The following is a 55,170-nucleotide window of genomic DNA, read 5'->3' as shown; positions in this document are numbered from 1 at the left end:
CGTTGACCGAGATGATCTGGCCGGTGATGTAGGCCGCACTGTCCGAGGCAAGAAACCGCACCAGCGCCGCAACTTCTTCCGGTTTGCCCGCACGCTTCATCGGCACCAGGTTGGCAATGGCGGTGCTGTCAAAGACGTCTTTGGTCATGTCCGAGCTGATGATGCCGGGGGCGACGGCATTGACCGTGATGCCGCGTGTGGCCAACTCCAGCGCGAGTGACTTGCTCGCTGCGTGCAGCGCGCCTTTGGCGGCGGCGTAGTTGGTCTGGCCACGGTTTCCGGTAATGCCGGCAATCGAAGAAACACTGATGATGCGGCCCCAGCGGCTGCGGATCATGGGCATCGACAGCGGTTGCGTGACGTTGAAGAAGCCATGCAGCGAAACGTCGATCACGCTGTGCCACTGCTGGCGCTGCATGCCGGGAAATACCGCATCGTCGTGGATGCCCGCGTTGTTCACCAGCACCTGGATCGGTCCGTCCTCCAGCAGGGCTTCCAGTGCGGCCTGGGTGGCGCTGCCATCGGTCACGTCAAACTGAACGGCCTGCGCCGAGCCGCCGCTGCTTTTCAGTTCGTCGCACAGGCTTTGGGCGCTGGCGAGGTTGCGGTTGGCATGGACAATCATATGCAGGCCATCGGCTGCGAGGCTGCGGCAGATCGCCGCTCCGATGGCGCCACTGCCACCGGTGACCAGGGCGCGCTTCATGGATGTTGACTCCGCGTAGTGGGGTTGATGTCGCAGACCTCGACGCCGAGTCGCAGCGTGTCCAGGTATTCCAGCACCACCGATCCGCTGCGAGCCTGCGCCAGCAGGGCCAGCAAGGGCAGGCTGCGTGCAGCCGGAATGCTCAGGCGCAGCTGCTCTAGGTCGTCTTCGGGCATGCGCGTCGCGGTGGTATCGCCAAGTGTCAGCTTCAGTAGTGCGCGGGCGGTCGGCGTCTGGCGGGGGTTGAGAACCAGGGCCACACCCATGGCAGCGGGGATCGGCCGCAGACGCTGCAGGGGCTCGGGATATGCCGTGTCATAGGCCAGCAGCAGGCAAGGTTTGCCACTGCTGATGGCTTGGGTGGCGGCTTCCAGCAGGCCGGCGGCGAAGGTGGCATCAAAGGCGCTCAGGCTGGTGCTGGGCTCCATGCTGCCGGTGGCGATGCCCCAGTAGCCGGACGCTGCGTTGTGCACCGAATTGTGGAAGCGAGTCGGGGACAGGGCGCGGTCGGGGGAGGCCAGGGTTTCCAGGATGGCATGGGCGTTGTCGCAGTCGGCTTCCGTCGAGGAAAACACCGTGGCCAGTTGGGCAAGATCAGCTCCGGCATGGTTTGCCGCCGCCAATCCGATGGCCATGGACAGCTTGACGGGCGTGCCGACCCGCCGGCGTTCGGCGGGAGGCAGCTTTTCTACCGCGGGCAATGCCGTAGGCGCCGCGACATAGGCTTGTCGTCCGGTCAACACGTCGCAGGCTTGTTCCCAGCTCGTCAGGCCAGGCCCGAGAAGTCCGACACCGTCGAGGTAGATGTTGTGCGTGGTCATCTGTGATCAATCGCGCTTTGCATCTGTGGTCTTCTCTCCGTCTACCGTGGTTAGCCAATGATTGTAGGTGCTGGCACCTGCAATCAATCCGAGAAGGAGGCGTGTGGTCTCAGGGTGTGTGCTGCGCATCCACGCGTTCCCGCGTCAGAATGGCGGCAAAGACCAGGGCCAGAAAAGCGCCCGGCGCCACGGTGCTGCCGATGGCTGCGAGTACCGGTACCTTGGACAGGCCCAGCAAACCAAAACTACCCACCGACGTCAGGTTGGCGACGAGCAGGGCGACTTGTGTTTGCTGCCGATAGGAGGCGCTGCCGGTCTGTGCGCCGCGGTCGAAGAACAGGGCGTAATTGGAGCCGACGGCAACCACCAGCAGCAAGCCAACCAGATGCAGGATGGTGAGCTGGGTGCCTTGTAGCAGCAGAACCGCGGTGACGGACACCACGGCACAAGCCAGCGGAGCGGCCACCCGCAGTGTGCGAACCCAGGAGCGCAGCGAAGCCATCAGCAGCGCGAGGATGAAGAGGCAGCCCAGGCTCGCCAGCCACAGGGCCTCGTGGCGATAGCCATCAAACAGGCTGCTGGACTCTTCCAGCATGTCGATTACGACGGCGTCGTTCAACCCCTTGGCGCGCAGCGCAGCATGCACCTGGTCCAGCGGGATGTTGTCCGCCAATGGGCCTTCGTCCATGGGTCGCACGGGCATCAACACCAGGTAGTCCGACGCGCGCGGCACCAGCATCGAGTCCACCATCAGTGCCGCCGAGGTGCCATCCAGATCCACGCGCTGCAAGGGCGGGTGTTGCTTTGCGGTTTGCAGGTCGGCCAGGAACGCGCCCAGACGCTCGGCCCGCACCGGCAAGCCTTGCAGCGCTTGCTGCAACCGGGCCTGTGCCTGTGCCTCGTCGGGTAGTGCAGCTTGCCTGGCACGCTGCATGGCCAGGCTGGGCAGTACCGTGGCGGGGGAGTTGAAGCCGGCGATCACCTGCTCTTTCGTCAGGCCTTGCAGCACGGCGCCAGCCGTTTCGGCCTGTTGCAGCGCGGTTTCCTGGTTCTTGGCTGTCAGCGCCATGATGTAGCGTGTATTGGTTCCGCCCAGGTCGCCGCGCAGTTGTTCGTCCGCCCGCTGTTCGGACTTTGGCAGCGGATTGAGGCCGGAGAGTTGGCGGTTCCAGATGCTGCCGTGGTGGAGCAGCACGGCGCTGGTGGCTACCAGTGCCAACACGGCCACCGGCCAGCGCAGCGCGGCGGCGCGCCCGATGGCGTGATCGAGCCTGGCGGCAACCCGGCTGAGGTCGCGCAAGGCCAATTGCTGTGGTGTCAGCACCGGCAGCACATAACGCGTGACCAGCACGGCGGCCACCAGGCCGCTGATGGAATACAGGCCCAGCTGGGCCAGGCCGGGGAAGCTGGAGCTCAGCAGGGCGGCAAAACCGGCGATCGAGGTCAGCACGCCAAGCCAGATGGTGCGCCAGAAACTGCCCGAGATCTGGCTGCTGCCGCGTTGCAGGAAGAAGTAGATCGCGTAGTCCACTGCTTCGCCGATCAGGGTGGTGCCGAAGCCCAGCGTCAGGCCGTGCACCTGGCCAAAGCCCAGGCTCACCGCGGCAATGCCGACCGCCACCCCGGACAGCACGGGCAGCAGGCTCAATACCAGCAGCATTGGTGAGCGGTACACCGCCAGCAGCAGGCAAACCACCAGCACAAAACTGGCGGTGGCCAGGCGCCCGACCTCTTCTTCAATGGTGTTGCGCGAGGCCGCCGATGACACACCGGCACCGCTCATCACCAGGCGGGCGTCCGCACTGCGTCCAGGCAGCGCGCTAAACAAGCTGCGGGCCGTGCTCACCGCCTGGGACTGCGCTTCGGTGTCGGACCCGGCGGCCTGGGTAAAGGCCAGCAGCAAGGCGCGTTTTCCGTCGCGCGAGGCCCAGGCGCCGTCGATGTTCTGTGGTTGGCTGAGGCCGGAAAACTGCTCCAGCAGTTGCAGGGTTTCACCCGTGGGGTCGCGCGCGAACAGGCGCTTGATGGTCATCCCCGCATCGCCGGACAACGCGTCGATGGAGCTGCTGATCACTGCGTGCAAGCCGTCGGCCTCGAAGCGCGCGGGCGTGACTGCCGGGCTGAGCAGATAGCGGTTGTCGAAGAAGTAGGCGCGGTCATGCTCCTGGGTTTCTTCTTGCCCGTTTTGCACTGCGACAAACAGGCCGGTCTGCTGCAGCTCCTTGGCGAGGGCGCGTGACAGGCGGGCGCGTTCAGCGGCATCCCCACCCTCGATGCCCATCATGATCAGCCGCGCCACCGCGCCATGGCGCAATTGGTCGATCAAGAGTTGCTGGCGCGCGTTGGGCGTGCGGGGCATGAATGCCGATAGATCCGCCACGAAGTGGGTTTGCACGATCACCAGCAGGCAGGCCAGCATTCCGGCCAGCCAGAGGACGAGCGGCAGCACATGCTGCTTGTTTTTCATGGTGCTGGCTCCCAGAATTCGAAGAAATTGAACCAGTTGTAGGGCGCTGCCTTGCAGTGCCGCTCCAGCGCCGTGGCGTATTTTTGCAAACTGTCGCGGACCGCCTCATCGCGCTGCTTGCGTGTGACGTTGGCAAAGTCGGCCAGCGGCTCGAAGTGCACCTCATAACGATTTCCGCCGCAGTACAGTCCGGTCATGAAGTAGACCGGGCGCCCCAGCATGGCCGCCATGCGAAAGGGGCCGGTGGGGAAGCGTGCCGGTGCTCCCAAGAATGGCAGTGTGAGGTATTGGTCCGGGCCGGTCGCACGGTCGGCCAGGACGCCGACCAGGGCACCGGTTTCCAGCTTGTGGTGGACGGTCAGCATGGAGTCGATTTGGCCCAACGCAATGATGCCGGTGATTGCATCTGGATTGATAGCCGCCAGCGCGCGATTGAGCTGCCGGGCATTTTCTGGGTACATCGCAACGCAGGAGTCGAGATGGTTGCTGCGGCTATGGGTCAGCAAGACTTCGAAGCTGCCCATATGCGCGCCGAACAGCAGCATGCCGTGGTCCTTGCCCCTGCCCTGGTGGTCGATGATCGGCTCTGCACCAAACACCTGGATGTCAAACAGATTGACTTGGCCGTTGAGCAGGTAGAACCGGTCATGGATGGTGCTTGCAAACGCCAGGATGTGTCGGTACAGATCGACCCATGTAGCGGGGCGCTGCAGGGCTCGAGCGAGGTAGCTGCGTGAAGCCTTGCGGGCGGTTGGTGCGGCCAGCAGAAAGTACAGGGCAATGCCATAGATTACGGCGCGCGAGAGACGGCGTCCAAAAATCAAGGAAATGCGACTCATCAGCTGGAGCAGGAAAAAGCTGCCGCGCTCCTTACGCTGCATCCACGCCAGCTTGTCGTCAAGCTGTTTGGAAGTGTTTGGTTCGCTCATGCGGCGGCACTTGGGGGCAAGGGAAAGCGGCCGCTGGCAATCTTGCGGGCTGCGCTGCGGATTTCGAAGCGCACTGTGGAGACGCCGACTTCAAAGTCGAGTTCGAGTGCATCCGCGGGGGTAGCAGGGCTGTGGAATTTGGCTTCGGCCAGGGCCTGGACCTGATGGCCAAGTTGGGCTTCAATTGCTGTTTGCGCCCAATCCAGCAGCAGCACGCCGGGCACGATCGGGCGCCCCGGAAAATGGCCCGGGAACGCCGGGTGGTCCGCGGCAAATGGCAGGGGTACGACGGGCATCTCAGGTTTTCGTGGCAAGGTGTTTGGCACGCAGTTCGGCCAGGGTCGATGCGGTTACTTTTCCGTTGGCATCGCGCGGCAGGGTCGCAAGAAAGACCAGGGGCCGAGGTAGAAATACCGGGTCCACATGCTGGCGCAAGTTGGCCATGATGGTTGTGCTCGTCAGCGAGGGGGCCACGACAAAGGCGATCAGCCGCGGTGTTTCGTCGGCCGATGCGCTTTCGTGCATGCAGAAAACGCCGTCCTCCACGCCGGACAGGCTGAGTAGGAGTTGGTTGAGAAACGCCAGCGAATTGCGTTTGCCGACGATGTTGATCATGTCCGAGTTGCGACCCAGCAGGCGAAAGCGGTGTGGACTCAGCAGCTCCACCACATCGTTGAGTGTTTGTGGTGCGTCGAAGTGTTCGGCATGGGCGCAGGTCTGGTCTTGGCCCTGGTCCTGTCGCAGCGTAATGCCGGAATAGGTTTCCCATTCGGTTCCCTGGGTCGGACGCCGGGTCGCCAGCGCACCGGTTTCGGTGGAGCCATAGATTTCCACCATGGGCGCGTTCAATTGGGCTTCGACCTCCTTGGCCAGTTCCAGTGACAGCGGTGCCGTGGCCGACAGCACGGCGCTGACGCGTGGCAATGGGATCTGCGCGTCCATCAGCTTGCGCAAGTGAAAGGGAGTGGAAACCAGCAGGCGTGGCTCGGGCAGTTCGGCCAGAGCGCTGGCTACGTCGGCTGGAAAGAATGGTTGCCGCGCGCTGAACTGACCACCTCCAAAGATGGGCAGCAGCACCGTCGCTTCCAGTCCGAACATGTGCTGGGGTGACACGGTGCCTAGCACCGAGCAGGGGCCGCCGGCGGTCTCCCACATGCGCTCGGCCTCGGCAATGGCGCACTTGTGCATGCGCCAGAAGGTCAAGGTATGGGCCTGCGGCTTGCCGGTCGAACCCGAGGTGAAGATGCGGGCGATCTGCTGGGTACGCGGTATCAGTGGCATTTCCAGGGGGGCGTCGTATGCCGACGTGGCCGCCTGCGGAACCACCACATTGGGTATCTGCGCCAACACCGGTGTGACCTGCTCGTCCAGGCAGATGGCGTCAGGGAAGTCGGAGTACAGCGCAGCCATGTTTTCGGGGGCCGTGGAGTTCTGCAGCAGGCTCACCACGCCGCGGCTGATGGCTGCAAACAGGGCGACCGAGAACCAGTAGCGGTCCTTGCATAGGTTGAACGCATGTCCGGTCTGCGGCAGTTGCGCAGCCAGGGCCAGGACGTCACGCAGGAACTCGGCCTGGCTGACCGGGCGCTGGTTGCGGTAGGCGATGGTGCGGGTGGCCAGTGATTCGGGTAGGGGTAGTAGGGGCAGCGTATTCATGGCAGGGGAGCAAGGGGATTCTGGTGGGCTGTCGGGGGCTTGAGCATCACGCCAGCACGGCCACGCAGCAGCAGGCGGTCACCGCAAAGGATGCTGAAGTCGTACAGCAGGCTCACCTCGTTTCCGGATATGCGGCTGGCCTGGACCGTGAGCTCAGGGCCCGCATCGTCCAGCCTGGGTGCCCACCATTCCACGTTGCGCACACTGGTGAGGTAGCCGACTTCCGGGAGTTGGTCCACCGGAGCCAACAGGGCGCCATGCACCGCCATGGCTTGCGCCGCATATTCAATGCCGGCGCTGATGGGCAGTCCGTGCGCATTGCGCAGCGGGTTGCCGGGTGCCACGTGGCTGTGGGCGCAACACTGGATTTCGGAGTCGTTCCAGCGCCTGACCGCTTCCAGCAGGCACATGCTGCCCTGGTGTGGAATGTGACGCTGAATCCAGGTCCGGTCGATCTTCATGGTTGCAGCGTGACGGCAAGGTTGAGCCCCGGCAGGTATTCGATCATCAGATTTTGCGGTTGCTGCATGGCCAGGGCCGACAACAGCGGCAGTGCGCGCGCGGCGGGCACGTTGCGGCGCATGGCTTCGAGGTCCGGGGTGGGCATGGGCATGGTGTGGGCGGCTTCCTGGGTCAGCGACAGCGTCAGGCGGCACTGGGTGGTGGCGCTACGTTCCGGTGTCAGTAGCAGGGCCATGCCGAAAGGGTGTGCGACGCCGCTCAGAGCATGCAGGGGTTGCGGATAGGGCGTGTCGAACGCCACCAGCAGACAGGGCTGGGCGTTGCTTCGGATCTGGCTGGCGGTTTCCAGCAGCGCGGCACCAAAGCCGGCATCATGCGCGCTCAGGCTGGTGGAGGGCTGCCGGCTGCCGGTGGCAATGCTCCAGTACCCGGCTGCCGCGTTGTGCACCGAATTGTGAAAGCGGGTGGGTGAAATGGCCCGGTCACTTGATGCCAGGGCTTCGAGGATCTGGTGGCAGTTGTCGCAATCGCCGGCACTCGATACGAACACCGAGCTCAAATGCTGCAGATCGATCGGCGACTGCAGGGCCGCGTCATAAGCAACCGCCATGGCCAGCTTGACTGTGATGCCCAGGCGACGGCGTTCCGCCGCCGGCAGGGAGTCGACGCTGGGCAACTGCAAAGGCCTCGCATGGTAGGTTTGCGGCGCGGCGAGCACGGCACGGGCGTGTGCCCATCCATCGAGCCCAGGTGCATATAAACCGACGCCTTCAACAAAGACCTGCAGGGCTGTCATGCCCTTTTCCTGGAGAACAGCAGACTGCAATTACTGCCGCCAAAGCCAAAGGAGTTGCTCAGCGCGTGGGTAATTGCCAGTTCCTGGTTCGCCAAAAGGTAATTGCAATGCAGGCGTGGATCGAGGGTACTGGTGCCGGTGCCACCAGGCAAAAAGTTATGACGCAGTGCCATCGCGCAGATCACGGCTTCCACGCCGCCGGCGGCTCCCAGGGTATGACCGGTATGGCCCTTGGTGGAGCTGCATGGGGTGGTCGTGCCGAACACCGCGGTCACGCCCAAATCTTCGGCGGCGTCGTTGCTGGGTGTAGCGGTGCCATGCAGGTTGATATAGCCAATCTCCTGTGGCTGCAGGCCAGCCATGTCTAAGGCGGCCTGCATGGCCAGGCGCGCCCCGAGTCCCTCGGGGTGGGGTGACGACATGTGGTGCGCGTCGCTGGATTCGCCGACTCCACTGAGCAGGATGTCGTCCGCCTGGGCCTGGTCGGCACGCTCGAGCAAGATGAAGGCGGCGCCTTCGCCAATCGAGATGCCGTTGCGCTCGGCGTCAAAGGGCATGCAGGGGCGGCTGGATATCAGCTGCAACGAATTGAAGCCATAGAGGGTTGTCAGGCACAGGGAATCGACGCCACCTACCACCGCTGCATCGATCAGGCCGCAGCCGATCATGCGTTGGGCAATGCCAAATACCTTGGCACTCGACGAGCAGGCGGTAGAGACCACGTAGGCAGGGCCCTGAATATCGGTGTAGTGGCGCACGAAATCCGCCACGGAAAACATGTTGTGGGTATGCCGGTAACTGTGGCTGACGGGCAGGGCGCCGCTGACAGGGTCGCGCTGGCGATAGGCCTGCTCCGAACTCAGAATGCCCGAAGTGCTGCTGCCCAGGAACACACCGATGCGTTTTCGGCCGTAGCGTTCGGCAGCGGCTTGCACACTCTGCATGAAATCGTCCTGCTCCAGGGCGAGCTGGGCCAGGCGGTTGTTGCGGCAGTCGAAGTCCTGCATGTCGGCGCGCATGGCCACCGCATCCAGGCCGTCGACCTCGCCCACACAGGTGGGCAGGTTCACCGTTTCCCAGGAGCGCGCCTGCAGGCCACTGCGCTGTGCGCGCAACGCACTCAGGGTGTCGGCAATGCCGCGCCCCAATGCGGTGGTGGTCGTGAATGTTTTTACTAATAATGGCTGCACGGCAAATTCACATGATGGAACGCTGAAATTTTACTTGACCAGGGCAGGTGTTCGGTCCGCAAGGCGCTGCCAAACGGGGCGCCTGCGCTCAGTGGCAGCCCACATCCAGAAGTTTCAGTTTCAGGGCTGCTTACAGGCTTGGGCCAGCGTGACAGGCGATAGTCCGCGCGCCCGGATGGCCTCCAGCAACCTGGGTAGCACGCTCACGATCAGGGGCTCGCCCGCAGGCGTGCGTGCGGCATTGCCGTCGTGCAGCAGCAAGATATCGCCGGCGGCGAGTTGGTGGGTCAGTCGCTGCAATACTTTGTCAGGATCTCGCTCCCGTGTATCGAAACCACGGCGCGTCCAACTGGCTAGCTGCAGGCCCAAGCCATGCAGTACCGGGTCCAGAAAGGGGTTGCGCAGGCCGGCGACTGCGCGATAGAAGCGCGGAGTTTGGCCGGTGATGCGCTGCAGGATGTGTTGACCGTCCAGAATTTCGCGGCGCCAGCCTGTGGGGCCTGAAAGCGACAGGAGTGTCGGGTGGCGTGCCCCGTGGTTTTCAATGCGGTGCCCGGCAGCCAGCATGGTTCGGCACAGTTCTGGATGCGCAGCGGCGCGCTCGCCAATGCAGAAAAACGTAGCGTGGACGCCGTGCCGCGCCAGGATGGATAGGACCTGCGGGGTCACCTGGGGATCGGGGCCGTCATCGATGGTGATGGCCACTTCGGCCCGCTGCACCGCGGCGTTGGGGAGACGCACCAGGTTGGCACCCAGGCAGGTGCTGCGTGGCCACAGGCCGGCAGCGGTCAACATCAGTTGACTCAGTAAGATGGTGGCTGCAGCCCAACGCCATTCCTGTGGGTGGATTACCAGTAGCAACAGTGCTGCGCCATGCAGCGCTAGCTGGATCAGTAGAAACGGCCCGGGGCGCCAGGTGCGTGGCCTCGTGGGGTCGGTCTGCGCTGGCCTTGTGCTGTTCAAGGTGCGATCACTTATTGGAGATCGTCATTTCGAGGCGGTCACCATCGACCTGGTCAAAGGCGATGGCCTTGATGTTCGCGTCGGCACCGCCAATACGGACTTGGCGCACGACCTTGCCTACTGATTTTTGCACCGGCGTCAGTGTCAGCTGCCATTTGTCTTGCGTGCCGGTGAAGTCGACGGTGTAGTTCTTTTCAAGGGCGGTCTGGTCGCCGCTGAGCGTGCCCCGGATGCTCTCGACCAAAGCGGCAACTTCCGGGTGCTCTTGCAGACGCAGGTTGAGGGGGCGCTTTTCATACATGGTGACGGTCAGCTTGTCGCCGTCCAGCAGCATGGTTTCCGGGCGTGGCTTGAGGGTGTGTTTCTCCAGGCGGTCGGGCGCATCGAAGGACAGTTCACCGGAAGATTCCAATGGTTTGTCGAGAATGCCAATGTACTTTTTCTCGACGAAATTGGCTTTGCTGGAATTCTTTTGGGCCAGCAAATGCATCAGATCGGATAGTGCCCAGTCTCCGGCATGGCTGCTGGCGCACAAGGCCATGCCGGCGAAGGCGGCGAACAGTTGCAGTCGGAGAAGGAATGTCGGCAATGGCATGTCAGCGCTGCTCATAGGATCGATAGGCTTTGATAGTCTGTGCGATGCTGAAGTGGGGGCGGTCAGGCAGCACCCGCACACGAACCAGGTATTCGATGACAAATATCAGCCCGACGATCACAGGGGTGAGCAGGTTGGCGAAGTAGGACCAGGCGGTAATAGGCCCGTAGAAGAACAGGCCCACCGACACGACTCCGCTGGCAACAAAGTACACGGTCCAGATCAGCGTGACTTTCCATGTGTAGCGCATGTAGACCGGATCGGCCGGTCCCTGCAGCATCAGGCGTGTGACGCGTGAGCACAGTGCGTCGGCGTCACCACCTCCCAGGGTACTGCCAAATGTGGTGGCCAGCAGAACCATGGTGCCGGCATGCTGCACGAAATACAGCCAGTTGATGTGGTTGCGCAACTCATCGAGATGCAGCAGCACGGTAAGCGCCAGTGCGGCAAGCAGGGCCAATGCCAACCAGCGAATGCGGGAATGCCATGCAGCCAGCAAGGCCATGACCGTCAGCGGTGTGACGCCCAGCGCAAGCATCAGCAAGCTGGGGCGTTCGTCGATGGTCAGCAGGTGGCTGAAAACCAGATATGCAGCGCCTGCGATGGCGATCGTCGCGATCACCAACAACCGCGTGAGCCGGTTCACTTGGTGCGCTTGTCCGCGATATAGGCACTCAGGCTACGCAGCGATTTGAAGATCTTGAAGTTGTCGTCACCTTCGGTCTTCATCTGAATGCCATATTGTTTGGACACCACCAGCGCAATTTCCAGGATATCGATGGAGTCCAGGCCTAAACCATCGCCGTACAAATCGGAGTCAGCTTCGATACTCTCTGGTGCGACCTCAAGATTCAGCGCCGAGACTATGAGTTGTGCAACCTCGTGCTCAAGTTCTGCAATGGTCTTGGCGGCACTGGATGGGTTAGTCATTGTGCAAAAAGGTTTCGTGGAATAATCGGTTCGCGGCGCGACATGGCCTGATACCGGTGGCAGCGCTTCTAGTTAAAGATTCTTGCTGCCGAGTTTGTTGCAATTTGTAGCAATGCGCGATTTGGTCGCTATCACAAATAGCTTTAATTCTAACCCACCAGCATGCCGACCAATTCCCATGCCCAACCTGCTGTTGATTGGCGCAAAAAATTTTTGAATGACTTCTGGTTCAAATTCATTGGCACCAGTGCATTCATGTCGCTTTTCTTTTGGGCTTACTTCTTTTTGCTGAAGAACCCAGCGTTCCCGGTAACCATCATGCCGCTGACGGTGGTGGACCACTGGATCGGTTTTGCACCACTGGCCCTGATTCCTTATTTGTCACTTTGGATTTATTGTTCGCTGCCGGTGACCTTGATGCCAACGCGTACCCGACTGCTTAACTTCGGGTTCTGGATTGGCGCCATGTGCTTGCTCGCCTTGTCTTTTTTTTATTGGTTTCCGACTGCAGTGCCACCGGCCGATATCGATTGGGCGCAGTATCCCCAAGTAGCTTTTCTCAAAGGGGTGGATGCGGCCGGTAACGCCTGTCCATCGCTGCATGTGGCGGCGGCGGTGTATGCGAGTTTCTGGTTGTACTGGTTGGCGTGCGAGGCGCGCCTGGGGTGGCGTACGCAGTCGATTCAGATATTGTGGGGCATTGCCATTTTGTATTCCACCATGGCCACCAAGCAGCATGTGTCGCTGGATGTGCTGGCCGGTGCTGTGCTGGGTATGGTGTTTGCCTTGGCCTCGCGTTGGTTCGATCGCAAGCTGCAGTCAGTACGGCAGACTAGGGGTATGGGTGGCCAGGTTTAAAAATGAAATGTGGCGTTCATGGCGTGCGATGATTGATATTTATCCCATATGGCCTGGCAAGGTGATGAACCCCATGCATATGAAGTGGCGGGCTTTCTTTAAACCATGAATGATCACGACATCGCATTTCGCGCTGAACTTAAAGCGCACATTCTTGCCGCTGTCGACAAGGCAGAACCTGTCGGCGGATTGCACGACGACGAGCCGTGGTTCGGCCCTGAGTCAAGATTGGATCTGGATTCGCTCGATGCCTTGCAGATCTCCATGGCGATTCAAAAAAAATACCGTGTACGCATGCCTGACAGCAAAGACACGCGCCGCGCTTTGGTCTCGTTGAAGACCTTGGCCGAATATCTACGTAGCCACCAACCTGCATGAAGCCGGTGTATCTCCCGGGTCGCGGACTGGCCTGTGCGCTGGGACTGGAGCTGGGGGAGGCGCTGGTGGCGCTGCGCCAAGGCGGCTTCGCTACGGCAAATTATTCATTGAACGGGGAGGGCGCTGCCAGCTACCCTTATTGCGCCATTTCTTGCGTTGGCAATGATTGGAACGAGCGCGCGCGCGCGCTCGTGCAGCGCGTGGGGGCTGAGGCGGGCGCGCAACAGGCTTGCGGTGGTGCTTTGTTCATCGCCACTTCGTCGTTCGACATCGGGGCCGTGGAACATGGCGCCGCACAACTGGACTACAGCGCGTTCTCCGACAGGATCGCGGCCTGGTTGGACTGGACGGGGCCGGTGTACCTGGTCAACACGGCCTGCACCTCTAGCCTGAATGCCCTGCTCGCGGCCCATGCCCTGCTGAGCGTAGGCGAGGAAGATGAGGCGCTGGTTCTGGGTCTGGAGCTGGACAACCAGCTGACCTTGGGCGGCTTTGCTGCCCTGCAATTGCTTTCCTCCAGCCGCAGTCAACCCTTTGGTGCGCATCGCGATGGCCTGGTATTAGGTGAGGCGGTCGCAGCATTGAGGCTTTCTACACGCGAGTCGTCGCGCTGGCAAATGTTGGGCGGTGCGAATGTGGTGGATGGCAAGCAACCGACCGGGGCTTCGGCCGCGGTTGTGGCGAGCATGACCCAACGCGCACTGGCGCAATGCGGCTTGACCACGGACGCAATTGATCTCATCAAGGTGCAGGCTGCGGGCAGCCCGGCCAACGATGCGGTCGAGGCGCAAGGGCTGCATGAAACGTTTCAAGTCATGCCGGCCTTGGTCTCGCTCAAGGCCGCGATCGGACACACCATGGGCGCGTCCGGCGCGGCGGAGATCGCGCTGCTCACCACCTGCCTGGATCACGGTCACGGTGCATGGCCCACCTATCCGGATACGGTGGATACGACCTTAGGCGTCGATCTGGTCGCGCATCAGCCGGATTCTGTGCGCCGTGTTATGGCGACCATACTCGGATTCGGTGGCAGCCATGCCGCAGTCGTGCTGGAGCGCGCATGAAAGGCCTCTTCATCAGTGGCCGCTGCATCGCCGCGCCGCCCCCCGCAGACTGGCGCGAACAACTGGCACAAAAGCTGGTCGCGAAGCCCCGTCGCATCGGTGCTTGGGCGGAGTTGGGGCTGTATGGCGCCTTGTGCTGCATGGCGGATGCGGGTGAGATGACCCTGCCACAGGATGCAATCCTGCTGCTGACCAGTCGGAGCGGCACCCATGTCGCGACCGGTATTGCCCTGGAGCAGATGCGTGCAGGTCTGCCGATGCCGCTGACGTTCTTGCAGACACAGCCGAGCCAGTTGCTGGCCATGGTGTCGGCGCAGTTGAACTGGGAAGGCCATGCCTGCTTTTTCGCGGGAGCGCGGGCACAGGACTTGCTGCGCCTGGCGGAAGCCCAGGCCGGTGATGGCGGCGCGCTGATCGGCTGGGTGGATGATGTGGGCGACGTAAGTAATGGGGACGATGCGAATCGTGGCTCGACGAACTGGGTGCGTCTTCGCCGTGGCGGGCCGCAAACACAGGGTCTTGTTCCTGCATTTTCAGATGCAATGTTCTTGCCTGGTGGGGCGTGATGGGGGGTAAGAATGCCCAAGGGAGCAAAGGGAGCAAATGATAAAATTTGTGCCATTTTTCAATCTCCATCAACCAGAGATGACATAACCGTTGCATGGCGCCATTGAACACAATCGAATCCCTCTTCCATGCCCCGGTCAAGCGCATCCTGGTGCTGTCCTACTCGCAGACCGGGCAGCTCGCCGAGATTACACAGCGTATCGTCGAACCACTGCAACGGGACAGCAGCATCGCCGTCCATATCGAGACCCTGCATCCGATTGCGCCTTATCCTTTTCCGTGGAGTTTTTTCAGCTTCTTCGATGCCTTTCCCGAAGCTGCCCACATGGTCGCGCCAGCCTTGCTGCCGATGTCCCTGAGTGGAGATGAGGATTTCGATCTGGTGATTCTGCCGTACCAAGTCTGGTTTCTCGCGCCATCATTGCCGGTCACCGCTTTCCTTAAACACCCGCTGGCCAAGAAACTGCTGGCAGGCAAGCCGGTGGTCACCGTCATTGCCTGCCGCAATATGTGGCTGCTGGCGCAGAGCAAGATGAAGGGGCTGCTGGAAGCCTGTGGTGCGCGTTTGCTTGACAACGTCGCGCTAGTCGATCCCAGCCCCACCATGACCACCTTGTTTACCACACCATTGTGGCTTTTCAGCGGCAAGCGCGATTTCCTGCCGGGGCTGCCGGCAGCAGGTGTGGATGCCGACAGCATCAAGGCGACAAGCCGCTTTGGTTTTGCGCTGCGCGACGCTTTGAAAAACGATCAGGAGTGTGGCACTGCGCCCCTTCTCACCGGCTTGAAAGCGGTGGATGCCGATCCGCATCTGCTGTTCAGCGAGAAGGCCGGAACGCGTAGCTTCTACCTATGGGGCAAGTTGCTGCGCGCCGTGGGTGAACCCGGGCAGTTGCGTCGTCGTCCCTTCCTTGTTTTGTATGTCGTTTTTTTGGTCACCTTGATTTTGACCGTTGTGCCTCTGAGCTTGCTGATACAGACTCTCCTGCGGCCTTTCTTGCTACGGCGCTTCGCCGTGCTCAAGCAAACGTTTGACGCGCCGTCGGGTTCCGGTAATGAGAGGATGTCTGTGTATGAGCAATGAGGTTTTTCTGACGCGCACGTCGGCTTACCTGCCACTGGAGCCCGTGGCCAACGACGACATGGAAGCGGTGCTTGGCATGATCGGTGGACGTGCCTCACGGGCTCGGCGTATCGTGTTGCGCAACAACGGTATCCAGAGTCGCCACTATGCGCTTGACCGTGTTACGGGCGAGCCGGTGATGTCAAACGCTGAGTTAGCCGCCAGAGCGGTGCGGGCCCTGGGCGATGTGGGCGCCGTAGACTGCCTGGCGGCCTCCACCTCGCGTCCCGATCAATTGATGCCGGCGCATGGTGTGATGGTGCACGGTGCCTTGGGCTGGCCACGGCTGGAAGTGGTGTCGTTGGCAGGTATCTGCCTGGCCGGTGGGGCGGCCTTCAAGTACGCCTGGCTGGCGGTGCGTGCGGGTGATGCGCAGCGTGCCGTGGCGGTGGCCTCCGAGATGGCGTCGCTTGCTTTGCGCGCCCGCAACTTCGATGCCGAAGCTGAGCACAAAGTCCATGCGTTGGAAGAGCGACCCGAGATCGCCTTTGAGAAAGATTTCTTGCGCTGGATGTTGTCCGACGGCGCGGGTGCCGTGCTGCTGGAGAACAAGCCAAGCGGGCCGCTCAGCCTGAAAGTGTTGTGGGTGGAGTTGTCCTCCGCCGCGCATGAACTTCCCGCCTGCATGTATTCCGGCGCAGAGAAGAACGACGATGACTCCCTGACCGGATGGCAGCTGTTTTCGAACCAGGAATTGGCGACACGTTCCGTGTTCACGGTGAAGCAGGATGTGAAGCTGCTCAACGAACATGTGGTGCGCGCCACGCTCACCGAACCGCTGCGCGAGCTGGTGAAGAAGCACGGGCTGGCCGACCGGCCCATCGACTGGTTCCTGCCGCACTACTCTTCTCTATATTTCGCCGAGCCGCTGGCCGCGGGGGTGGCCGAAGCCGGCTTGAACATTCCCGCGGAGAATTGGTTCACCAACCTGGCCGAAAAGGGCAACACCGGCTCTGCGTCAGCCTTCATCATGCTCGATGAGCTGTTCCGTTCCGGACGTATCCAGAAGGGCCATACTATCTTGATGTTTATCCCGGAAAGCGGCCGATTCTCTAGTGGCTTCATCTTTATGGAGGCTGTCTGATGGACGTGAATGACGTGCCGCAAGAAGGCAACCGTACGCTGGGCTGCCATCGCAAGGCGCTGTATGCCAAAGATGCCTCTGGAAAAATGGTGATTGTTCCCTCGCGCGGCTCGGAGGTGGATGAAACCGTGACCCTGCAGGCCGTCCACAGAATGACCGCATTGACCGACGATGCCAAACAGCGAGTGCTTGCTGGTCATAGTTCACCGCTGGAGTACTGGATGTGCGCGCGGCGCATGGATGTGCCGCTGCTGTCGCAAATCAGCGGCCTCTGGCAATGGCGTATTCGCCGACACTTCAACCCACAACGTTTCAAGCGGCTATCGCCCAGCGTGTTGGCTCGTTACGCCGAAGCGCTCGGTCTGAGCGTCGCACAGTTACAGGTATTGCCATGAGCACCATCAGTACCATCGCCAAGAATTTCCAGCATCGACATGCTGCGCATTGCGAGAGCGGCGCCGCCGCGAACCTGATGACGCACCACGGCGTGAAGCTCTCTGAAGCCATGGCTTTCGGCTTGTCTTCAGCCTTGTCATTCGCCTATCTGCCCTTTGTCAAGCTCACCGGCTTTCCGCTTATCGCGTACCGCATGCCGCCCAAGTTCATCCTCAAGGGCATGCGCAAACCGTTTCAGGCGCATTTCAATTTCGAAACCTTCAGTACCCCCGACGCGGGCATGCGCAGACTCGATGCCTTGCTGGCGCAGAGCAAGGTGGTCGGCCTGCAAACCTCGGTGTTCTGGCTGCCGTATTTCCCCGAAGACATGCGCTTTCACTTCAACGCGCACAACTTGCTGGTGTATGGCAAAGAGGGCGACGACTATCTGATCAGCGATCCGGTAGCGGATCTACCGCAACGCTGTGCCAGCGCTGACCTGCAGCGCGCCCGTTTTGCCAAAGGCGTGCTTGCGCCCAAGGGCATGCTGTATTGCCTGGAGCGTATCGGCCGCACCGAAGTCAGCGCGCAAGCTGTCAAGAGCGCGATCAAGAAAACGGTGCGCATCATGTTGGGCCCCATTCCCATTATCGGCGTGCGGGGCATGCGCATGCTGGCGAACAAGGTCGCCCGGCTTGACACTTCGGAGCACAGCCTCAACTACGTCGGCAACATCGTGCGCATGCAGGAAGAGATCGGCACCGGCGGGGCGGGTTTCCGTTTTATCTATGCCGCCTTTTTGCAGGAAGCGGCCCAGATCACCGGCCTTGCCGAGCTTGCAGGCTTGTCGGAACGCCTGAACGAAATCGGCGATGGCTGGCGTGAATTTGCCCTGAAGGCGGCGCGCATGATCAAAGGCCGCGAGCTCTTCGAGCCGAAGCGGCTGGCCGAGATGCTGCGTACCCAGGCCGAGCACGAGACCGAATTCTTCCGGACCTTGAAGCGCGCCGTGGCCTGATGCTCGCCATCCGCAAGCTGAGCTTTCGTTATCCCACCGCGAACGTGGCGGCGCTGGAGGACGTGTCGTTCGAGGCCCGGCGCGGCGAAGTGCTGGGCTTGCTGGGCCCCAATGGCGCCGGCAAAACCACGCTGATTGCGCATTTCACCGGGCTGCTACCGATCCAGCAAGGCGACATCACCCTCGATCAACAACCCTTGGACGCGGAGCGCGCCCGCCAGCCGACACGCATTGCCGTGGCGCCGCAGGAATACGCTTTTTATCCCAGCTTGAGCGTGGCTGAGAATCTGGCTTGTTTCGCCGGCACCGGCAGTTTGTCGGGGCGCGCAAAAAAATTGCGCATCGCTGAGTGCTTGGCGTTCGCCCAGTTGGAGCGCTACGCCACGGTGCGCGCGGATCGCTTGTCCGGCGGTCTCAAGCGGCGGCTCAATCTGGCCATTGCCTTGCTGCACCGTCCCGAATTGCTGCTGTTCGACGAGCCCACCGTCGGGGTCGATCCGCAATCGCGGGCCTTTCTGCTCGAAGCGATCAAGCAGCTGGCGCAGGATGGCTGCGCGGTGATTTATACCTCGCACTACATGGAAGAGGTGGAGGCCATTGCCGATCGCGTCGTCATCCTCGACCAGGGGAGGGTGCTGAGGCAAGGTGTCTTGAGCGAACTGCTCGCCACCGGTGCTACGCAATTGCAGCTGGCGGTGGAAGGTGATGCACTTGAACGCTTGCAAACCCTGTTGTCTGCATTTGGTGACGTCAGCCCCCAGCGTGCGGGCATGCAGCTCACGCTGGCTTCGCGACGCGATTTCGCCGCGGTGATTGCGGCTCTGGATGCCGCTGGCCTGGTGGTGAGCCATGCACGCTTTGGGCATGCCGATCTGGAACAACTGTTCATGTCGCTGACCCACCATTCTTTGCGGGACTAGGATGAAACCCTCATGCTCATCGCTACGCGTATCGCCGCCCCCCAAGGGGGCGGGTCAGTGCCTACGGGCGGCCGGGCGGTACTGACATGCTGCTGGCCTTGATGAAGAAAGAGCTGCTGGCCCTGTCGCGCGACATCCATGGGATGGGTGCGCTGTTCATCATGCCGATGGTGTTCATCATCGTCATGTCGATGGCGCTGAAGGACGTCTACACCCCGTCCATCAAGAGCCTGACCTATGCCGTCGTGAATCAGGACCAGGGTAAAACCGCCACCCAACTGGTCGAGCGCTGGGCCAAGGAAGCCGGTGCCGCGCAGCCTTTACCCGAGAAATGGCAAGACGAAGTGCACTCCGGCCGCCTGAAATATGTGCTGCTGATTGAAGCAGGTTTCTCCAAGGTGATGGACGACCTCGGCAGCCAAGGCGAGGCCAAGGTGCGCTTGCTTGCTGAGCCGGGTCTGGACAACAGCGTGTTCGAAACCAGGCGCATGAACCTGCTCGCCATCGCCACGCAACTGCGAGTGGAAGGCCTGGTAGCCAGACTCCCCCGCAAACTGAATGTGAATGCCTCTGCTCTGACCGGCGATGCACCGGTGGCGGCCGAGCGCATGGCGCAGGGGCCACGCCCGACCGCGGTGCAGCAAAACGTGCCGGCCTGGCTGGTGTTCGGCATGTTTTTTGTGGTCGCCTCCATCGCTGGCTTGTTCGTGGAAGAGCGTGCCTGCGGCGCACTGGCGCGCTTGCGTAGCCTGGGGGCCCGGCCGTGGCAGTTGATCGTGAGCAAGATTTGCCCCTATTTGGCGGTCAACGGTGTGCAGGCGGCGCTGATGCTGGCGGTCGGCGTCTGGCTCATGCCCTGGATCGGCGGCGAAGGCCTGTCGCTGCAGGGTGTGCATTGGGGGGCGTTGCTGCTGATGCTGCTGGCGATCAGTCTGGCGGCTGTCAGCTTGGCGTTGGCCGTGGCCTGCCTGGTCAGTACCCATGCGCAAGCGGCCACCCTGGGTCCTATTCTTAATGTGCTGATGGCGGCTTTGGGCGGCGTGATGGTGCCACTGTCTGTCATGCCGCCTGTCATGCAAAAAATTGCCGGCTACTCTCCCATGAACTGGGGGCTGGAAGGCCTGCTCCATGTGCTGTTACGCAGCGGCGATGTTGCCAGCGTGCTGCCCCAGGTCGGGCGGCTGGCTGGTTTTGCCGTGCTGATGTTGATGATCGCCTTTGGCCTGTTCCGGCGTCGGGTTTGATGCAGAAATCCCGCGCTTTCCAATTCAGGTGTTGAAAATTGACCAATCTTTTGCGCGCGGGATCGGCCAGGACCGCAACGCCACTGCGCTGGTTTCCGCGATCATTGCCATGGCCGATGGCCTGGATCTGAAGGTCGTGGCGGAGGGCGTCGAAATGATGCAGCAGAGCGATTTCCTGCTATCCCGAGGCTGTACCGATGCGCAAGGTTTTTATTTCAGCAAAGCGGTAGCGGCAGATGCGTTTATCGGGCTGTTGAACCGATAACATGGTTGACATCTGCGTCAGGATGGGGACGGGGCCAATCGAGACCGGCAGCAACACCAAGTGGTACAGTTATGCTTCATCTGACGGCACGCTTATGATTCAAGCGACTGTTGTTGGCATCGCCCTGTTTGCGCTTCCCCTCTTGGCAGGTTTATGCCTGCAGCGACACCTCTTCCGAACGCACTATTGACACAATCTGACCTTCCCTTTTTGCTCGACACGCTGGACGCCAACGCTCCCTTGGCGCAGCGCCATCTGTGGCTGATTGGCTTGCTGGATTGGATACGCGGCGACGGCAGCTCTGCTGACGCATCGGTGCGCCGGATGCAGTTTTTCCTGGAGGCGCTGCAGACACGGCCGCAGCTGCAGGAGGGCCTGCGTGCCTGGTGGCTGGTATTGCTGCAGACCGTGGACAGCACCACCGTGCTGGCCGACTATGGTTTTTCGCATAGCTCGGCATTTCTGAGCGAGCTGGCTGGCCGCCTGGGTCGCAAGATTCTGCCCGCTACCCCTGAAACTACCGATGCCGCGGAGCTGTTCAGCCTGGTGCTGAGCGACAAAGCCGATGCGGAGTGGTTGGCGGTGCTGGACAGTGGCAGCTTGCAGTGCCTGGCTGGGCTGCTGACGGCACCGTCTCGGACACCGTGCGTTACTCTGTGGCAAGACGCTTTGCTGCAGGCGATTGTTTTTTGCACCAGCCAGATTCGCGCCACGGGCTTTGCCTCTGAGCTGCGCCTGCGCATGAGTGACGGTGCGCGCCAGGCCCAGCCGTTTAGCGATCTGTCGGCCGATGTGGATGCATTCCGCCTGGCCTTTATCGCCACGCCACGCGAGCCTCAGGAACTGGAGGCTGCGGCGCAGCGCCTGCGTGAGCGCCTGGAACTGTGTCGCCAGGCCGCGGCCAGCGTGTATCCGCATTTGAACGAGCACGGCATTTCGATCAACCTGGTGTTCATGTTGCGCCAGCTGCGCGAGCGAGTCTTGCGGGTGCGCGACCTGATGGATGGCCTGGTGTCGCCCACACCCGAGGCCAGTGCTGCGCGCCTGGTATCCAAGCTGACCGAAGCCGGGCAGGAGCGGCGCAGCGTGCGCGCTCTGGTCCGTGTGAATGCCTCCATGCTGGCGGCCAAGGTGACCGAGCGCAGTGCCGAAACCGGTGCGCACTACATCACCCGCGACCATGCCGAATACCGTGGCATGCTGGCCAAGGCCGCCGGCGGCGGGGCCGCCACCTCATTGACCACCTTACTCAAGTTCGCAATCGGCGCCCTGGGCCTGACGGCGTTCTGGTCCGGCATGGCGTCCGGCCTGATGTATGCCGCCAGCTTTGTGCTGATCCAGCTGCTGCATTGGACACTGGCTACCAAGCAGCCGGCGATGACGGCGCCGGCCATGGCGGCCAAGCTCAAGGACCTGAGCGGCGGCAGCGCCGTGGATGAGTTTGTGGACGAGGTAACACACCTGGTGCGTTCGCAGGTGGCTGCTGTACTGGGCAATGTGGGCATGGTCGTGCCCTGTGTCTGCCTGATCAGCTTTGGCATGCTGTGGCTGGGCGGCAAGCCCATGATCAGCAAGGCCGAGGCCGCGCATGTGTTCCAGACCCTGCACCTGCTCACGCCCAGCACCTTGCTGTTCGCGGCCTTTACCGGGGTACTGCTGTTCCTGGCCAGCCTGATTGCCGGCGCAACGGAAAACTGGTTTGTGCTGCACCGCCTGGACTCGGCCCTGCGCTACAACCCGCGCATCACCGCCGTGCTGGGCGTGGCGCGCGCCGACCGCTGGGCGCATTTCATGCGGGAGCATATTTCGGGCTTTGCGTCGAACATTTCGCTGGGCTTCATGCTGGGCCTGTTGCCGCCGGTGTTGGCTTTTGTGGGCCTGGGGCTGGAGGCGCGCCACGTCACTTTGTCGTCCGGGCAACTGGCGGCAGCGGCTTCGGCGTTTGGCGCCCATGTGTGGACTATGTCGGCGTTTTGGTGGTGCGTCGCGGCGATCCCGCTGATTGGCGCGCTGAACCTGACAGTGAGCTTCTTCCTGGCCCTGCAGCTGGCATTGGGCGCGCACAGCGTCAGCGGCTTGGACCGTCTGCGCCTGCGTTCGGCCGTGTGGCAGCGGGTACGCCAGCAGCCGCTGAGCTTTCTCTGGCCGCGCCGTAAGTGTTAAAGAAAATATGCTTCCAGCGCACGTGCTACCTGCGCTGGAGGCTATTATTTTAGGAGTCTTCCTCGGGCGCGGGTTTCAAGGCCAGGGCGGCGCTGTACAAGAGTTTGCGCGGCTGGCCGGTGATGTCGGTACACAGTTGCACCGCGGTTTTCAGCGGTAGCTCGGCCAGCAGCAGCTTGAGTATGCGCAAGTCTTGTTCTGGCGTCTCGGCGGGTGGGGCAGGGTGTACCACCACCACAAATTCTCCGCGTGTGCGCGATGCCTGGGCTGCCAGCCAGCCGGGCAGTTCCTGCGCCGGCACGGTGGCAATTTCCTCAAACTGCTTGGTGAGCTCGCGCGCCATGGTGATCGGGCGTGCGCCCAGGCATGCCAGGCTGCGGGCCAGCGCCTCGATGCGGTGGGGGGCTTCCAGCAGCACCACGGCGCGTGGTTCGGCCAGCAGGCCTTGGGCGGCGGTATCGCGTTCGGCTGCCTTGCTGGACAGAAAACCAATGAACACAAAGCCCGTGTCCTGCACGATGCCGGCCGCACTTAGTGCGGTGGTGATGCTGCTGGCACCCGGCAGCGGCACTACCGGCAGGCCTACGGCTCGTGCTGCGGCAGCCACGCGGGCGCCGGGGTCGCTGACGGCGGGCGTGCCCGCGTCGCTCACATAGGCGATGCGCTCGCCCTGCTGCAGGCGCCGCACCACGTTCTGGGCGGCCTCGGATTCGTTGTGCTGATGCACTGCCAGCAGCTGCGACGATGGCTTGTCGATACCGTAGGCGCGCAGCAGAGACTGGGTGTGGCGTGTGTCCTCGCAGGCAATCGCATCCACCAGACCCAGCACATGCAGGGCGCGCAGGCTGATGTCACATAGGTTTCCAATCGGCGTGGCCACGATATAGAGCGTGCCCGCCGGATAATGCTGCGAAGACGCGGCCTCGTGGGCGGCGTTCAAGGCGGAAGCAAAAGAAGCGCTCAATGGGTTTCCTCAAAAAATTAGCTCTGACACGCATGGGCACGGCGCCGACCACCAAGCAAGCTGGTGATGCGGCCGAAGACCAGGCGCTGGCGCATTTGCAAGCCCAGGGCCTGCGTCTGCTGGAGCGCAATTATCGGACGCCCGGCCGGGGCGGCGGTGAAATCGATCTGGTGATGCGCGCACCGGACGGCACGCTGGTGTTTGTCGAGGTGCGCAAGCGCGCAAACGCGGCCTTTGGCGGTGCCGCAGCCAGTGTCAGCACCACCAAGCAAAAGCGCATTGTGCTGGCGGCGCGCCACTATCTGCTGGGCCTGGCCACGCCACCGCCGTGCCGCTTTGACGTGGTGCTGCTGGAGGCGCAGGGCCTGCAATGGCTGCGCGCCGCATTCGACGCTGCTTGAAACGCCGCTTACCCCGTGGCTACACCGTGACTACATATGGCGGGGGTATCATCGCGGACCATGATTGAACAACGTATTCAGCAGCATTTCATCGACAGCGCCGACCTGAAGTACCAGTCTGCGCAACCCCTGAGCAAGCCCATTGCGGCCGGCATCCAGGCCATGCTGGCCAGCGTGACCAGCGGCGGCAAGGTGCTGGCTTGCGGCAACGGCGGCTCGGCAGCGGATGCGCAGCATTTCGCGGCGGAGTTTGTGGGCCGTTTTGAGCGTGAGCGGCCCGAGCTGGGGGCGATTGCGTTGACCACCGATAGCTCCATCCTCACTGCCATCGGCAACGACTACAACTTCGACGTCATCTTCGCCAAGCAGGTGCGGGCTCTGGGGCAGCCGGGTGATGTGCTGCTGGCAATCACCACCAGCGGTAATTCGGCCAATGTGCTGGCAGCCATTGAGGCCGCCCATGAGCGAGAGATGACCGTGGTGGCCTTGACCGGCAAGGGCGGCGGTAAGATGGGCGCGGCACTGCGTGAGACCGACGTGCACATCTGCGTGCCGCATGACCGTACGGCCCGCATCCAGGAAGTCCATTTGCTGGTCTTGCACTGCTTGTGCGACGGCGTGGATTCGCAGCTGCTGGGCGACCTTGAGGCGCCTCTTTAGGCTTTTTAACCCCTTTGAATGTGAAAGACACTATGCGTCCGTTTTATTTGACTTGTGTGGCTTCGGTGGTATTGGGTGCGAGCCTTTCGGCGTGCGTGCCGCTGGTGATGGGCGGTGCATTTGTCGGCTCGGCCATGGTGGCCACGGACCGCCGTACTTCCGGCGCCCAGCTGGAAGACGAGGGCATCGAACTGCGCGCCAACAACCGCATTGGCCAGGCGCTGAGTGAGCAGGCACACATCAATGTGACCAGCTACAACCGCCAGGTCTTGCTGACCGGTGAAGTCCCCACCGCAGCCGACAAGCAGAAGCTGGACGACCTGGTGTTGAAGGTGGACAACGTGCGTTCGGTGGTGAACGAGGTAGCGGTGCTGGGTACGACCTCGCTGTCGCAGCGCTCGTCGGATACCCTGGTGACGGGCAAGGTCAAGGCCGCGCTGGTGGACGCGCGTGATCTGCAGTCGAATGTGTTCAAGGTGGTGACCGAGCGTGGCGTGGTCTATTTGATGGGCCGAGTTTCACAACGCGAAGCCGACCGAGCCACCGAGCTGGCCCGCAACGTCAGCGGTGTGCAAAAGGTGGTGCGTGTGTTTGAGGTGCTGAGTGAGGACGAGTTGAAAAACGCTGTTCCCCAGCCTGCCCCCGTGAGCACGGCAACGCCGGCGTCCTGAGTTCTGACGCCATAAGAAAAAGCCCCTGGCATCTGGATGCCAGGGGCTTTTTCATGGGTGGGTGCAAAGCGGAATTACTTGAGGCGCTTGATCAGGCTGGACGTGTCCCAGCGCTGGCCGCCCATCAGCTGCACATCGGCATAGAACTGGTCCACCAGGGCCGTTACAGGCAGGCGTGCGCCGTTGCGCTTGGCCTCGTCCAGCACCAAGCCCAGGTCCTTGCGCATCCAATCCACCGCGAAGCCGAAATCGAATTTGTCGGCCACCATGGTCTTGCCACGGTTGTCCATCTGCCAGCTTTGGGCTGCGCCCTTGCCAATGACGTCCAGCACCTGCAGCATGTCCAGGCCAGCGCGCTGGCCGAAGGCCACGGCTTCGCTCAGACCCTGCACCAGGCCGGCAATGCATATCTGGTTGACCATCTTGGCCAGTTGGCCAGCGCCGCTTTCGCCGACCCGGGTGATGGCACGGGAGAAGGCCATGGCTGTGGGGGCGATGGCGTCAAAGGCCTGTGCGTCGCCGCCGCACATGACTGTCAGCAGGCCATTCTGTGCACCCGCCTGACCGCCGGATACGGGTGCGTCGATGAAGCGCAGGCCCAGGGGGCGTGCGGCAACATCCAACTCGCGGGCCACTTCGGCCGACGCCGTGGTGTGGTCCACAAAAATTGCACCCGGCTCCATGCCGGCAAATGCACCGTCAGCGCCCAGCGTGACGGAGCGCAGGTCGTCGTCATTGCCCACGCAGCAAAAAACGATGTCGGCACCCTGCGCAGCCAAACGTGGGGTTTCAGCATGTTTCGGGGCCGTAGTGCTGGAATACTCTGCGCACCATGCTATGGATTTTGTAGTGGTGCGGTTGTACACCGTGACCGCGTGCCCAGCCAAGGCCAGATGCCCTGCCATGGGGTAGCCCATCACACCCAGGCCAATGAAGGCAACTTTTTTGGACAGGACGGAATCGTAGGTTTTCGGGTTGGTGCTGGACATGGAAAGGAAAAAGATAGAGGTTGGAAAAATCAGTGGCCCACGCAAACTAGCGTGCCGGGCTTCATTCGCGGGATACCACGGGACCGGCTTCGCCGGGCCGTAGGTATCGCCCCCTGCAAGGGGGTTGGCGGAAACACGCAGTGTGTAGCCTGGGGGTGAGCCTAAACAATCGCGAAATGCTCCGTGCCCGCCGCCAGGTCCTGGGTCTTGGCGCGCTGGCTGTTGAGCTTGATCTGCAGACGCAGGTCGTTGAGTGAGTCGGCGTTGCGCAAGGCATCTTCGTAGCTGATGAGCTGGCCCTCGTAAGCATCGAACAAGGACTGGTCAAAGGTCTGCATGCCGAGGTTGCGGCTTTTCTTCATCACCTCCTTGATTTCCGAGACTTCGCCCTTGAACACCAGGTCCGAGATCAGCGGCGTATTCAGCAAGATTTCGACCGCGGCGGTGCGGCCCTTGTTGTCTTGGCGTGGTATGAGGCGTTGCGACACGATGGCGCGCAGGTTCAGCGACAAGTCCATCAGCAACTGGGGGCGGCGGTCTTCGGGGAAGAAGTTGAGTATCCGCTCCAGTGCCTGGTTGGAGTTGTTGGCGTGCAGCGTGGCCAGGCACAGGTGGCCGGTTTCCGAGAACGCGATGGCGTGTTCCATGGTGGTGCGGTCGCGTATTTCGCCCATCATGATCACATCGGGCGCCTGGCGCAGGGTGTTCTTCAGTGCGATGTCCCAATTGTCGGTGTCCAGTCCGATCTCGCGGTGGGTCACTACACAGTTCTTGTGGGCGTGCACAAATTCCACCGGGTCTTCGATGGTGATGATGTGGCCGAAGGATTGGTCATTGCGCCAGTCCACCATGGCAGCCAGGGTGGTGGTCTTGCCGCAGCCGGTGGCGCCGACCAGGATGCACAGGCCACGCTTGGTCATGACCACGTCTTTCAGTACGGGCGGCAGGCCCATGCTATCGATGGTGGGCACGGAGTTGGGAATGACGCGTATCACCAGACCGACCTTGCCTTGCTGCATGAAGGCATTTACCCGGAAGCGGCCAATGCCGGCCGGGGAAATGGCAAAGTTGCATTCCTTGGTACGTTCAAACTCCGCCGCTTGCTTGTCGCTCATGATGGCGCGGGCCAGCGCCAAGGTGTGAGCGGAGGTCAATGGCTGGGGCGAAACCTTGGTGACGCTGCCATCCACCTTGATGCCGGGCGGAAATTCAGCGGTCAAGAACAAGTCGCTGCCATTGCGACTGACCATCAATTTCAGAAGGTCGTTGATGAACTTGCTGGCCTGGTCACGTTCCATTGTGTTGCCTTTTTAGTTGGGTCGGTCGCTGAATCGGGCGCTGATGGCGCGCAGACGCAGCGAGAGTTTGCGTGCCAGCAAGGCAATCAGGCTGGCCGCAAGGCGCGGATCGGTGTTCATCATGTCGTCCATGGACTCGGCGCTGAGCACGGCGATCTCACAGTCGTCCAGGGTGGTGCAGGCAGAAAACCGCATGCCGCTGTCCAGCAGTGACATTTCACCCAGGATGTCACCCGGCTTGGCTTCTGCCAGGCGCAGATGCTCACCCCAGGGTTGCAACCGGTCGATGGCGATGGTGCCTTTGAGCAAGACGACCATGAAGTTGCCGTATTCGCCCTGGCGGATGACGTCGCGTCCACCCGGTACCAGGGCAAACTGGCAAAAGCGCTCCATGCGCTCGATGGAGGCGGCTTCCAGGTGCTCCATATTCTTGTCTTTGGCCCATAAGCTTTGCAGCAGCTTGACGCTGCTGGACGAGGCCAGGCGCTTGGCGCCAACTTCCACCGCGCGTGCATCCCAGGGCACCAGCATGGACGGGTCCACATCCTGGCCGTTGAATGCCGTGGTGAACAGCACCGAGTCGGGAGCGGTCGCGTCTGGTTCCGGTTCTTTTTTATTGAGTAAAAACTCGAGAATACCCTTCATGGGGCGCTCCAATGGTCAGTGTTCAGCCGGGGAAATTTTCCGGTATTTTCGCTTTGCCGCGGGCCTCGGCCGGGCTGATGATATTGCGGCGTACCAAGTCGGTCAGATTTTGGTCCAGTGTCTGCATGCCGACTCCGTTGCCGGTCTGGATGGTGGAGTACATCTGTGCCACCTTGGCTTCTCGGATCAGATTGCGGATGGCACTGGTGCCCAGCATGATTTCATGTGCTGCCACGCGGCCCTGGCCGTCCTTGGTTTTGCACAACGTCTGGGAAATGACCGCCTGCAACGATTCCGACAACATGGCTCGGATCATTTCCTTCTCCTCGGCCGGAAACACGTCAATGATCCGGTCTATGGTCTTGGCCGCGCTAGAGGTATGCAGTGTGCCAAAGACCAGGTGGCCTGTTTCGGCCGCCGTCATTGCCAGGCGGATGGTTTCTAGGTCGCGCATTTCCCCCACCAGGATGGCGTCCGGGTCTTCACGCAGCGCGGACCGAAGGGCGTTGGCAAAGCTCAGGGTGTGCGGGCCTACTTCACGCTGGTTGACCAGGCATTTTTTGGATTCGTGGACGAATTCGATTGGGTCTTCCACGGTAAGCACGTGGCCGTACTCGGTTTCGTTCAGGTGGTTGACCATGGCCGCCAGGGTGGTGGATTTACCAGAACCTGTGGGGCCTGTGACCAGCACCATGCCCCGGGGTTTGAGCGCCAGGTCGGCAAAGATCTTGGGGGCGTTCAATTGCTCCAGGGTCAAAATTTTGGACGGAATGGTCCGCAGCACGGCGCCGGCGCCTCGGGCGTGGTTAAAGGCATTCACGCGAAAGCGCGCCAGGCCTTCAATTTCGAATGAGAAGTCCACCTCCAGAAACTCTTCGTAGTGCTTGCGCTGGCTGTCGCTCATGATGTCATACACCATGGCGTGGACGGTCTTGTGGTCCAGTGGCTCCACATTGATGCGCCGAACATCCCCGTGCACCCGGATCATGGGCGGCAAACCCGCGGACAGGTGCAAGTCGGAGGCCTTGTTTTTTACGCTGAACGCAAGCAGTTGGGTGATGTCCACGGATCCCTCGATGTTTTGGTACGCTGTGGGCTTTGATTATGACGACCATTAGCCACAATCTCCAGCAGGTCCTAGAAAGGATTTCTGTCGCCTGTGCGCAGGCGCAACGCTCGACCGATGCGGTGACTTTGCTGGCCGTATCCAAGACATGGGGTGCGTCCGCAGTGCGTGAGGCCTACGCTGCGGGCCAGACTTGTTTTGGCGAGAATTACATCCAGGAAGCGGTGGACAAGATGGACGCCCTGCGCGACCTGCCGCTGGAGTGGCATTGCATAGGTCCGATACAGAGCAATAAGAGCCGGCTGGTTGCAGAGAACTTCGACTGGGTGCATACCGTGGACCGTTTGAAGATCGCGCAGCGGCTCAGCGACCAACGTCCGGCCCATTTACCGCCTTTGAATATCTGCTTGCAGGTGAATGTCGATGGCGGGCCTACCAAGTCGGGCGTGGAGCCCGGGCAAGTCTTGGCGTTGGCCGCACAGGTTGCCGCTTTACCCCGCCTGTGTCTGCGCGGCATCATGTCGATTCCGGAGCCCTTGCCTGTGTTTGCGCAGCAACTGGTGGTACACCAGCAGACCCGCGTTCTGTTCGACTTCATTGTGGCGGCCGCATTGCCTAGTGCGGACCGCTTTGATACCTTGTCCATGGGCATGAGTGCGGATCTGGAGGCCGCCGTGCTGGCGGGCAGCAGCATGGTGCGTATAGGGACAGCGATTTTTGGTGGACGTAGCTAGGAGCCTGTCGGGCTTGGAACGTCGAAAGCGAAAATCGGCCCCAGCGAGGATAGTTTTTGCCGGATTTGCAGGCCCATAGCTCCGCTATGGGGCAAAAAGACGGTGAAAAATGGACCGCTGCGGTCGGTTTGCAGCCGACGCTTTCCAAGTCCGACAGGCTCCTAGGCCGCTTGAAGGATGCTGGCTCAGCTCAGGCGCAGACGGGTTGAGTTCTTTACTTCTTCCATGACGGCGTAGGTGCGGGTCTCGCGAATTCCGGGCAGCTGCCACAACACGGTGCCTGCGAACTCGCGGTAGGCCAGCATATCTGCCATGCGGGTTTTGAGAAGGTAGTCAAAGCCGCCCGCGACCATATGGCACTCCATGATCTCGGGACGCACTTGCACCGCGGCTTTGAAGGCCTCGAAGACGTTCGGTGTGGTGCGGTCCAGTAGAACCTCGACGAAGACCATCATGGACGCCCCCAACTGCAGGGGGTTGAGCCGCGCCTCGTAGCCCAGGATATAGCCCTCCTTCGTCAGGCGTTGCACGCGCGCCAGTACGGCGGTGGGCGACAAGCTGACTTTTTCGGCCAGCTTGAGATTGGATATGCGCCCGTCTTCCTGCAGAAAGTCCAGGATTTTCAGGTCGATGCGGTCTAGGTCAAGAAGGGTGCTGGTCACGACAAACGGTAGGTTTCAAGGTGGATGCTGGTCTCTGTGGCGCTGATGCCGCGGACCAAGCGGATACGTTCCAGTACCTGCGATAGCTCGGAGAGGTGGGCGGCACGTAGCTCAGCCAGCAGGTCCCAGCGGCCATTGGTGTCGTGCAGTGCTGCCACGCCGGGTTCACCCAGCAGGCTGTCAATGACTGCGCGTGTAGCGTTGCCCGCTACTGCAATACCCATCCAAGCGCGGATTTCGTTGGGTTGCGCGTCGGGCCGCAGCCGTATGGTGTAGCCGACGATAACGCCAGCATCCTCCAATTTGGTTATCCGGTTGGTGACTGTGCCACGCGACACGCCAAGCTTGTGCGCAAGGGTTGCCACCGTGGTGCGAGCGTCCTTGCGTAGCAGGGAGATGAGCTGTTGGTCGGTTGCGTCCATGGTGGCATTTTGCTGCGAATGGACATCAAATAGCCAAAAATCGCCAAGCGCGCCTGACTTTAGGGTTAACGCGGTGCCGATTTGTGGCATGGGACTTGCGTAATGAAGGTGTTATTCACGTAACTGTGGTTAAGCAGCACGCAAATAACAACAACGTATGACAGCGGATTCGACTGTGATTGCACGGCGTGTGCGCGGTCCACTTTGATTGCAAATTTTTACAATTTCATCTATTAGGAATTTCCCATGAAGAAGAGTCTGATTGCCTTGGCCGTTCTGGCTTCGACTGGCGCTGCAATGGCCCAGTCCTCGGTCACGTTGTACGGCATTATTGATGTGAATTTGCAGTCTGCAAAGGCAAACGACTTGCGTAAAACCTTGCTGGAGAGCGGCGGCATTAACGGCAGCCGTTGGGGGCTCAAAGGCGCTGAAGATTTGGGTGGCGGCCTGAAGGCTGTCTTCAATCTGGAAAGCGGCTTTAACGTGGACACCGGTACTGGTAAGGCTGGCTCTATTTTTAACCGTCAGTCGTATGTAGGTCTGGCGGGTTCTTTTGGTGAGTTCGATTTCGGCAATACCGGTACGGCGTACGATGACACCGCTATCAACAGCGATCCGCTGTGGGACGGTCTGTTGGCTCCTGCTTACACCGTGTGGCAGAACGGTGCTGCCTACAACGGCAAGCCAGGCAACATGATCAAGTACAGCTCCCCTAGCTTCGGTGGCGTGACTGTTGCTGCCAGCTATGCATTGGGTGAAAACAAGACGGCTACGACCAGCGCTAAGGGCGTTGCTGCTGTGAATGTGCAGTACACCGGTGGCCCTCTTTATCTGAGCTTGGCCTACCAAGAGGACAGCAAGGCACACAATGCTGCTGGCGCTACTGGTGCAGCTTCGTATAAAGACGTGCTGTTTAACGCTTCCTATGACCTCGGCGTCGTGAAGCTCGAAGGTAGCTACAACCAAAACACGACCGATCTGGATTTGAAGTCCAACCAATTCCAGTTCGGTGTAGACGTTCCTGTTGGCCCAGCTTTGGTTCTGTCGACCGGCTATGCTTATTCGAAGGACAAGGACACGAATGGCGTGAGTGGCACGAAACGTGACGGTCTGGGTCTGGGCGCGAAGTACAGCCTGTCCAAGCGTACCTTTGTGTACACCGGAGCAATGTGGGCACAAAGCAAGCCAGCTGTTGGGGAAAAGGTCAAGACCGACATTTACACCATCGGCCTGAATCACTCTTTCTGAGCCGGACCTAGTGGTATGAAGGTCCTCTTGAACCCGAGAGGGCCTTCTTTAACTTTGCGCATGGAAATTGGCGGTAGCGAGCGTTGCAGATTGACCAATCCATACGCAAGACAAACGTTTTTCTGGGCAACTACACACAAGATTAACAATTGGATTCAAAAAAAATACTTACTCACGTTTGGTGTGTGAAAGGCCGGTGAAGTTGTATCTCAATAACAACAGGTCCTGAAGAAATTGCATGGTTATTGCGGGTTGCAATGCGTTTTGGGGGCAAACTTCGAACACCAATTTTTCAACCCGTTAGGAAAATCCCATGAAAAAGAGTTTGATTGCTTTGGCCGTTCTGGCTTCTACTGGCGCTGCAATGGCCCAGTCTTCGGTTACCTTGTACGGCATTATTGATTTGAGCATGGCTTCGTCCAAGGACGAAATCGGTGCAACTTCTTCCGCTGCTGCTTTGCGCAAAACCACGATGGACAGCGGCACTGTTTCTGGCAGCCGTTATGGCTTTAAGGGTTCTGAAGATCTGGGTGGTGGCTTGAAGGCCAATTTCGGCCTGGAAAACGGTTTTGCTGCTGACACTGGCGCGTCTGGTACTGCTGGCCAGGCTTTCAGCCGCACATCTTGGGTTGGTTTCTCCGGCGGTTTCGGTGAAGTCCGCTTGGGTAAGGACTGGACTGCTCGTGACGAAATCAACGGCGCTGCTCACTCCGTTTTTGACTCGGGCCTGTCTCCTGACACGTTCCTGGCGTCTGGCTATCTCGCCAACCCTGGCAACCAGATCAAGTACTTGTCGCCTAACCTGTCCGGTTTCTCTGGCATGGTGAGCTATGCATTGGGTGAGAACAAGACTGCCACCAAGAGCGCTCAAGGCCTCGCCGCAGTCAACGTGCAGTACGCGGCTGGCCCGATCTATGTTGGTGCTGCTTACCAAGAAGACAAGATCACAAACTTCTCCACAACTGGCCTGACCATGAAGGACGCTCTGATCAACGGTTCCTATGACCTGGGCGTTGCCAAGCTGATGGCTAGCTACCGTGATACGAAGAACACCTTTGCAGGTGACGACAAGGAAAAGACCGCGCAAATCGGTGTTGACGTGCCCGTCGGTGCTGCCCTGGTGTTGTCTGCTGGTTACGCACACACCACCAAGGAAAAGGCCGCTGTTGCTGACAAGACCGGCAACGGTTTCGGTCTGGGCGCTATGTACAGCCTGTCCAAGCGTACCTCGATTTACACCGGTTTGACCTTTGCTAAGCAGAAGCAAGACGGTGTTGAAGATCTGAAGTCTGACCGCTTCGCAGTTGGCGTTCGCCACACTTTCTAATTCCCTGCCGGCTTGAGCCGGTTTGGATTTAGCAATGCAAAAAAGCCACCCGGTTCGCCGGGTGGCTTTTTTTTATCCGAAATTGTCATTTCGACAGAAATTTATATCAAAACGATAGTTTTTTATCTAAAAGATGGCAATGTTGGCGATGTACATTGACAGCCTCTGTTGCGACACTGCGTGCATTCCTAGAAAGACCTGCACCATGCACAACATCGCACTTGTACCCACCCAATTCCTCAGCGCCCAAGATGTGGCCAGCATCGTCCAACGCAAGGGGCTGTCTGCCTGCTTGCGTGGCATGGCCGATACGATCCAGGCTGATTTTTTGCGCTGGCAAGCTTTTGACAAGTGCGCCCGCGTGGCCAGCCATTCCGCCGATGGCGTGATTGAGCTGATGCCGATTGCCGACGACCAAAGCTACGCCTTTAAATACGTCAACGGACACCCCAAGAATAATGCGCTGCACGGCTTGCCTACTGTGATGGCATTTGGCGTGCTGGCCAGCGTAGCCACCGGTGTGCCAGAACTGTTGAGCGAGCTGACCCTGACCACGGCCATCCGCACCGCAGCGACCTCCGTCGTCGCCGCCCGTGCCCTGGCCCGCCCTAACAGCCGCAGCATGGCGCTGATTGGCAATGGTGCGCAAAGCGAATTCCAGGCCCTGGCTTTCCACTACCTGATGGGAATCGAAGAGGTGCGCTTGTTCGATACCGATCCGCTGGCGACAGCCAAGCTGGTGGACAACCTGCGCTCTACCGCCTTGAAGGTCGTGGTCTGCGCCAGCACCTTAGAGGCCGTGCGCGGTGCCGACATCGTGACCACCGTGACTGCCGACAAAACCAATGCCACCATCCTCACCCCCGAGATGCTGGAGCCCGGCATGCACATCAACGGCGTGGGTGGCGACTGCCCTGGCAAGACCGAGCTGCACCCCGACGTGCTGCGTGCCGCCAGCGTGTTTGTGGAATACGAACCGCAAACCCGTATCGAAGGCGATCTGCAACAACTGCCAGCCGATTTTGCCGTGACCGAAATGTGGCAGGTGCTTAGCGGCAAGGCCGTGGGCCGTAGCAGCGATGCGCAGATCACGGTGTTCGATTCGGTGGGTTTTGCTCTGGAGGATTACTCCGCGCTGCGCTTTATGCGCGACACTGCACAGGAGTTGGGTCTGGGCCAGCGCTTGGCCCTGATTCCAGGCCTGGATGACCCGAAAGATTTGTATAGTTTGGTACGTCCCTCGGCCGCACAGGTCGGGGTATCCGTACCAGCACTCTCACCGGAAGCAGTAGCAGCATGACATCTTCGAGCAAGGGCGTGAGCCTGATTGGCGTTCCCACAGACATCGGTGCTGGCGTGCGGGGCGCCCGCATGGGCCCGGAGGCGTTGCGCGTTGCGGGCCTGGCCCAGGCGTTGGAGCAGGCCGGTCTGGACGTGCGCGACTGCGGCAATATCCGCGGCCCCGCCAACCCCTGGCAAGCCCCGGTGGACGGCTATCGCCACCTGCCGGAGGTGGTGCAGTGGAACGAGCTCGTGCACAAGGTTGTGCATTTCGAGCTGCAAGCGGGTCGCCTGCCCATCATGCTCGGTGGCGACCATTGTTTAGGCATAGGCTCCATCAGCGCGGTGGCGCGCCACTGCCGAGAAACCGGCAAGAAGTTGCGCGTGCTGTGGCTGGATGCACATGCGGATTTCAACACGGCAGCCCTCACGCCCAGCGGCAACATCCACGGCATGCCGGTCGCCTGTCTGTGTGGCCATGGCCCAAAGGCACTGATTGAAATCGGTGGCCATGTGCCCGCCATCAGCCCGGCAGAGATTGTGGAGATCGGCATCCGCAGCGTGGACCTGGGCGAAAAACGCTTTGTGCATGACGTGGGCATCGAAGTCTTCGACATGCGCTTCATCGACGAGATGGGCATACGCCACACCATGGAAATGGCGCTGGACGGTCTGGACGAAAACACCCATCTGCACATCAGCCTGGACGTGGACTTTCTCGACCCCGACATCGCCCCCGGTGTAGGCACCACCGTGCGCGGCGGTCCCAACTACCGCGAAGCCCAACTGTGCATGGAGATGATTGCCGATACTGGCCTTCTGGCCTCGCTGGACATTGTCGAGTTGAACCCGGCGCTGGATGTGCGCAACCAGACGGCTGAACTGGCCGTGGATCTGGTGGAAAGCCTGTTCGGCAAGAGCACGTTGATGCGCCAGGTGTCGCCCAGCAACGGCTAGCCGCCATGCAGCACGATTTCTACTCGGCCTTGATGGTCTTGCTGATCGTGCTCGACCCTCTGGGCAATGTGCCCATCGTGCTCAGCCTGCTGCGCAATACGCCGCGCGAACGGCGCTTTGCCATCGTCAGCCGCGAATGCTTTTTCGCGCTGGTGATTCTGCTGGTCTTCATGTGGGGTGGCGACCGGCTGCTGCATGTCATGCACCTTACCGACGCCTCGCTGGAAATTGCCGGCGGCGTGATCCTGTTCTTGATCGCCATGGGCATGGCCTTCCCCAGCATGGGCGTGAGTTTTTCCGGCCCTGAGGATGAGGGCGAGCCGGTGCTGGTGCCTCTGGCCATTCCGATGATTGCCGGCCCGTCCTCGCTGGCCACAGTGTTGCTGCTGGCCTCGCGTCAGCCTGAGCGTGCCTGGACCTGGGCCGCCGCCATTGCGCTCAGCATGGTGGTTGTCTGGCTGGTGTTGCTCTCGGCCAGCGCACTGGCGCGGCGCCTGGGTAAATCCGGCCTGATCGCGCTGGAGCGGCTGATGGGTCTGTTACTGGCGGCGATGGCCGTGGAGATGCTCATCTCGGGTCTGCGCAATGCCTTTCCTGGAATCGCTCAATAGCATGTGCGTAGTTTTTTAAACTAGTTTTCCGTAAAAATTTGGTGAAATTATCTGGTGAGTGCGCGGCAAACTAGCGGATATTGCAATTTGTTGTTCCTCAATTTCACCGGAGTTCACCATGCGTTTGCCCACCCCCTACCGGCCCGAGGCCGAAGTCGTCGCTAACCGTCTTGCCGCCCTGTCGGGTGCGCTGGACTGGGCCATAGCCTCCGCCCCCGCGCGCCCCTGGGTGCAGGCGGTGCGCGACAACCCGCCGCCGTTCTGGGCCATGGAAAGCCTGCTGCGCGAATACCCGATCTCCAGTGCCGAGGGCCTGGCCCTGATGCGCCTGGCCGAAGCCCTGCTGCGCGTGCCCGATGCCGAAACCGCCATCGCCCTGACCGCCGACCAGTTGGGCCGCGCCGACTTTGACGGCATGGATGAAACCGGTGCCGCCCAGGTGCTGGGCCGCTCTACCCTGGCCAAGCTGTCCAGCAGCGCCATCGCCTTGTCGAAGAAATTCCTGCCCGATGCCGAAGCCCCGCAAGGCCTGCTCACCAAGCTCGGCGCCAAAACAGTCGTCGCCGCCACCGTGCGCGCTGTGCAATTGCTGGGGCGCCAGTTCGTGCTCGGCCAAACCATTGGCGACGCCATGGACGAAGCCGATGCCGCGCGAAAAAAGCAGGCCCAGCTGACCTATAGCTACGACATGCTGGGCGAGGGCGCGCGCACCGATGCCGACGCGCTGAACTACTTGCAAAGCTACAAGAATGCTATCGAAGCCATAGCTGCTCGCGCAGACAAGACGGGCGCTACTGAGAAAAATGACGGTATATCCATCAAGCTCAGCGCCTTGCACCCGCGTTACGAATGGACCCAGCGCGAACGCGTGCTGGCCGAGCTGGTGCCCCGCGTCTGGAGCCTGTGCGAGCAGGCCGCCCGTGCCAACATCAACCTGACCATCGACGCCGAAGAAGTCGACCGCCTGGAGCTGTCGCTCGACGTATTTGAAGCCCTGGCCGCCCTGGTAGCCCAGCATCAGCCGCAGTGGCGCGGCTTCGGCCTGGCCATGCAGGCCTACCAGACCCGGGCGCTGGAACTGATCCAGCACATCGCCAGCATTGGCCGCAAATACAAGCTGCGCCTGATGTGCCGCCTGGTCAAGGGGGCTTACTGGGACTCGGAAATCAAGCGCGCCCAAGAGCTGGGCCTGCCGCACTATCCGGTGTTCACCCACAAGCACCACACCGACGTGTCCTACCTGGCCTGCGCCAAGGCGCTGCTGGACGCGCCGGATGCCATCTACCCGCAATTCGCCACCCACAACGCCGCCACCATCGCCGCCATCCTGAGCCTGGCGGCCAAGAGCGGCAATCCGTTCGAGCTGCAGCGCCTGCACGGCATGGGCGAGGGCGTGTACCGCGAGGTGTTGAAGAACCCGCTGATCGGCTGCCGCGTCTACGCCCCGGTGGGCAAGCACCGCGATTTGCTGGCCTACCTGGTGCGCCGCCTGCTGGAGAACGGCGCGAACTCGTCTTTTGTGCACCAGCTGGCCGACGAGTCGGTGGGTATGGAGGAAATCCTGGTGTCGCCCCTGCGCCTGGAGCCGGAGTCGGCCTTCGTGCTGCCGCCTAAGCTGTTCGGCGCCGGCCGCAAGAACAGCGCCGGCCTGGACCTGGAAGTCGCCACCCAGCGCGCCACGCTGCAAACCGCCTTCGACAACCTGACCGTTCCTTCTGTGCCAGAATTTGATGCCAAACAGGCCGCCAGCGCATATGCCACCAGCGCAAGCAGCTACAAAATCTGGAGCAAAGCCCCGGTCGCCGAGCGCGCCGCGCTGCTGCGCCAAAGCGCCGACGCACTGGAACACCAGATGCCGCGCTTCTGCGCCATTCTGGTCAAAGAAGCCTTCAAGACCTGGGGCGACGCCGTGTCCGAAGTGCGCGAAGCCGTGGACTTCCTGCGCTTCTACGCCGACGAGGCCGAGCGCATCATGGCGCCCGTCGCCTTGCCCGGCCCGACCGGCGAAACCAACGAGCTGCGCCTGAGCGCGCGCGGCGTCTGGGTCTGCATCAGCCCCTGGAATTTCCCATTGGCGATCTTCATGGGCCAGGTCGCGGCAGCCTTGGCCACCGGCAACACCGTGCTGGCCAAGCCGGCCGAGCAAACCCCGTTCGTCGCGCTGGAAGCCGTGCGCCTGCTGCACTCGGTCGGCGTGCCCGAAGCTGCGGTGCAGCTGCTGCACGGCCCGGGCGAAACCGTGGGTGCGGCTCTGGTGGCGCTGCCCGGCATCGCCGGCGTGGTGTTCACCGGCTCGACCCCGGTGGCCCGCATCATCAACCGTGCGCTGGCCGCCAAGGACGGCCCCATCGTGCCACTGATCGCCGAGACCGGCGGCATCAACGCCATGCTGGTCGACAGCACCGCGCTGTCCGAGCAGGTGGTGGACGCCGTGGTGCAAAGCGCCTTCCGCAGCGCCGGCCAGCGCTGCTCGGCGCTGCGCCTGCTGTGCGTGCACGAAGCCATTGCCGACCACGTGATCGAAATGGTCCAGGGCGCTGCCAAGGAACTGGTGCTGGGTAACACGGCGGAGTGGGCGACTGACGTGGGCCCGGTGATCGACAAGGAAGCCTTCGACGGCATCCAGAAGCACATCCAGCGCCTGCACTCCACGGCAAAACCCTTGCTAGCGCAATCAGCATCTGCGCCAGCAGCTAGCAACTTGATAGCACCACAGGCTTTTGAGCTAAACCAGGTGAGCGACGTGGCGCAGGAAATCTTCGGCCCGGTGCTGCACATCGTGCGCTGGTCGGGCGATCCGCAGGCGGTGATCGAGCAGATCAACGCACTCGGCTACGGCCTGACCCTGGGCATCCAGACCCGCATCGACAGCCGCGCCCACGCGTTGGCTGCCGCCGCCCACATCGGCAATGTCTACATCAACCGCAACATCATCGGCGCGGTGGTCGGCGTCCAGCCCTTCGGCGGCGAAGGCCTGAGCGGCACCGGCCCGAAAGCCGGTGGCCCGCACTACCTGTACCGCTTCTGCGCCGAGCAGACGTTGACGGTCAATACCACGGCCGCCGGCGGCAACGCGGCGCTGCTGGCTTCGCTGCCCTGAGTGTTTGCTATGGAATAAAGAGCTTCTGGCGCAGGTGCTATCTGCTCTGGCAGCTTAAATTCCTTGAATTTAATGCAATTTCAAAAACACAGACAGCAGGCCTAGGCTCTTCTCTGCGATTTGACGGCGTACGCCCGCGAATTCGACAACACGGAATGCGCCAGGGCCGCTTTGGTAAAGGGCTTAGAAACCGTTGGAATGTCTAGAAGCCGGTAGCAAGAAATGCGGAGCCATCACCGACCATCATCAAGGAGCCATCAGCATTAAAAGCCATGCCATATATAGCCCGATAGAATTCCGTAGCAGCTTCATTTGCAAAAAGCTGCGTCGTAAATGACTTAATTACGACTTCTTTTATTAGCGTGCCTGCGGCGCTTATTTGACGTAAGTTGGAATAGTTAGATTCGACCGATAGCGGACTGGTTGATGCCCATAAATTACCCAGTGCATCAACGGTCAATCGAGCGCCAGCGTCACTAACGGTACTTGTGGCCAAAACTACATTGTTAGCAAATGGAGTAATTGTTCCATTCTGCATTATCTTAAAAATTTTGGATACATATGGTGCCGAAAAAGATAGAGAAGTCCTAGCTGCACTTGCGACGTAAACGAATCCGGATGGATCCGCTGCAATATCCAATATTTGAAAGCAAGACGGTGGATTTGCAGTGAAGGTGCAGTCTGGAGAAGATGCAATAGTGCTCACCACGCCTGCGGAAGTAACTAGTCTTAGGGATTTACCATAGTTGTCTGCGATCCATAAATTGTCTGAGGCATCGATAGATAAATATGTGGGGTTTGTAAAAGACGCGTTAAGGCGCGCACCATTGTTGGTGCCAGCAGTATCCAATATGCCAGCGTACGTGGTTACGTTTCCGGTGGTGTCAATTTTGCGAATTAGTTGTCTGTCGGTGTCTGCGATATATACATTTTTTTGACTGTCAACGGCAATTCCTGTCAAATTGCCAAAACGTGCGGCGGAGCCGGTGCCATCAAAATATCCTGAAACGGCACAGTTTCCTGCTAGCTCAGTAGCAAAACTGCCTAATTTCAATAATTGAACGCATGAGCCATTTGTTGCAACGCTAAACCCATCTCGATACTTGGCGATACGAGCACTGCCTCCAAATAATATGGTATTCGGATTGGTGCCAATGGTTTCATTTGCAGAGCCAGCAAGCAGCGTAATAATTCCAGCGGTGGATATCTTTCGAACCGTATTTGATTTTCCGGCGACTATTAAGTCGCCTGCTGGATTTGTGGAGATTGCCTGTAGGCCTCGAAACGTGGCACTGCTACGGTTCCCATTTGTTTCTCCATCGGAGGAGCCCGCGTATACAGTAGGGGCTCCTTGGCTGTCGTAGGTAAATATCTTGTTGTCGGATGCTACAAATACTTGGTGTGCGGAATTAATGGTTATTCCCGCATAGGCGTTGCAGTCTGTGTTGGGTGCTAATGGTGAATATATAAGGTCGCCGGATTTAAACGTCGACACCGTGCCATTTGGGGTTATTTTTCGAACTCCCACGCAGGCCTCGTAGATATATAGATTGTCGTCACTGTCAATCGTTATGGCATCTGGTCCCAAAAGTCTTGCAACGGACGCATCACCATTTGTCACCATGGCTTCGTCTGTTTTACCTAGGAAGGTGGAAACTTGGCCATTTGCAATTTTGCGGATCGTATTGCGATCAAGTACAAAAACAACACCTTGGCTATTGGCCACCAGGCCGGAAGGAAAGACATTAAAAGTGGCGCTGCCTGCAGGGCCATCCACAATGGATTGCGCACCCGCGGTGCCTGCCAGCGTGCTGACTTGCCCGGAAGGCGTTATTTGTCGGATTCTGTCGTAGTCGGCTACATATAGATTGCCATTGGAACCCAGGGTAATGTGGCTGGGGTATTGAAATCGAGCATCTGATCCGGTGCCATCATCTGTGCCGCGTAACTTGGCAGTTCCTGCGAAGTTTGACGTTGTGCCGTCCGGCAGCACTTTGCGAATCATTTGGTTATTGCTGTCGGCAATGTAGATAGTGCCATTTGGCGCAATGGCTATTCCAGATGGGTTATTGAATCGGGCTTGGGTTGCGGTGCCGACGTTACGACCAGCGCCACCTTCTACTCCTGCAACAAAGCGCATATTGAGCCCCGATACGGTCCAGGGCATGGTGCTGGATGTCTGGTGTCCGTCTGCGTCTGTTACGGTTAGCCGTACTTGGTACGTTCCGCCGCTTGCGAACTGGTGGGAGACGCCTTTGCTTTGGGCTGTACTGCCATCGCCAAAATCCCAGTTGTATGACAGAGGTGCATTTCCGCCTTGCACGCTGGAGTCGAATCCGATCAAGGCGTTAGCCACTTGGTTTTGGGGCTCAAGTGATACATCAGTTTTGATCGCAGCAGAAAATGCAAATGTCTGCGGAGGTGAGTTGGATCCGCCTGCGGGGCTTGTTCCCCCATCTACCCCAGGAGTCGTGCTTGGCCCTGAGTTGGCGTTTGTTCCGCCCCCACTGCCGCCACCACACCCGATGACACTTAATACAACAACAATGTACGCGCAGGCTAATCTTAGTTTGGAGAACGGAAATGACTTCATAAGTTAAGTAAGGTTGTATACAGTTTCCTTATGAATTTTATAGTTACATTTATTAATCATTGTTTGCATATCTGTTACTTATGCTTTCTACATCACTCAAATTGACGATGTCGCTCGCCTCGGAGTGAAGATATCGGATGTGCGGAAGTGCACCGTTTCCATTCATGTAGGGCAATCGCATCAAACCGGAGTCCCTCTTAACAGAGGAAATTTGCAGTTTAATTTGCAGTTTAAATCGCTCCCTCGCTGCCCTCATGAGCCTGCTGCAACACATGCTAAATATCGAAGACCTTCGCCCCCCGCTTAACGCGCCGTCATGAACATACTGTTCCTGGCACGGTGTGCCAAGCTCGTGGGCGCAGACAACTGGGTGGAAGTGACGGAGTTTGGGGAACTGCACCTCCACGGGGTTGCACACATCGTGCCTTCGCCCGAAGGCGAGGCCTCACACGGTACTTTTGCCAGAGTGTGTCGACCGCTTGATGCCTCCCGGTTGGAGCAGGTCTGCCAACGGTGGCAGCAACAGGTTCCGGGGACCGGTTGCCATCGACGGCAAGAGCGTACACGTCAGTCGCAATGGCGATACGCCCAAAGCACTTTGAAGCGCCAGATCCTGGTGGGCAGGGTGACAACAGCTACAGCAAAAGCCTCAAAGGCCATGCAAGCCAAAAGAGCAGCGCAGCCGTGCAAGGTCTAGAGGCCGCATAACCAGACTGCGCTCAGGCGGATGACGCTGCAGATGCTTAAGCGCGACACCTCGGTGAAGATCGGCGTGCAGGCAGAACGTAAGCATGCGGGATGGGATTTGAACTGTTTGGCACTTGTCTTGGGCATCGGTCATTGGATGCGATTGCCCTCAGGACACTCTGATTCCGCTATGGAATAAATAGCATCTAGCGCAGGAAGTATATGCGCCAGCGGGCCAATCTCCCTGAAGCTAACGCAGTCCGAAAGACGCCGGTAGCGTGACGGCGACGATGCCGTAGCGCGGTGCGTCGGTGTTGGCGGCGCTGGGCGTGGTCTTGTCGTCCAGCCCCTGGGTGCCAGTGATCTCGCGCAGCGCCTCAAGGATGAAGCGGACCAGGTATTTGTCGCCGTCAATTTTCAGCTCGGGGTAGCTGGCGTAGGCCAGCCTGTCGGCCAGCTTGGCCAGCACGGTTTCCTTGTGCTGGGTGAGTGCGCTGGCAAACTTTTCGGCATCCGCCGGGCCTATGTCCACCGAGAGTGCCGGGATGGTCAGGATATGCCGGCTGGCTTCCACGTTCTCGGGCAGTGGCTCGGTGTTTGCAAGGACTACCCGTAAGTCCGAGCCCAGCAGGGCGATTTGCAGGGAGCTGGCGGCTTTGCTGTCGCTGGCCTTGCTGTTGTCGACCAGGGGCTGGCTGGCTGCATCTGGCTTTTGCGCCAGCGGTTGGCTGGCTGCCGGCTGGGCGGCGCCGGCATCCGGCCTGGCGGGTGGCTTCTTGCCGGACAGCGCCCACATCGCAACACCACACGCGACGATCACCGTGGCCAGCAGCCACAGGTACCAGTTCGACTTTGACGCGGGCGCGGCGACGCGGCGGGTGTAGCTGGGCGCATAGGCGGCCGGCAGCGGCGGTCTGGGTGCCTGCTGCCGGGCCAACTGTGCGTCGTATGCGGCCCGCTGGGCACTGTCCGACAGCACGCCATAGGCCTGGGCGATTAGCGCGGTGCGCTGCGCCATGCGGCTGTCGGCTCCGTGCTTGTCCGGGTGGTGGCGCTGCATCAGGCTTTTGTAGGCGGCACGCAGCACTTCCGCGCTGGCGCGGGGGCTGACTTCCAGGATGTCGTAGTAGTTCGCGGGTTGCTCGGCCATAGGGCGTGTATGCGGGTGAATGGGCTAGTGTGTCACCGGGCCGAGCTTGGTGAAGATGGTGGTGCTGTTGTCGCTCTCCTGCAGGCGGATTTCCTGCGGGCTGGCGGCCAGCACGATAGTCGCGTCATGGCCAAACTGCTTGCCCAGCTTGTAGCTCCACAACAGGCGCTGGTCCTTGTATTCCCACACGCCGTATTGCAGTACCGCGCCGTCGTCCTGCCGGATTTCCCATTCGCCGTTGCCATACAGATACAAGGGCGTGGTCAGGCGGGAGGAATGCCATTTGCCGACGAAGACCTTGGCGTCGATCTGGGCGTGCCGGCTGCAGCCGGGCAGGGCCAGCAGCGTGGCCGCGCAGGCTGCCAGCAGCAGCGCGCGCCGGGGTTTAGCGTCGCAGCACACTATTCCACTCGGCCTTTTGCCGCTCTATGCGGTTGCGCTCAATCTGGTCCTTGATGCGCTGGTCTTCCTTCTTTTGCCAGGCCGCGCGCTCGTCTTCGCGGCGCGCCTGCTCCTTGGCTTGCAGCTCGGCCATGCGCAGCTCGGCCGAGACCTGGGCGCCACGCAGGCGCGATTCTTCTTCAAAGCGTTTGGCGTCCTGCTCTGCCCGGCTTTTGTCGCGTTCGGCTTGGCGCTTGTCGGTTTCCTTGCGGCGGTCCTCGGCCTGCAGCAATTCCAGCTCGGCCCGGTTCGCGGGGCGTACGCCGTGGGTCTGGTAGTACTCCTGCAGCAGCACTTTGTCATTGGCCTGGGCATTGGCTGCGGCGGCCGCAGCGGCGGCTTCGGCCATTTCGGCCCGGCGGCTGTTGACCACCATGGTGAAGACCTGGGCGATGGCCAGCAGCGCCACCAGGGTGCCCACCACCATCGCCAGTTTGCGCGGCGTGGAGCTGGACCGGTGGGTCGTTGATGCTGCCAGGTGGGCCGAGAAGCTGCTGCTTTCCCGGAAGGCCGGGTAGGACGCGGTGGTCCCGGAGCGCATGGCCATGGCATCGGCCCGCATGGTCATCGCATCGGCCCGTAGCGCCATGGCTTCGGCGCGCAAGGCCATGGCTTCGGCATCGGCGGGCAGCGGCGCCAGAGCCAGCGGGGCCGCGGCCGGCAGGGCGGGCTCGGGTAGGGGGGGCGCTATTCTGGCGTCGTAAGCCGCGCGCTCGCTGGGGGAGGACAGGGTTTTGAAGGCGACGTTCAGCACCTTGAGCTTGAAGTCAAAGTCATCTGGACTGATGCGGTCCTTGTGCGCTTGCAGCTGGGCGCTGGTGCGCTCGTAGGCCGCCTGGATATCGGCATCCGAGGCCGTGGCGGGTATTTTCAGGAACTCGTAAAGGGTCTTCTTGCGAGGGGTCACATTGAACTCTGCACAGCGGGGCGGGGTGGCATGCCTGTGGCTACGGGCACGTGTTACGAAATATTTCGCTGGCTATGGTACCGTCTTTGTCTCTGGTGTGAACAAGTTTGAAGTTGTATGAAGTGATGCGGGCCTGCTGCCGACGTTTACCGCCACACTGCCGCTTTATCCGTTCTGCCTGGCCTGGGTACCCCGTATGCAAGATCGTTCCCCTTTTTCGATTGCTGAGCTGCTTGGCAGCGCCTTGTTGCTGGCCTGCGGGCTGGTGGCAATCGTCTATACGCTCAAGCTGGCGCACGACCTGGATGGATGGGGTGCTTTACAGAGCGCGGGCTTGGCCGTGGTGCTGTTGGTGGCGGCTCTCGACCCTGTCTACTATTTTGTGGATGGCTGGGCACGGCTGGTTTCGCGCCGCTTCCGGCCTTCGCGCCAAAACCGTTGGACGCTGGCGGCCTCTATGCTGGGTGTGGGCCTGTCTGTTGTGGGGTGGCTGGCGGAAAGGTATCTCGCCTATTTCGGCAATTAGCCACGCCTCAAGGCAGCCTACTCGACAAGCCTCAAGTTGTTGCCCCAGTTCCGTCCGGCTGGGGGCGGTACATCCCGGCCTGAGCCCTGCGCGTGGGGGCGTTGGCTATAGCGAGTTTTCAACACTGGCAATCGGCGCAAAGGTGTCGTCCATGGCGTCCAGGCTGCAGTCCAGCAGGGACGGAGCCACTTCGCGCTCCAGCACGGTGAACATGCTTTCCACGAAGTCCATCAGCCCGTCCGAGGCGGCAATCGCCGCATCCACATGGCCGTTGGCCACCGCGTCGATGACGGCGATATGGCCGTCCACCGTGCTCTGCAGGTTGGTGTGTTGGGGCGTCTGCATGTGGTAGATCCAGCCTATGCGCCGGAAGATGGTGTGCAGCGGGCGCAGCGTGCTTTCCACAAACGGCTCGTTGGCGGCGGCCAGGAACAGCTGGTCGATGCGCCGGTCCACCTGGTTGAACTGCGCAATCGTCATGTCGGCGCCATGCTCCATCAGCTGGCGGCGCAGGTGCAGCATCTGGTTGCGCTGCGAGGCGCCGGAGCGCTCGGTCGCCAGGCGGATCACAAAGCGCTCCATGTCGCGGCGCAGCTGCAGTAGCACGCGCTCGCGGGTCAGGTCGACCGGGGCGATCTGGATGCCGTGGCGCGGCGAGACGATGACCAGGGTGTCGGCCGCCAGCCGGCTGACGGCCTGGTGCACCGGCGTGCGGCCCAGGCCCACCAGGGTCTGCAGCTCATGGGTGGCCAGAAAGCGCCCGGGTTTGAGCTCGCAGCTGACCAGCAGGCTTTCGATCTGCTCATAGGCCTGGTCGGACAGGTTGACCTGGCTGCGGCGGCGCGGTGCGTCCGACGACGGCGCAGAAACTGCCGTCAACGCAGAGCGGGAGCCAGGGGACGAAGCCATAGTGTTCTTTCTGAGATTCAATGGCATGCGAGGCATGCATGTATTCAACTATCAAGCATACCCTGATATGTAAGTGGCGGCGCAGAGGGAGGTGACCTCTGCCCAGTAGGAGTTGCGCTATTTTTCTCGTTATTGGATTCCATTTTGCTTCTGGTAAACACTAAGAACTTTTGTGAAATATCACGTTATTCTTTGTTCTGGGTTGATTGCTGGACACACCCTGCAGGCTACCCATTCAAATAGCTTCGCAGGCCCATGAGCCTGCATTGATGGAGACAAGCATGAAGAAACTGTCCAAGTTGTCGGTCTGTATGGCGGCGCTGGTGGGTGCCGTGGTGGTTGGCGGCCTGCCAATGGCGGCCCATGCGCAGACCAAGGAGGCGCTGACTTTTGCGGCTGTCACGTTCAGCGAGGCGGGCCGGGGCGAGCGCCTCAAGGCCTGGGTCGAGAAGTTCAACAAGAGCCAGGCTGTCGCCGAAATCACGCCTATCGCCATTCCCTTCGGCAGCTTTGCCAAGACGGTCTTCACGCAGATGGGCGGCGGCGCGGGGCCCGACCTGGTGCGCATGGACGCGATCGACTACTACGCAGCCGTGAACAGCAAGAGCATCCTGCCGCTGGACGATCTGCTCAAGGGCGGCAACTACAAGTTCACGGAGCCCGACAAATACATGATCGTGGGCGGCAAGCGCTTTGGCGTGCCGTTTGAGCTCAGCAACTACGTGCTGCTGTACAACCCGGCCTTGCTCAAGGGCGGCAAGCCACCGGCCAACTTCGACGAATTTCTGGCCAGCGCCAAGGCCGCTACCGGCAACGGTGTCTATGGCTACGCCTACCGCGCCACCATGGCCGAGGGCAACGGCTTCTGGCAGGACCTGTGCAACTTCGTCTACGGCTTCGGTGGCCGCTGGAGTGACGCGCAAGGCAATCTGACCCTGAACGATGCCAAAGTGGTCGAGGGCGTTACCGCCTACAAGCAGATCTATGACGCGAGCGTGATTCCCAAGGGCGCAGACGCCGCTACCTACCGCCGTATGTTCTGGGAGCGCAAGGTGGCGATGGAGGTCGACAACGGCGGTGTGGCGGGTATCTTTAGCCTGCAGGCACCGGAACTGGCGTTCGCGGCCGCGCCGTCGCCGTTCCCGACGCGGGCCCAGGGCATGGTGCTGACCGCGCTGACCATCAATGCCAACACCAAGCACAAGGCCGCCGCCGAAGCCTTCATCAAGTGGACATTGCAGCCCGAGAACCAGAAGGACTTGCAGGAATTGCTGGGCGCCAGCAACGTGGCCACGGTGGTCGAGCGCAGCCCGGAGATGATGGCCAAGCGGCCCTGGCTGAAGGTTTATGACGACCAGGCCGTGAACAGCGTGCCGCAGCTGGTCCAGGGCCTGGAGGTCAAGACGCCGGAGATCCAGCAGATCGTGCTGGAGCAGGTACTCAAGGTCTTGCAGGGCGGCGTGGACCCCAAGAAGGCCATGGACGACGCACAGCGTATTGCTTTGTCGCGCGTGCTGCGCAAGTAAGCCAGCCCACTGCAGACCTTCCCCATGCATGCTGCTGCATCTTCCGTAGGCGTCACGTCGCCGAAGGCCAAGCGCGACTGGACGCCTTATTGGTTCGCCGCGCCGGTGGCCCTGTATCTGCTGCTGTTCCAGGGCTATCCCCTGGTGCAGGAGTTCTACCTGAGCTTTACCTCGACCGCCTTGCTGTCGCCCGGCCAGCACACCTATGTCGGGCTGCAGAACTACGTCGATCTGGTGACGCAGGAGGAGTTCCGGCAGGTCTTTCTGATCACCGCCGTCTACACCGTAGTCTGCGTGGTGGCGGCGATCGGCCTGGGGCTGGGAGCCGCGCTGCTGCTCAACGCGCCGTTCCGCGGGCGCGGCCTAGCGCGGGCGCTGGTGACGATCCCGTGGGCCGCGCCGCCGGTGGCCGTGGCGCTGATCTTCATCTGGATCTACAACGGCCAGTACGGCATCTTCAACCATTTGCGGGGTGCGCTCGGCGGTGCCGTCAGCCTGGAGAGCTGGCTCGATAGCCCGGCGCTGGCCTTGCCCGCGGTGCTGTTGACGACCATCTGGCAGATCTTTCCGTTTGCCTCGGTCGTCATCCTCGCCGCCTTGCAGGGCGTGTCCTCGGAACTGCGCGAGGCCGCGGTGATCGACGGCGCGGACCGGCTGAGCGTATTCCGCGCCGTGGTCTGGCCGACCATCCAGCCTTCGGTGGCGCTGCTCGCGCTGTTCCTGACGATCTGGTCGCTGCGCCGCTTCGACCTGATCTGGCTCATGACGCAGGGCGGCCCGATCGGCTCGACCAACACCATGGTGATTGAGCTGTACCGCCGGGCTTTTGTGTACCGCGATCTGGGGCAGGGCGCCGCCGTCGGCATGGTGGGCCTGTCGATTGCGCTGCTCATCACCATCGTCTATTTCCGCTATACCCAGCGCGTCGAGCGCGCCAAGGGGCAGCGATGAGCCGTACCTTGTCCTGGAGCCACGCGCTGCGCATGATCCTGGTGCTGGCGTTGCTGGGCGTGGCCGCGTTCCCAATTTACTGGATGCTGGTCACCTCGCTGACCTCGTCGTCGGACCTGTTCGCCCCCAAGCCGCACCTGCTGCCCGACTGGTCGCAAGCGGCGGTCTACGGCCACGCCTTCAGCGCCACCGCCGTCGCGACCTGGCTGAAGAACAGCGCCATCGTCGCCTTCGGCACGGCCGCGCTGAGCATCGTGCTGGCCATCTTTCCGGCCTATGTGTTGTCGCGCTACCGCATGCGGGCGGTTGCCATCCTGGGTGTGGCGTTGTTCGTCACGCAGATGCTGCCCGAAGCCATGCTGGTCGTGCCCTTGTACGCGATCTTCGGTCAGTTGGGCTTGCTGAATAGCCTGACCGGCCTGATCCTGGCCAACACGGCGTTCACGGTGCCGGTGATCACCTTGATTCTCAAGGGGGCGGTCGATGGCGTGCCCATCGATATCGAGGAGGCCGCCGGCATCGACGGCTGCTCGCGCCTGGGCATCGTGCTGACCATGGTGCTCCCGCTGGTGGCGCCCAGCCTGGCGGCCGCGGCCGTGATTGCCTTCTTCCATGGCTGGAACGAATACGTGTTCGCCCAGACCCTGATCAGCGACCAGGGGCTGCAGACCGCTTCGGTCGGCCTGGCCGGCTTCGTGGGCGAACTCAGCACGCCCATGCATACCGTGATGGCCATCGGGCTGATGTACACCCTGCCCGCCGTCATCTTTTATCTCTTCGTGCAGCGCTACGTCGTCTCTGGCATGACCGCCGGCAGCGTCAAAGGCTAACCCTTTCCGGACACCCACCATGGCATCCATCTCCCTCCAGGGCGTCACCAAGATCTTCGGCGGCAAGAAGGCCGCGAACCAGATCACGTTCGACGTCGCCGACCGCGAATTCCTCGTGCTGCTCGGGCCCTCGGGCTGCGGCAAATCCACGCTGCTGCGTATGCTGGCCGGCCTGGAGCAGGTCACCAGCGGCGAGGTCCACGTCGGTGCGCGCCGGGTCGACACCTTGCCGCCCAGCGCCCGCGACATGGCCTTTGTGTTCCAGTCGTATGCGCTGTATCCGCACATGACGGTGCGGCGCAACATCAGCTTCCCGCTGATCATGCGCGAGCACCGCTGGTGGTTCCATTTGCCACTCATCGGCGGCCTGGCTAAGCGGCGCATCGAGCAGTCGCCGGCGGTGCGTGACCTGGTCGACCGCACGGCCAAAACGCTGGCGCTGACCGAGATGCTCGACCGCTACCCGCGCACGCTGTCGGGCGGCCAGCGCCAGCGCGTGGCGCTGGGCCGGGCCATGGTGCGCCAGCCCGATGTGTTCCTGATGGACGAGCCGCTGTCCAACCTCGACGCCAAGCTGCGTACCTCGATGCGCGCCGAGATCATCAAGCTGCACCGTGAAGTGGGCGGCACCTTCGTCTATGTGACGCACGACCAGATCGAGGCGATGACCATGGGCACCCGCATCGCGCTGATGCGCGACGGCGAGGTACAGCAGTTCGGCACGCCGCGCGAGATCTACACCGATCCGGCGAACACCTTTGTGGCCCGGTTCATCGGCACGCCTCCCATGAACCTGATCGAGGCGCGCATTGAGCCGCGCGGTCTGGTGATTGGCAAGGCGGTATTGCCCTTGCCCGAACATCTGGCCGCGCTGGGGCAACAGGCGCCGTGCGATGTGTTGCTCGGTATCCGTCCGCAGGCGCTGGGCCTGGCCCACGGCGTGCTGGCCGGCCAGGTGGTACTGGTCGAACACGTGGGTGCCGAGTCCATCGTCAGCATCAAGCTCGACCACGCGAATACCGCCCACAGCGACGACGGCGAGAGCGGCGACGACGTGATGGTCGTGGTCCAGGGCTATAGCGATCTGCGCAGCGGCCAGCCCGTGCAGCTGTCGCTCGATCTCGGCGAGGCCGTGCTGTTCGAGCGCGGCGGGCAGCGCATCCGCGTGCCGGCCTTGTCGCGCGCGGCCTGAGCGCTGCCATAAACCCCAACCAGGACAGCCCATGAAAACTCTCAAGATTGCTTTCCACGGCGAGAACGCCGCCAACTTTCGCCAGGGCTTCGAGACCCTGATCGACCCACGGCACCAAATCATCGATTTGAGCGACACGCTGGACAGCCCCGGCGAGCGCGAACACTACGAAAGTGCCGACGTCATCGTCGGCATCAAGCTGAACCGCGAGATGCCGACACCCAAGAAGGCGGGCCTGTTCCATGCGCCTTCTGCAGGCACGGATGCGATCGACACGGCGCTGCTGCCGCCCGGCACCGTGCTGTGCAACTGCTTCGGCCACGAGCACGCCATTGCCGAATACGTGATGGCGGCTTTGCTGCAGCGCCATGTGCCGCTGGCGCAGGCCGACGCCGATCTGCGCCAGCAGCGCTGGACCTACTGGGCCGGCCGGCCCACGGCACTGCGCAGCGAGCTGGGCGCCCAGACGCTGGGCCTGCTGGGCTTCGGCCATATCTCCCAGGCCATCCTGGCACGGGCCAAGGCCTTTGGCATGCGGGTCACGGTGGCTAACCGCAGCCCCATCCAGGATGAACGGGTAGACCAGGCCTTCACCCTGGACCAGCTGCCGGCCTTCATGGCATCGGCCGACGCCATCGTGGTTTCGCTGCCCTTGACGGCCCAGACCACGGGCATCGTCGGTGCCGAGGCCTTCGCCGCCATGCGGCCCGATGCGCTGATCCTGAACGTTGGGCGCGGCCCGGTAATCGACGAGCAGGCGCTGTACGACGCGCTGGCCCAGCGCCGCATCGGCGGCGCCATCATCGACACCTGGTACCGCTATCCGACGCCCGACCAGGCCGAGTGCACGCCATCGCGCCTGGATTTCGCGTCGCTGCCGAATCTGCTCATGACTCCGCACATGTCGGGCTGGACCTCTGGCACCGTGCGCCGGCGCCAGCAAACCATGGCCGACAACATCCAGCGTTGGCTGGACGGCCAGCCATTGAACAACGTGCTCTGGCCTAAATCATGAACACGTATTCCTCTCCCACCCTGCCTGCGGCCGCGCAAGAGGTCGTAGCCGCCTTGGTCGCCGCGCGCCGTTCCGGCCAAACAGCCCCAGCCTCAACCTTGCGGGCCGCGCTGAGCACCGATGACGAGGCCTATGCCGTCCAGGAGGCTGTGGCCCAGGCGCTGGGCTGGTTTGCCGAGGGTGGGCCACGCTACTGGAAGTCGGGCGGGGCGTCCCGGGATTCCGTGCTCAGCCATGCGGCCCTGCCCTCTGCGGGCGTGCGGGTGGCTGGCGATACGCTGGCGGATGTGCCCTTCCACACGCCGGCCGTGGAAGCCGAGATCGTGCTGCGCCTGGCGGAAGATGTGACGCCTGAGCGCGCGCAGCGCCTGGGCCACACCGATGGTCCGGCCCTGGTGGACGCCATGGCCGTCGCCATCGAGATCGCCGATTCACGCTGGGATGAAGGGCTGCAGGCGCCGCCCGCCTTGCGGCTGGCCGACCAGGGCTCGCACGGCGCGTTGGTCCTGGGTGCATGGCTGCCCTGGCACGCGCACGACTGGGTGGGCCAGCGCTGCGAAGTCCGCTTTGGCGGCACGCCGGTGATCGCCAACACGGGCGCCTATTCCCTGGGCGATCCGCTGTGGCTGCTGCCGATCTGGCTGCGCCACGCCACGCGCGGCGGACGCACGGTGGCGGCGCACAGCGTGGTCACCACCGGCTCCTGGGTGGGCGCGATTCCGATGCCAAGGGATGCCGATGTCGTGGTCCGCTTTCCCGGCCTGGGCGAGGTCGGCCTGCGCGGCGGAACCGTCCACGCCGCACACCGTATCGATTTCATCTGACTCACCTGATAGAGGAACCCCCATGTCCCCACTGTTTGACTTGACCGGGCGCACGGCGCTCATCACCGGGTCCGCGCGCGGCCTGGGCTACGGATTCGCGCAGGGCCTGGCCGAGGCGGGCGCCAAAGTCGTCATCAATGCGCGCAACGCCGAGCAGGTTGCGCAGGCCGTGGACCAGCTGCGCGCCCTGGGCCACGATGCACAGGGCCTGCCGTTTGACGTGACCGACGAAGCCGCCGTGGGCGCCGCGTTCGCGTCGCTGGACCAGCAAGGCATAGAGATCGACATCCTGATCAACAACGCGGGCATCCAGCACCGCATGCCCCTGGTCGATCTGGAGCTGAAGGACTGGCAGCGCGTGATCGACACCAACCTCACCAGCGCTTTCATCGTCGGCAAGCAGGCCGCCAAGCGCATGATCGCGCGCGGCCGTGGCGGCAAGGTCATCAACATCGGCTCGTTGACCAGCGAGGCCGCGCGCGCCACGGTGGGCCCGTACACGGCGGCCAAGGGCGGCATCAAGATGCTGACCCGCGCCATGGCCGCCGAATGGACAGCGCACGGCATCCAGGCCAACGCTATCGGCCCCGGCTATATGGCGACCGAAATGAATACCGCGCTGCTGCAGAACCCGGCCTTCGACGCCTGGGTCAAGGGCCGCACGCCGGCGCGCCGCTGGGGTCGTGCTGATGAGCTGGCCGGCACCGCGGTGTACCTGGCCTCCGCCGCCTCTGATTACGTCAGCGGGCAAATCATCTACGTTGACGGCGGCATGCTCGCCGTGCTGTGAGGGCATGGCTGTTCTGCCGTTCTCCAGGTCCTTATGAATCAGGCAGTTGACCGGCTCCAGCACCCGGTCTGCGTCACCCACCTGCAGAAGTGAATCTGCGTACCAAGGAATAGCTCTATGGAAGCACTTGTCATCCACGCCGCCGGCGACCTGCGCGTCGAAACATTTCCCACGGCGGAGCTCGGCCCCGGCCAGCTGCGCGTGCGCGTGCGCTGTGGCGGCATTTGCGGCTCGGACCTGCACTACTACAACCACGGCGGCTTCGGCACCATCCGCCTGCAGGAGCCGATGGTGCTGGGCCATGAGATCGCCGGCGTCATCGATGCCGTGGGTAGCGATGTAGTCGGCTTTGCGGCGGGCGAGCGCATCGCCGTCTGCCCCAGCAACCCCTGCGGCCAGTGCCGCTACTGCCAGCAGGGTTTGCAGAACCACTGCCTGGACATGCGCTACTACGGCAGCGCCATGCGCAACCCGCATGTGCAGGGCGCGTTCCGCCAGGAGATCGTGGTCGAGCCGCACCAGGCGCACCGGCTGGCGGCCAGTGTCAGCGATGGCGAGGGCTCGATGGCCGAGCCGCTGGCGGTGGCGCTGCATGCGGTGCGCCGCGCCGGTTCGCTGCTGGGCAAGTCGGTGCTGGTGACGGGCTGCGGGCCGATTGGCGCGCTGGTGATTCTGGCGGCCCGGCGTGCCGGTGCCGCGCACATCGTGGCCACCGATGTCAGCGACCACACCCTGGGCAAGGCGCTCAAGGTCGGCGCCGACGAGGCCATCAATGTTGCCGAGGAACCGGACGGTCTGAAGCGCTTCATGGCCGACAAGGGCAGCTTCGACGTGCTGTTCGAAGCCAGCGGCAACGAACGCGCGCTGCGCGGTGCGCTGGACACCCTGCGGCCGCGCGGCATCCTGGTGCAGCTGGGCCTGGGCGGCGAGATGACGTTGCCTATCAACACCCTGGTGGCCAAGGAGATCGACCTGCGCGGTGCCTTCCGTTTCCACGAGGAATTCGCCATGGCGGTGGAGCTGCTGAACAAGGGCCTGGTGGACGTCAAGCCGCTGATCTCGGCCACGCTGTCCTACCGCGATTCGGCCCGGGCCTTCGCGCTGGCGGGCGACCGCTCGCAGGCCATGAAGGTCCTGCTGAATTTCGACTAAGAGCGGCTAACAAAACGGGGAAAGTCTACGAAGGCAGATGACACAACAAGCCAGGGAAAGCAAGGCC

At 61.6% G+C, this 55,170-nt stretch carries 57 protein-coding genes (1 of these 57 only partly in view); 32 read left to right on the top strand and 25 right to left on the bottom strand.

All coding sequences use genetic code 11. The features are described 5' to 3' along the window. The 13 genes from fabG to AC07O2_RS24535 form a co-directional block, all read right to left on the bottom strand. Positions 1–706: the 5' portion of a 3-oxoacyl-ACP reductase FabG gene (gene fabG, locus AC07O2_RS24595; protein WP_495234776.1), read on the bottom strand. The gene continues 14 nt to the left of window position 1, outside the view; the window shows 706 of its 720 coding nt (coding positions 1–706); it begins with the start codon at positions 704–706; the stop codon falls past the left edge of the window. Continuing rightward, positions 703–1,527: a beta-ketoacyl synthase chain length factor gene (locus tag AC07O2_RS24590; protein ID WP_495234775.1), complete on the bottom strand. Its 825-nt coding sequence runs from the start codon at positions 1,525–1,527 to the stop codon at positions 703–705. Before AC07O2_RS24590 ends, fabG begins: the two co-directional genes overlap by 4 nt. 109 nt (positions 1,528–1,636) lie before the next feature. Further along, on the bottom strand, positions 1,637–3,994 hold the full coding sequence (locus AC07O2_RS24585; RefSeq protein WP_495234774.1) for an MMPL family transporter: 2,358 nt from the start codon (positions 3,992–3,994) through the stop codon (positions 1,637–1,639). Then, positions 3,991–4,923, bottom strand: a complete 933-nt coding sequence (locus AC07O2_RS24580; protein ID WP_495234773.1) for a lysophospholipid acyltransferase family protein — start codon at positions 4,921–4,923, stop codon at positions 3,991–3,993. The genes AC07O2_RS24585 and AC07O2_RS24580 overlap by 4 nt, the downstream gene beginning before the upstream one ends. Then, positions 4,920–5,219, bottom strand: a complete 300-nt coding sequence (locus AC07O2_RS24575) for a 3-hydroxyacyl-ACP dehydratase FabZ family protein (protein ID WP_495234772.1) — start codon at positions 5,217–5,219, stop codon at positions 4,920–4,922. The genes AC07O2_RS24580 and AC07O2_RS24575 overlap by 4 nt, the downstream gene beginning before the upstream one ends. Before the next feature lies 1 nt (position 5,220). Next, a complete protein-coding gene (locus AC07O2_RS24570) occupies positions 5,221–6,579 on the bottom strand; it encodes an AMP-binding protein (protein WP_495234771.1) in 1,359 nt (452 codons plus the stop codon). Then, positions 6,576–7,040 carry a hotdog family protein gene (locus AC07O2_RS24565; RefSeq protein ID WP_495234770.1) on the bottom strand — a complete coding sequence of 155 codons (465 nt, stop codon included), beginning with the start codon at positions 7,038–7,040 and terminating at the stop codon, positions 6,576–6,578. Before AC07O2_RS24565 ends, AC07O2_RS24570 begins: the two co-directional genes overlap by 4 nt. Continuing rightward, entirely contained in the window at positions 7,037–7,837 is an 801-nt protein-coding gene (locus tag AC07O2_RS24560; RefSeq protein ID WP_495234769.1) for a beta-ketoacyl synthase chain length factor, read from the bottom strand. Before AC07O2_RS24560 ends, AC07O2_RS24565 begins: the two co-directional genes overlap by 4 nt. After that, positions 7,834–9,027, bottom strand: a complete 1,194-nt coding sequence (locus tag AC07O2_RS24555; protein ID WP_495234768.1) for a beta-ketoacyl-[acyl-carrier-protein] synthase family protein — start codon at positions 9,025–9,027, stop codon at positions 7,834–7,836. Before AC07O2_RS24555 ends, AC07O2_RS24560 begins: the two co-directional genes overlap by 4 nt. A 120-nt stretch (positions 9,028–9,147) precedes the next feature. Beyond that, positions 9,148–9,822, bottom strand: coding sequence for a polysaccharide deacetylase family protein (locus AC07O2_RS24550; protein ID WP_495098710.1), 675 nt, complete (start codon positions 9,820–9,822; stop codon positions 9,148–9,150). 175 nt (positions 9,823–9,997) lie between these two features. Continuing rightward, positions 9,998–10,585, bottom strand: a complete 588-nt coding sequence (locus AC07O2_RS24545) for a LolA-related protein (protein WP_495098711.1) — start codon at positions 10,583–10,585, stop codon at positions 9,998–10,000. Position 10,586: 1 nt separating this feature from the next. Beyond that, complete coding sequence (locus tag AC07O2_RS24540; RefSeq protein WP_495098712.1) at positions 10,587–11,231, bottom strand: COG4648 family protein; 645 nt, start codon at positions 11,229–11,231, stop codon at positions 10,587–10,589. Next, a complete protein-coding gene (locus AC07O2_RS24535) occupies positions 11,228–11,515 on the bottom strand; it encodes a phosphopantetheine-binding protein (RefSeq protein WP_495098713.1) in 288 nt (95 codons plus the stop codon). The genes AC07O2_RS24540 and AC07O2_RS24535 overlap by 4 nt, the downstream gene beginning before the upstream one ends. Before the next feature lie 255 nt (positions 11,516–11,770). Here AC07O2_RS24535 and AC07O2_RS24530 point away from each other — a divergent pair, with 255 nt between their 5' ends. The 12 genes from AC07O2_RS24530 to tlpB all read left to right on the top strand — a co-directional run bounded on the left by AC07O2_RS24530 (position 11,771) and on the right by tlpB (position 22,574). Further along, positions 11,771–12,373: a phosphatase PAP2 family protein gene (locus AC07O2_RS24530; protein ID WP_495234767.1), complete on the top strand. Its 603-nt coding sequence runs from the start codon at positions 11,771–11,773 to the stop codon at positions 12,371–12,373. A gap of 105 nt (positions 12,374–12,478) precedes the next feature. Beyond that, positions 12,479–12,751 (top strand): acyl carrier protein, encoded by a 273-nt coding sequence (locus tag AC07O2_RS24525; RefSeq protein WP_495098715.1) that lies wholly within the window; start codon positions 12,479–12,481, stop codon positions 12,749–12,751. After that, positions 12,748–13,815 (top strand): beta-ketoacyl synthase N-terminal-like domain-containing protein, encoded by a 1,068-nt coding sequence (locus AC07O2_RS24520; RefSeq protein ID WP_495234766.1) that lies wholly within the window; start codon positions 12,748–12,750, stop codon positions 13,813–13,815. The genes AC07O2_RS24525 and AC07O2_RS24520 overlap by 4 nt, the downstream gene beginning before the upstream one ends. After that, entirely contained in the window at positions 13,812–14,381 is a 570-nt protein-coding gene (locus AC07O2_RS24515) for a hypothetical protein (RefSeq protein WP_495234765.1), read from the top strand. The genes AC07O2_RS24520 and AC07O2_RS24515 overlap by 4 nt, the downstream gene beginning before the upstream one ends. 95 nt (positions 14,382–14,476) lie before the next feature. After that, positions 14,477–15,466, top strand: coding sequence for a dialkylresorcinol condensing enzyme (locus AC07O2_RS24510; RefSeq protein ID WP_495234764.1), 990 nt, complete (start codon positions 14,477–14,479; stop codon positions 15,464–15,466). Continuing rightward, complete coding sequence (locus AC07O2_RS24505; RefSeq protein ID WP_495234763.1) at positions 15,456–16,589, top strand: beta-ketoacyl-ACP synthase III; 1,134 nt, start codon at positions 15,456–15,458, stop codon at positions 16,587–16,589. Before AC07O2_RS24510 ends, AC07O2_RS24505 begins: the two co-directional genes overlap by 11 nt. Beyond that, positions 16,589–16,984, top strand: a complete 396-nt coding sequence (locus tag AC07O2_RS24500; RefSeq protein WP_495234762.1) for a DarG family dialkylresorcinol biosynthesis protein — start codon at positions 16,589–16,591, stop codon at positions 16,982–16,984. Before AC07O2_RS24505 ends, AC07O2_RS24500 begins: the two co-directional genes overlap by 1 nt. After that, a complete protein-coding gene (gene darH / locus AC07O2_RS24495; RefSeq protein ID WP_495234761.1) occupies positions 16,981–17,982 on the top strand; it encodes a BtrH-related acyltransferase DarH in 1,002 nt (333 codons plus the stop codon). The genes AC07O2_RS24500 and darH overlap by 4 nt, the downstream gene beginning before the upstream one ends. Further along, positions 17,982–18,902 carry an ABC transporter ATP-binding protein gene (locus AC07O2_RS24490; RefSeq protein ID WP_495234760.1) on the top strand — a complete coding sequence of 307 codons (921 nt, stop codon included), beginning with the start codon at positions 17,982–17,984 and terminating at the stop codon, positions 18,900–18,902. Before darH ends, AC07O2_RS24490 begins: the two co-directional genes overlap by 1 nt. Positions 18,903–18,988: 86 nt before the next feature. Further along, a complete protein-coding gene (locus tag AC07O2_RS24485; protein ID WP_495234759.1) occupies positions 18,989–20,146 on the top strand; it encodes an ABC transporter permease in 1,158 nt (385 codons plus the stop codon). Beyond that, on the top strand, positions 20,121–20,411 hold the full coding sequence (locus tag AC07O2_RS24480) for an EAL domain-containing protein (protein WP_495234758.1): 291 nt from the start codon (positions 20,121–20,123) through the stop codon (positions 20,409–20,411). The genes AC07O2_RS24485 and AC07O2_RS24480 overlap by 26 nt, the downstream gene beginning before the upstream one ends. Positions 20,412–20,597: 186 nt before the next feature. Then, the gene (tlpB, locus tag AC07O2_RS24475; RefSeq protein ID WP_495234757.1) at positions 20,598–22,574 is read left to right on the top strand and encodes a transporter-like protein TlpB; all 1,977 of its coding nucleotides are present in this window, start codon (positions 20,598–20,600) and stop codon (positions 22,572–22,574) included. 49 nt (positions 22,575–22,623) lie between these two features. On the opposite strand, the gene rsmI is transcribed toward tlpB, so the two are convergent. Continuing rightward, positions 22,624–23,538 (bottom strand): 16S rRNA (cytidine(1402)-2'-O)-methyltransferase, encoded by a 915-nt coding sequence (rsmI, locus tag AC07O2_RS24470; protein WP_495234756.1) that lies wholly within the window; start codon positions 23,536–23,538, stop codon positions 22,624–22,626. On the opposite strand from rsmI, the gene AC07O2_RS24465 reads away from it, so the two are divergent. The 3 genes from AC07O2_RS24465 to AC07O2_RS24455 are packed head-to-tail and all read left to right on the top strand — an operon-like array spanning position 23,538 to position 25,270. Further along, positions 23,538–23,939 carry a YraN family protein gene (locus AC07O2_RS24465; RefSeq protein WP_495234755.1) on the top strand — a complete coding sequence of 134 codons (402 nt, stop codon included), beginning with the start codon at positions 23,538–23,540 and terminating at the stop codon, positions 23,937–23,939. The two genes, rsmI and AC07O2_RS24465, sit on opposite strands and share 1 nt — an antisense overlap. A 60-nt stretch (positions 23,940–23,999) precedes the next feature. Continuing rightward, positions 24,000–24,599 (top strand): phosphoheptose isomerase, encoded by a 600-nt coding sequence (locus AC07O2_RS24460; protein WP_495097687.1) that lies wholly within the window; start codon positions 24,000–24,002, stop codon positions 24,597–24,599. 20 nt (positions 24,600–24,619) lie between these two features. After that, entirely contained in the window at positions 24,620–25,270 is a 651-nt protein-coding gene (locus AC07O2_RS24455; RefSeq protein ID WP_495097686.1) for a BON domain-containing protein, read from the top strand. A 74-nt stretch (positions 25,271–25,344) separates the two neighbouring features. Here the strand turns inward: AC07O2_RS24455 and AC07O2_RS24450 are convergent, their stop codons facing one another. From AC07O2_RS24450 to AC07O2_RS24435, 4 genes are all read right to left on the bottom strand, one after another. After that, positions 25,345–26,259, bottom strand: coding sequence for an NAD(P)-dependent oxidoreductase (locus AC07O2_RS24450; protein ID WP_495234754.1), 915 nt, complete (start codon positions 26,257–26,259; stop codon positions 25,345–25,347). A gap of 161 nt (positions 26,260–26,420) precedes the next feature. Then, positions 26,421–27,557: a PilT/PilU family type 4a pilus ATPase gene (locus AC07O2_RS24445; RefSeq protein WP_495097684.1), complete on the bottom strand. Its 1,137-nt coding sequence runs from the start codon at positions 27,555–27,557 to the stop codon at positions 26,421–26,423. Positions 27,558–27,569: 12 nt separating this feature from the next. After that, positions 27,570–28,202 carry a cyclic nucleotide-binding domain-containing protein gene (locus AC07O2_RS24440; RefSeq protein ID WP_495234753.1) on the bottom strand — a complete coding sequence of 211 codons (633 nt, stop codon included), beginning with the start codon at positions 28,200–28,202 and terminating at the stop codon, positions 27,570–27,572. Positions 28,203–28,224: 22 nt separating this feature from the next. After that, a complete protein-coding gene (locus AC07O2_RS24435) occupies positions 28,225–29,268 on the bottom strand; it encodes a type IV pilus twitching motility protein PilT (protein WP_495097682.1) in 1,044 nt (347 codons plus the stop codon). 38 nt (positions 29,269–29,306) lie between these two features. On the opposite strand from AC07O2_RS24435, the gene AC07O2_RS24430 reads away from it, so the two are divergent. After that, positions 29,307–30,002 carry a YggS family pyridoxal phosphate-dependent enzyme gene (locus AC07O2_RS24430; protein WP_495234752.1) on the top strand — a complete coding sequence of 232 codons (696 nt, stop codon included), beginning with the start codon at positions 29,307–29,309 and terminating at the stop codon, positions 30,000–30,002. A 185-nt stretch (positions 30,003–30,187) separates the two neighbouring features. Here AC07O2_RS24430 and AC07O2_RS24425 read toward each other — a convergent pair whose 3' ends face one another. Together AC07O2_RS24425 and AC07O2_RS24420 are read right to left on the bottom strand one after the other, a co-directional pair. Beyond that, the gene (locus tag AC07O2_RS24425; protein WP_495097680.1) at positions 30,188–30,664 is read right to left on the bottom strand and encodes an Lrp/AsnC ligand binding domain-containing protein; all 477 of its coding nucleotides are present in this window, start codon (positions 30,662–30,664) and stop codon (positions 30,188–30,190) included. Beyond that, positions 30,661–31,086 carry an Lrp/AsnC family transcriptional regulator gene (locus AC07O2_RS24420; RefSeq protein ID WP_495234751.1) on the bottom strand — a complete coding sequence of 142 codons (426 nt, stop codon included), beginning with the start codon at positions 31,084–31,086 and terminating at the stop codon, positions 30,661–30,663. Before AC07O2_RS24420 ends, AC07O2_RS24425 begins: the two co-directional genes overlap by 4 nt. A gap of 246 nt (positions 31,087–31,332) precedes the next feature. Here AC07O2_RS24420 and AC07O2_RS24415 point away from each other — a divergent pair, with 246 nt between their 5' ends. The 6 genes from AC07O2_RS24415 to AC07O2_RS24390 all read left to right on the top strand — a co-directional run bounded on the left by AC07O2_RS24415 (position 31,333) and on the right by AC07O2_RS24390 (position 39,610). Further along, entirely contained in the window at positions 31,333–32,334 is a 1,002-nt protein-coding gene (locus AC07O2_RS24415; protein ID WP_495097678.1) for a porin, read from the top strand. A gap of 313 nt (positions 32,335–32,647) precedes the next feature. Further along, complete coding sequence (locus tag AC07O2_RS24410; RefSeq protein ID WP_495234750.1) at positions 32,648–33,661, top strand: porin; 1,014 nt, start codon at positions 32,648–32,650, stop codon at positions 33,659–33,661. A 205-nt stretch (positions 33,662–33,866) separates the two neighbouring features. Continuing rightward, on the top strand, positions 33,867–34,961 hold the full coding sequence (gene ocd, locus AC07O2_RS24405; RefSeq protein WP_495234749.1) for an ornithine cyclodeaminase: 1,095 nt from the start codon (positions 33,867–33,869) through the stop codon (positions 34,959–34,961). Next, entirely contained in the window at positions 34,958–35,899 is a 942-nt protein-coding gene (gene rocF / locus AC07O2_RS24400) for an arginase (protein ID WP_495234748.1), read from the top strand. The genes ocd and rocF overlap by 4 nt, the downstream gene beginning before the upstream one ends. 5 nt (positions 35,900–35,904) lie before the next feature. Then, positions 35,905–36,510, top strand: coding sequence for a MarC family protein (locus tag AC07O2_RS24395; protein ID WP_495097674.1), 606 nt, complete (start codon positions 35,905–35,907; stop codon positions 36,508–36,510). Between the two features lie 118 nt (positions 36,511–36,628). Then, complete coding sequence (locus AC07O2_RS24390; protein ID WP_495234747.1) at positions 36,629–39,610, top strand: L-glutamate gamma-semialdehyde dehydrogenase; 2,982 nt, start codon at positions 36,629–36,631, stop codon at positions 39,608–39,610. Positions 39,611–39,812: 202 nt separating this feature from the next. On the opposite strand, the gene AC07O2_RS24385 is transcribed toward AC07O2_RS24390, so the two are convergent. Continuing rightward, on the bottom strand, positions 39,813–41,954 hold the full coding sequence (locus tag AC07O2_RS24385; protein ID WP_495234746.1) for a PKD domain-containing protein: 2,142 nt from the start codon (positions 41,952–41,954) through the stop codon (positions 39,813–39,815). Positions 41,955–42,519: 565 nt separating this feature from the next. Between AC07O2_RS24385 and AC07O2_RS24380 the strand changes: the two genes are divergently transcribed. After that, positions 42,520–42,900 carry a transposase family protein gene (locus tag AC07O2_RS24380; RefSeq protein WP_495234745.1) on the top strand — a complete coding sequence of 127 codons (381 nt, stop codon included), beginning with the start codon at positions 42,520–42,522 and terminating at the stop codon, positions 42,898–42,900. 240 nt (positions 42,901–43,140) lie between these two features. Here the strand turns inward: AC07O2_RS24380 and AC07O2_RS24375 are convergent, their stop codons facing one another. Genes AC07O2_RS24375 through AC07O2_RS24365 form a run of 3 tightly spaced genes read right to left on the bottom strand, consistent with a single transcriptional unit; the run spans position 43,141 to position 45,388 of the window. Next, a complete protein-coding gene (locus tag AC07O2_RS24375; protein WP_495234744.1) occupies positions 43,141–44,040 on the bottom strand; it encodes a J domain-containing protein in 900 nt (299 codons plus the stop codon). 24 nt (positions 44,041–44,064) lie between these two features. Continuing rightward, positions 44,065–44,442: a hypothetical protein gene (locus AC07O2_RS24370; protein WP_495234743.1), complete on the bottom strand. Its 378-nt coding sequence runs from the start codon at positions 44,440–44,442 to the stop codon at positions 44,065–44,067. Next, positions 44,426–45,388: a DnaJ domain-containing protein gene (locus tag AC07O2_RS24365; protein WP_495234742.1), complete on the bottom strand. Its 963-nt coding sequence runs from the start codon at positions 45,386–45,388 to the stop codon at positions 44,426–44,428. Before AC07O2_RS24365 ends, AC07O2_RS24370 begins: the two co-directional genes overlap by 17 nt. A 196-nt stretch (positions 45,389–45,584) precedes the next feature. On the opposite strand from AC07O2_RS24365, the gene AC07O2_RS24360 reads away from it, so the two are divergent. Next, positions 45,585–45,914 (top strand): hypothetical protein, encoded by a 330-nt coding sequence (locus tag AC07O2_RS24360; RefSeq protein WP_495234741.1) that lies wholly within the window; start codon positions 45,585–45,587, stop codon positions 45,912–45,914. Positions 45,915–46,019: 105 nt separating this feature from the next. Here the strand turns inward: AC07O2_RS24360 and AC07O2_RS24355 are convergent, their stop codons facing one another. Continuing rightward, a complete protein-coding gene (locus AC07O2_RS24355) occupies positions 46,020–46,823 on the bottom strand; it encodes a GntR family transcriptional regulator (RefSeq protein WP_495234740.1) in 804 nt (267 codons plus the stop codon). A gap of 281 nt (positions 46,824–47,104) precedes the next feature. Between AC07O2_RS24355 and AC07O2_RS24350 the strand changes: the two genes are divergently transcribed. The 8 genes from AC07O2_RS24350 (at position 47,105) to AC07O2_RS24315 (ending at position 55,103) form a co-directional block, all read left to right on the top strand. Continuing rightward, the gene (locus AC07O2_RS24350; protein ID WP_495234739.1) at positions 47,105–48,349 is read left to right on the top strand and encodes an ABC transporter substrate-binding protein; all 1,245 of its coding nucleotides are present in this window, start codon (positions 47,105–47,107) and stop codon (positions 48,347–48,349) included. A 24-nt stretch (positions 48,350–48,373) separates the two neighbouring features. Beyond that, positions 48,374–49,300, top strand: a complete 927-nt coding sequence (locus AC07O2_RS24345; protein ID WP_310376607.1) for a carbohydrate ABC transporter permease — start codon at positions 48,374–48,376, stop codon at positions 49,298–49,300. Next, positions 49,297–50,130, top strand: a complete 834-nt coding sequence (locus AC07O2_RS24340; RefSeq protein ID WP_310376605.1) for a carbohydrate ABC transporter permease — start codon at positions 49,297–49,299, stop codon at positions 50,128–50,130. The genes AC07O2_RS24345 and AC07O2_RS24340 overlap by 4 nt, the downstream gene beginning before the upstream one ends. A 19-nt stretch (positions 50,131–50,149) precedes the next feature. Beyond that, a complete protein-coding gene (locus AC07O2_RS24335; RefSeq protein ID WP_495234738.1) occupies positions 50,150–51,322 on the top strand; it encodes an ABC transporter ATP-binding protein in 1,173 nt (390 codons plus the stop codon). A 31-nt stretch (positions 51,323–51,353) separates the two neighbouring features. Continuing rightward, complete coding sequence (locus AC07O2_RS24330; protein WP_495234737.1) at positions 51,354–52,337, top strand: 2-hydroxyacid dehydrogenase; 984 nt, start codon at positions 51,354–51,356, stop codon at positions 52,335–52,337. Further along, positions 52,334–53,161, top strand: a complete 828-nt coding sequence (locus AC07O2_RS24325) for a 2-keto-4-pentenoate hydratase (protein WP_495234736.1) — start codon at positions 52,334–52,336, stop codon at positions 53,159–53,161. Before AC07O2_RS24330 ends, AC07O2_RS24325 begins: the two co-directional genes overlap by 4 nt. Before the next feature lie 22 nt (positions 53,162–53,183). After that, on the top strand, positions 53,184–53,951 hold the full coding sequence (locus tag AC07O2_RS24320; RefSeq protein ID WP_495234735.1) for an SDR family oxidoreductase: 768 nt from the start codon (positions 53,184–53,186) through the stop codon (positions 53,949–53,951). Between the two features lie 117 nt (positions 53,952–54,068). Beyond that, entirely contained in the window at positions 54,069–55,103 is a 1,035-nt protein-coding gene (locus AC07O2_RS24315; protein WP_495234734.1) for an L-idonate 5-dehydrogenase, read from the top strand. The last annotated feature ends 67 nt before the right edge of the window (positions 55,104–55,170 follow it).

Source organism: Rhodoferax sp. GW821-FHT10B06 (genome assembly GCF_059415605.1).
The sequence above is the reverse complement of the archived record's forward strand: the minus strand, read 5'-3'. Positions and strand labels throughout refer to the sequence as shown.

Excerpts from the sequence above, each read along its gene's own strand:
- AC07O2_RS24390 (WP_495234747.1), top strand. The coding sequence starts at position 36,629 with ATGCGTTTGCCCACCCCCTACCGGCCCGAGGCCGAAGTCGTCGCTAAC.
- ocd (WP_495234749.1), top strand. The coding sequence starts at position 33,867 with ATGCACAACATCGCACTTGTACCCACCCAATTCCTCAGCGCCCAAGAT.
- AC07O2_RS24410 (WP_495234750.1), top strand. The coding sequence starts at position 32,648 with ATGAAAAAGAGTTTGATTGCTTTGGCCGTTCTGGCTTCTACTGGCGCT.
- AC07O2_RS24545 (WP_495098711.1), bottom strand. The coding sequence starts at position 10,585 with ATGCCATTGCCGACATTCCTTCTCCGACTGCAACTGTTCGCCGCCTTC.
- AC07O2_RS24530 (WP_495234767.1), top strand. The coding sequence starts at position 11,771 with ATGTCGCTTTTCTTTTGGGCTTACTTCTTTTTGCTGAAGAACCCAGCG.
- AC07O2_RS24330 (WP_495234737.1), top strand. The coding sequence starts at position 51,354 with ATGAAAACTCTCAAGATTGCTTTCCACGGCGAGAACGCCGCCAACTTT.
- AC07O2_RS24585 (WP_495234774.1), bottom strand. The coding sequence starts at position 3,994 with ATGAAAAACAAGCAGCATGTGCTGCCGCTCGTCCTCTGGCTGGCCGGA.
- AC07O2_RS24565 (WP_495234770.1), bottom strand. The coding sequence starts at position 7,040 with ATGAAGATCGACCGGACCTGGATTCAGCGTCACATTCCACACCAGGGC.
- AC07O2_RS24505 (WP_495234763.1), top strand. The coding sequence starts at position 15,456 with ATGAGCAATGAGGTTTTTCTGACGCGCACGTCGGCTTACCTGCCACTG.
- darH (WP_495234761.1), top strand. The coding sequence starts at position 16,981 with ATGAGCACCATCAGTACCATCGCCAAGAATTTCCAGCATCGACATGCT.
- AC07O2_RS24440 (WP_495234753.1), bottom strand. The coding sequence starts at position 28,202 with ATGAAGGGTATTCTCGAGTTTTTACTCAATAAAAAAGAACCGGAACCA.
- AC07O2_RS24485 (WP_495234759.1), top strand. The coding sequence starts at position 18,989 with ATGCTGCTGGCCTTGATGAAGAAAGAGCTGCTGGCCCTGTCGCGCGAC.
- AC07O2_RS24360 (WP_495234741.1), top strand. The coding sequence starts at position 45,585 with ATGCAAGATCGTTCCCCTTTTTCGATTGCTGAGCTGCTTGGCAGCGCC.
- AC07O2_RS24430 (WP_495234752.1), top strand. The coding sequence starts at position 29,307 with ATGACGACCATTAGCCACAATCTCCAGCAGGTCCTAGAAAGGATTTCT.
- AC07O2_RS24345 (WP_310376607.1), top strand. The coding sequence starts at position 48,374 with ATGCATGCTGCTGCATCTTCCGTAGGCGTCACGTCGCCGAAGGCCAAG.
- AC07O2_RS24490 (WP_495234760.1), top strand. The coding sequence starts at position 17,982 with ATGCTCGCCATCCGCAAGCTGAGCTTTCGTTATCCCACCGCGAACGTG.
- AC07O2_RS24335 (WP_495234738.1), top strand. The coding sequence starts at position 50,150 with ATGGCATCCATCTCCCTCCAGGGCGTCACCAAGATCTTCGGCGGCAAG.
- AC07O2_RS24380 (WP_495234745.1), top strand. The coding sequence starts at position 42,520 with ATGAACATACTGTTCCTGGCACGGTGTGCCAAGCTCGTGGGCGCAGAC.
- AC07O2_RS24340 (WP_310376605.1), top strand. The coding sequence starts at position 49,297 with ATGAGCCGTACCTTGTCCTGGAGCCACGCGCTGCGCATGATCCTGGTG.
- AC07O2_RS24450 (WP_495234754.1), bottom strand. The coding sequence starts at position 26,259 with ATGTCCAGCACCAACCCGAAAACCTACGATTCCGTCCTGTCCAAAAAA.
- AC07O2_RS24520 (WP_495234766.1), top strand. The coding sequence starts at position 12,748 with ATGAAGCCGGTGTATCTCCCGGGTCGCGGACTGGCCTGTGCGCTGGGA.
- AC07O2_RS24590 (WP_495234775.1), bottom strand. The coding sequence starts at position 1,527 with ATGACCACGCACAACATCTACCTCGACGGTGTCGGACTTCTCGGGCCT.
- AC07O2_RS24580 (WP_495234773.1), bottom strand. The coding sequence starts at position 4,923 with ATGAGCGAACCAAACACTTCCAAACAGCTTGACGACAAGCTGGCGTGG.
- AC07O2_RS24320 (WP_495234735.1), top strand. The coding sequence starts at position 53,184 with ATGTCCCCACTGTTTGACTTGACCGGGCGCACGGCGCTCATCACCGGG.
- AC07O2_RS24420 (WP_495234751.1), bottom strand. The coding sequence starts at position 31,086 with ATGGACGCAACCGACCAACAGCTCATCTCCCTGCTACGCAAGGACGCT.
- AC07O2_RS24500 (WP_495234762.1), top strand. The coding sequence starts at position 16,589 with ATGGACGTGAATGACGTGCCGCAAGAAGGCAACCGTACGCTGGGCTGC.
- AC07O2_RS24350 (WP_495234739.1), top strand. The coding sequence starts at position 47,105 with ATGAAGAAACTGTCCAAGTTGTCGGTCTGTATGGCGGCGCTGGTGGGT.
- AC07O2_RS24445 (WP_495097684.1), bottom strand. The coding sequence starts at position 27,557 with ATGGAACGTGACCAGGCCAGCAAGTTCATCAACGACCTTCTGAAATTG.
- AC07O2_RS24560 (WP_495234769.1), bottom strand. The coding sequence starts at position 7,837 with ATGACAGCCCTGCAGGTCTTTGTTGAAGGCGTCGGTTTATATGCACCT.
- AC07O2_RS24460 (WP_495097687.1), top strand. The coding sequence starts at position 24,000 with ATGATTGAACAACGTATTCAGCAGCATTTCATCGACAGCGCCGACCTG.
- AC07O2_RS24355 (WP_495234740.1), bottom strand. The coding sequence starts at position 46,823 with ATGGCTTCGTCCCCTGGCTCCCGCTCTGCGTTGACGGCAGTTTCTGCG.
- AC07O2_RS24515 (WP_495234765.1), top strand. The coding sequence starts at position 13,812 with ATGAAAGGCCTCTTCATCAGTGGCCGCTGCATCGCCGCGCCGCCCCCC.
- AC07O2_RS24465 (WP_495234755.1), top strand. The coding sequence starts at position 23,538 with ATGGGTTTCCTCAAAAAATTAGCTCTGACACGCATGGGCACGGCGCCG.
- AC07O2_RS24375 (WP_495234744.1), bottom strand. The coding sequence starts at position 44,040 with ATGGCCGAGCAACCCGCGAACTACTACGACATCCTGGAAGTCAGCCCC.
- AC07O2_RS24415 (WP_495097678.1), top strand. The coding sequence starts at position 31,333 with ATGAAGAAGAGTCTGATTGCCTTGGCCGTTCTGGCTTCGACTGGCGCT.
- AC07O2_RS24550 (WP_495098710.1), bottom strand. The coding sequence starts at position 9,822 with ATGTTGACCGCTGCCGGCCTGTGGCCACGCAGCACCTGCCTGGGTGCC.
- AC07O2_RS24395 (WP_495097674.1), top strand. The coding sequence starts at position 35,905 with ATGCAGCACGATTTCTACTCGGCCTTGATGGTCTTGCTGATCGTGCTC.
- AC07O2_RS24315 (WP_495234734.1), top strand. The coding sequence starts at position 54,069 with ATGGAAGCACTTGTCATCCACGCCGCCGGCGACCTGCGCGTCGAAACA.
- AC07O2_RS24535 (WP_495098713.1), bottom strand. The coding sequence starts at position 11,515 with ATGACTAACCCATCCAGTGCCGCCAAGACCATTGCAGAACTTGAGCAC.
- AC07O2_RS24510 (WP_495234764.1), top strand. The coding sequence starts at position 14,477 with ATGGCGCCATTGAACACAATCGAATCCCTCTTCCATGCCCCGGTCAAG.
- AC07O2_RS24325 (WP_495234736.1), top strand. The coding sequence starts at position 52,334 with ATGAACACGTATTCCTCTCCCACCCTGCCTGCGGCCGCGCAAGAGGTC.
- AC07O2_RS24525 (WP_495098715.1), top strand. The coding sequence starts at position 12,479 with ATGAATGATCACGACATCGCATTTCGCGCTGAACTTAAAGCGCACATT.
- rocF (WP_495234748.1), top strand. The coding sequence starts at position 34,958 with ATGACATCTTCGAGCAAGGGCGTGAGCCTGATTGGCGTTCCCACAGAC.
- AC07O2_RS24570 (WP_495234771.1), bottom strand. The coding sequence starts at position 6,579 with ATGAATACGCTGCCCCTACTACCCCTACCCGAATCACTGGCCACCCGC.
- AC07O2_RS24575 (WP_495234772.1), bottom strand. The coding sequence starts at position 5,219 with ATGCCCGTCGTACCCCTGCCATTTGCCGCGGACCACCCGGCGTTCCCG.